45 protein-coding genes and 1 pseudogene (1 of these 46 cut by a window edge) are annotated in these 57,065 nt (G+C 73.6%); 33 read left to right on the forward strand and 13 right to left on the reverse strand.

The features are described 5' to 3' along the window. Nucleotides 1-177 (reverse strand): annotated as a pseudogene (locus H4F90_RS15595) (lipoyl synthase); the annotation flags it as partial. 30 nt (nt 178-207) lie between these two features. Beyond that, nucleotides 208-939: a lipoyl(octanoyl) transferase LipB gene (gene lipB, locus H4F90_RS08575; RefSeq protein ID WP_182663541.1), complete on the reverse strand. Its 732-nt coding sequence runs from the start codon at nt 937-939 to the stop codon at nt 208-210. A 163-nt stretch (nt 940-1,102) separates the two neighbouring features. Between lipB and H4F90_RS08580 the strand changes: the two genes are divergently transcribed. The 12 genes from H4F90_RS08580 (at nt 1,103) to H4F90_RS08635 (ending at nt 16,050) form a co-directional block, all read left to right on the forward strand. After that, on the forward strand, nt 1,103-2,695 hold the full coding sequence (locus H4F90_RS08580; protein WP_182663543.1) for a DUF4331 domain-containing protein: 1,593 nt from the start codon (nt 1,103-1,105) through the stop codon (nt 2,693-2,695). Between the two features lie 12 nt (nt 2,696-2,707). Then, entirely contained in the window at nt 2,708-2,959 is a 252-nt protein-coding gene (locus H4F90_RS08585; RefSeq protein ID WP_182663545.1) for a hypothetical protein, read from the forward strand. A gap of 139 nt (nt 2,960-3,098) precedes the next feature. Next, nucleotides 3,099-4,370: a tetratricopeptide repeat protein gene (locus tag H4F90_RS08590; protein WP_182663547.1), complete on the forward strand. Its 1,272-nt coding sequence runs from the start codon at nt 3,099-3,101 to the stop codon at nt 4,368-4,370. After that, nucleotides 4,367-5,509, forward strand: coding sequence for a HupE/UreJ family protein (locus H4F90_RS08595; RefSeq protein WP_182663549.1), 1,143 nt, complete (start codon nt 4,367-4,369; stop codon nt 5,507-5,509). Before H4F90_RS08590 ends, H4F90_RS08595 begins: the two co-directional genes overlap by 4 nt. Beyond that, on the forward strand, nt 5,506-6,030 hold the full coding sequence (locus H4F90_RS08600; protein ID WP_182663551.1) for a hypothetical protein: 525 nt from the start codon (nt 5,506-5,508) through the stop codon (nt 6,028-6,030). The genes H4F90_RS08595 and H4F90_RS08600 overlap by 4 nt, the downstream gene beginning before the upstream one ends. Before the next feature lie 180 nt (nt 6,031-6,210). Next, entirely contained in the window at nt 6,211-8,343 is a 2,133-nt protein-coding gene (locus H4F90_RS08605; protein WP_220486112.1) for a TonB-dependent receptor, read from the forward strand. Nucleotides 8,344-8,564: 221 nt separating this feature from the next. Next, the gene (locus H4F90_RS08610; RefSeq protein ID WP_182663555.1) at nt 8,565-10,829 is read left to right on the forward strand and encodes a TonB-dependent hemoglobin/transferrin/lactoferrin family receptor; all 2,265 of its coding nucleotides are present in this window, start codon (nt 8,565-8,567) and stop codon (nt 10,827-10,829) included. A gap of 21 nt (nt 10,830-10,850) precedes the next feature. Then, nucleotides 10,851-11,951: a hemin-degrading factor gene (locus tag H4F90_RS08615; protein ID WP_182663557.1), complete on the forward strand. Its 1,101-nt coding sequence runs from the start codon at nt 10,851-10,853 to the stop codon at nt 11,949-11,951. Next, complete coding sequence (locus H4F90_RS08620; protein WP_182663559.1) at nt 11,944-12,855, forward strand: heme/hemin ABC transporter substrate-binding protein; 912 nt, start codon at nt 11,944-11,946, stop codon at nt 12,853-12,855. The genes H4F90_RS08615 and H4F90_RS08620 overlap by 8 nt, the downstream gene beginning before the upstream one ends. A gap of 131 nt (nt 12,856-12,986) precedes the next feature. Beyond that, nucleotides 12,987-14,036, forward strand: a complete 1,050-nt coding sequence (locus H4F90_RS08625; protein ID WP_328700868.1) for a FecCD family ABC transporter permease — start codon at nt 12,987-12,989, stop codon at nt 14,034-14,036. A 17-nt stretch (nt 14,037-14,053) separates the two neighbouring features. Continuing rightward, complete coding sequence (locus H4F90_RS08630; RefSeq protein WP_182663563.1) at nt 14,054-14,941, forward strand: heme ABC transporter ATP-binding protein; 888 nt, start codon at nt 14,054-14,056, stop codon at nt 14,939-14,941. Further along, entirely contained in the window at nt 14,938-16,050 is a 1,113-nt protein-coding gene (locus H4F90_RS08635; RefSeq protein ID WP_182663565.1) for a substrate-binding domain-containing protein, read from the forward strand. Before H4F90_RS08630 ends, H4F90_RS08635 begins: the two co-directional genes overlap by 4 nt. A gap of 37 nt (nt 16,051-16,087) precedes the next feature. Here the strand turns inward: H4F90_RS08635 and H4F90_RS08640 are convergent, their stop codons facing one another. From H4F90_RS08640 to H4F90_RS08660, 5 genes are all read right to left on the reverse strand, one after another. Then, nucleotides 16,088-16,396: a YbeD family protein gene (locus tag H4F90_RS08640; RefSeq protein WP_182663567.1), complete on the reverse strand. Its 309-nt coding sequence runs from the start codon at nt 16,394-16,396 to the stop codon at nt 16,088-16,090. A 19-nt stretch (nt 16,397-16,415) separates the two neighbouring features. Continuing rightward, complete coding sequence (locus H4F90_RS08645) at nt 16,416-17,612, reverse strand: D-alanyl-D-alanine carboxypeptidase family protein (RefSeq protein WP_182663569.1); 1,197 nt, start codon at nt 17,610-17,612, stop codon at nt 16,416-16,418. Between the two features lie 126 nt (nt 17,613-17,738). Continuing rightward, the gene (locus tag H4F90_RS08650; protein ID WP_182663571.1) at nt 17,739-18,401 is read right to left on the reverse strand and encodes an alpha/beta hydrolase; all 663 of its coding nucleotides are present in this window, start codon (nt 18,399-18,401) and stop codon (nt 17,739-17,741) included. Then, the gene (locus H4F90_RS08655; RefSeq protein WP_182663573.1) at nt 18,398-18,721 is read right to left on the reverse strand and encodes a (2Fe-2S) ferredoxin domain-containing protein; all 324 of its coding nucleotides are present in this window, start codon (nt 18,719-18,721) and stop codon (nt 18,398-18,400) included. The genes H4F90_RS08650 and H4F90_RS08655 overlap by 4 nt, the downstream gene beginning before the upstream one ends. A gap of 32 nt (nt 18,722-18,753) precedes the next feature. Next, nucleotides 18,754-19,842 carry an MBL fold metallo-hydrolase gene (locus tag H4F90_RS08660; RefSeq protein ID WP_182663575.1) on the reverse strand — a complete coding sequence of 363 codons (1,089 nt, stop codon included), beginning with the start codon at nt 19,840-19,842 and terminating at the stop codon, nt 18,754-18,756. A 100-nt stretch (nt 19,843-19,942) separates the two neighbouring features. Here H4F90_RS08660 and can point away from each other — a divergent pair, with 100 nt between their 5' ends. The 11 genes from can (at nt 19,943) to H4F90_RS08715 (ending at nt 34,437) form a co-directional block, all read left to right on the forward strand. Further along, nucleotides 19,943-20,650 (forward strand): carbonate dehydratase, encoded by a 708-nt coding sequence (gene can, locus H4F90_RS08665; protein WP_182663577.1) that lies wholly within the window; start codon nt 19,943-19,945, stop codon nt 20,648-20,650. A 33-nt stretch (nt 20,651-20,683) separates the two neighbouring features. Continuing rightward, a complete protein-coding gene (gene aceK, locus H4F90_RS08670; protein WP_182663579.1) occupies nt 20,684-22,513 on the forward strand; it encodes a bifunctional isocitrate dehydrogenase kinase/phosphatase in 1,830 nt (609 codons plus the stop codon). 149 nt (nt 22,514-22,662) lie between these two features. After that, nucleotides 22,663-23,793 carry a TRAP transporter substrate-binding protein gene (locus tag H4F90_RS08675; RefSeq protein ID WP_182663581.1) on the forward strand — a complete coding sequence of 377 codons (1,131 nt, stop codon included), beginning with the start codon at nt 22,663-22,665 and terminating at the stop codon, nt 23,791-23,793. A 94-nt stretch (nt 23,794-23,887) separates the two neighbouring features. Further along, the gene (locus tag H4F90_RS08680) at nt 23,888-24,508 is read left to right on the forward strand and encodes a TRAP transporter small permease subunit (RefSeq protein WP_182663583.1); all 621 of its coding nucleotides are present in this window, start codon (nt 23,888-23,890) and stop codon (nt 24,506-24,508) included. Beyond that, nucleotides 24,505-26,499 (forward strand): TRAP transporter large permease, encoded by a 1,995-nt coding sequence (locus H4F90_RS08685; protein ID WP_182663585.1) that lies wholly within the window; start codon nt 24,505-24,507, stop codon nt 26,497-26,499. The genes H4F90_RS08680 and H4F90_RS08685 overlap by 4 nt, the downstream gene beginning before the upstream one ends. A gap of 365 nt (nt 26,500-26,864) precedes the next feature. After that, the gene (locus tag H4F90_RS08690) at nt 26,865-27,530 is read left to right on the forward strand and encodes an RNA polymerase sigma factor (RefSeq protein ID WP_182663588.1); all 666 of its coding nucleotides are present in this window, start codon (nt 26,865-26,867) and stop codon (nt 27,528-27,530) included. Continuing rightward, nucleotides 27,527-27,967 (forward strand): hypothetical protein, encoded by a 441-nt coding sequence (locus H4F90_RS08695; RefSeq protein WP_182663590.1) that lies wholly within the window; start codon nt 27,527-27,529, stop codon nt 27,965-27,967. The genes H4F90_RS08690 and H4F90_RS08695 overlap by 4 nt, the downstream gene beginning before the upstream one ends. After that, nucleotides 27,964-29,802, forward strand: coding sequence for a peptidase domain-containing ABC transporter (locus H4F90_RS08700; protein WP_182663592.1), 1,839 nt, complete (start codon nt 27,964-27,966; stop codon nt 29,800-29,802). Before H4F90_RS08695 ends, H4F90_RS08700 begins: the two co-directional genes overlap by 4 nt. A 34-nt stretch (nt 29,803-29,836) precedes the next feature. Continuing rightward, nucleotides 29,837-31,153 (forward strand): HlyD family type I secretion periplasmic adaptor subunit, encoded by a 1,317-nt coding sequence (locus H4F90_RS08705; protein WP_182663594.1) that lies wholly within the window; start codon nt 29,837-29,839, stop codon nt 31,151-31,153. A gap of 43 nt (nt 31,154-31,196) precedes the next feature. Further along, nucleotides 31,197-32,639 (forward strand): TolC family protein, encoded by a 1,443-nt coding sequence (locus tag H4F90_RS08710; RefSeq protein ID WP_182663596.1) that lies wholly within the window; start codon nt 31,197-31,199, stop codon nt 32,637-32,639. Between the two features lie 172 nt (nt 32,640-32,811). After that, nucleotides 32,812-34,437 carry a hypothetical protein gene (locus H4F90_RS08715; protein ID WP_182663598.1) on the forward strand — a complete coding sequence of 542 codons (1,626 nt, stop codon included), beginning with the start codon at nt 32,812-32,814 and terminating at the stop codon, nt 34,435-34,437. Nucleotides 34,438-34,561: 124 nt separating this feature from the next. On the opposite strand, the gene H4F90_RS08720 is transcribed toward H4F90_RS08715, so the two are convergent. After that, entirely contained in the window at nt 34,562-35,107 is a 546-nt protein-coding gene (locus H4F90_RS08720; protein WP_182663601.1) for an OmpA family protein, read from the reverse strand. 298 nt (nt 35,108-35,405) lie between these two features. On the opposite strand from H4F90_RS08720, the gene H4F90_RS15420 reads away from it, so the two are divergent. The 3 genes from H4F90_RS15420 to H4F90_RS08735 all read left to right on the forward strand — a co-directional run bounded on the left by H4F90_RS15420 (nt 35,406) and on the right by H4F90_RS08735 (nt 39,693). Then, nucleotides 35,406-37,106 carry a hypothetical protein gene (locus tag H4F90_RS15420; protein ID WP_220486113.1) on the forward strand — a complete coding sequence of 567 codons (1,701 nt, stop codon included), beginning with the start codon at nt 35,406-35,408 and terminating at the stop codon, nt 37,104-37,106. Between the two features lie 179 nt (nt 37,107-37,285). Further along, complete coding sequence (locus tag H4F90_RS08730) at nt 37,286-38,317, forward strand: nuclear transport factor 2 family protein (RefSeq protein WP_235972117.1); 1,032 nt, start codon at nt 37,286-37,288, stop codon at nt 38,315-38,317. A 35-nt stretch (nt 38,318-38,352) separates the two neighbouring features. Beyond that, complete coding sequence (locus tag H4F90_RS08735; protein WP_182663603.1) at nt 38,353-39,693, forward strand: L,D-transpeptidase family protein; 1,341 nt, start codon at nt 38,353-38,355, stop codon at nt 39,691-39,693. Here H4F90_RS08735 and H4F90_RS08740 read toward each other — a convergent pair. After that, entirely contained in the window at nt 39,683-40,303 is a 621-nt protein-coding gene (locus H4F90_RS08740; protein ID WP_182663605.1) for a poly-gamma-glutamate hydrolase family protein, read from the reverse strand. The genes H4F90_RS08735 and H4F90_RS08740 overlap by 11 nt on opposite strands. Nucleotides 40,304-40,393: 90 nt before the next feature. Between H4F90_RS08740 and H4F90_RS08745 the strand changes: the two genes are divergently transcribed. From H4F90_RS08745 to H4F90_RS08775, 7 genes are all read left to right on the forward strand, one after another. Beyond that, nucleotides 40,394-40,636 carry a DUF1289 domain-containing protein gene (locus H4F90_RS08745; protein WP_182663607.1) on the forward strand — a complete coding sequence of 81 codons (243 nt, stop codon included), beginning with the start codon at nt 40,394-40,396 and terminating at the stop codon, nt 40,634-40,636. A 65-nt stretch (nt 40,637-40,701) separates the two neighbouring features. Then, the gene (gene uvrA / locus H4F90_RS08750) at nt 40,702-46,638 is read left to right on the forward strand and encodes an excinuclease ABC subunit UvrA (protein WP_182663609.1); all 5,937 of its coding nucleotides are present in this window, start codon (nt 40,702-40,704) and stop codon (nt 46,636-46,638) included. Further along, nucleotides 46,631-47,803 carry a hypothetical protein gene (locus tag H4F90_RS08755; protein WP_182663611.1) on the forward strand — a complete coding sequence of 391 codons (1,173 nt, stop codon included), beginning with the start codon at nt 46,631-46,633 and terminating at the stop codon, nt 47,801-47,803. Before uvrA ends, H4F90_RS08755 begins: the two co-directional genes overlap by 8 nt. Beyond that, nucleotides 47,800-49,290, forward strand: coding sequence for a cytochrome P450 (locus tag H4F90_RS08760; RefSeq protein WP_182663613.1), 1,491 nt, complete (start codon nt 47,800-47,802; stop codon nt 49,288-49,290). Before H4F90_RS08755 ends, H4F90_RS08760 begins: the two co-directional genes overlap by 4 nt. Next, nucleotides 49,287-49,631, forward strand: coding sequence for a hypothetical protein (locus tag H4F90_RS08765; protein ID WP_182663615.1), 345 nt, complete (start codon nt 49,287-49,289; stop codon nt 49,629-49,631). Before H4F90_RS08760 ends, H4F90_RS08765 begins: the two co-directional genes overlap by 4 nt. A gap of 21 nt (nt 49,632-49,652) precedes the next feature. Further along, the gene (locus H4F90_RS08770; RefSeq protein ID WP_182663617.1) at nt 49,653-50,972 is read left to right on the forward strand and encodes an alpha/beta fold hydrolase; all 1,320 of its coding nucleotides are present in this window, start codon (nt 49,653-49,655) and stop codon (nt 50,970-50,972) included. Further along, the gene (locus tag H4F90_RS08775) at nt 50,969-52,246 is read left to right on the forward strand and encodes a nucleotide disphospho-sugar-binding domain-containing protein (protein ID WP_182663619.1); all 1,278 of its coding nucleotides are present in this window, start codon (nt 50,969-50,971) and stop codon (nt 52,244-52,246) included. Before H4F90_RS08770 ends, H4F90_RS08775 begins: the two co-directional genes overlap by 4 nt. 19 nt (nt 52,247-52,265) lie before the next feature. Here H4F90_RS08775 and H4F90_RS08780 read toward each other — a convergent pair whose 3' ends face one another. From H4F90_RS08780 to rapZ, 4 genes are all read right to left on the reverse strand, one after another. Next, nucleotides 52,266-53,609, reverse strand: coding sequence for a tetratricopeptide repeat-containing glycosyltransferase (locus H4F90_RS08780; protein ID WP_182663621.1), 1,344 nt, complete (start codon nt 53,607-53,609; stop codon nt 52,266-52,268). An 86-nt stretch (nt 53,610-53,695) separates the two neighbouring features. Further along, the gene (locus tag H4F90_RS08785; protein WP_182663623.1) at nt 53,696-55,213 is read right to left on the reverse strand and encodes a pyridoxal phosphate-dependent decarboxylase family protein; all 1,518 of its coding nucleotides are present in this window, start codon (nt 55,211-55,213) and stop codon (nt 53,696-53,698) included. Nucleotides 55,214-55,271: 58 nt separating this feature from the next. Then, nucleotides 55,272-56,060 carry an LON peptidase substrate-binding domain-containing protein gene (locus H4F90_RS08790; protein WP_182663625.1) on the reverse strand — a complete coding sequence of 263 codons (789 nt, stop codon included), beginning with the start codon at nt 56,058-56,060 and terminating at the stop codon, nt 55,272-55,274. A gap of 85 nt (nt 56,061-56,145) precedes the next feature. Beyond that, nucleotides 56,146-57,065, reverse strand: partial view of an RNase adapter RapZ gene (rapZ, locus tag H4F90_RS08795; RefSeq protein WP_182663627.1) — the 3' portion only. The gene runs 34 nt beyond the window's last position; 920 of the gene's 954 nt are visible here — the last part of the coding sequence; its start codon lies beyond the right edge, outside the window — the gene reads right to left on this strand; the stop codon is at nt 56,146-56,148.

The raw sequence follows: 57,065 nt of genomic DNA on the forward strand, positions 1-57,065 counted from the left end.
GATCTCGTAGAAGCGGGTGCTGGGCGAGCCGGCCTTGACGCGGATCCAGTCGGGCTTCTTGAGCACCTCGGCCGGGACGACCTTGATGGGGATGCGGGCGGTCTTGGCCTGGGACTTCTGCTTGGCCGTCGGGTCGTAGGCCGGCTGCTCGGGGGTCTCGGGCAGGAGGGTGTTCATCGGGAAAGGCTCCGGGTGGGGGCGGGGGGCTCAGTCGAGCTGCCGGATCAGGTGGGTGGCCAGGCTCCGGGCGACGGCGGCGGGATCGGCCGTGACGCCGAGGCTAGCAAGGTCGACTGTCTTGAGGCCTACGTAGCCGCACGGATCGATGCGGCCGAAGGGCTCGAGGTCCAGGGCCACATTCAGCGCGACGCCGTGGTAGCTGCCCTGGCGGCTGATCTTCAGGCCCAGGGCGGCGATCTTGCCCAGGCCGCGGAAGGGGTCCTCGCCCGGCGCGACCGGCTGAAGGCGGGCATGGCCGAAGGGATCGGCCAGCCGCACATAGAGGCCCGGGGCGCCGACCACGCGGTGCGCCGTCACGCCCAACTCGGCCAGCGTACGCAGCACGGCCTCCTCGATGCGGTGGACGAACTCCTTCACGAAGTAGCCGCGCCGCCGCAGGTCGACCAGCGGATACGCCACCACCTGCCCGGGCCCGTGGTAGGTCACCTGGCCGCCGCGGTTGCTGGCCACCACCGGGATGTCGCCGGCGGCCAGCACATGCTCGGCCCGGCCCGCCGTGCCCTGGGTGAAGACGGGCTCGTGCTCGACCAGCCAGAGTTCGTCGGGCGTGTCGGGCGTGCGTGCGGCGGTGAAGGCCTGCATGGCCTCGGCGGTGTGCGGCCAGGGCACGCGGCCCCAGTCGCGCAGCTGCCAGCGGTGGCCGGCGGGGGAGGTCGGGCTCGCCACGGCGGCGGGCAGGGCGGGCAGGGCGGTGTCCATGAGCCGCCGATTGTCGCCAGCCGGCGCTTGGCCGGGTGGGACCCCGCCCGTGCCGGGCCAAGACCGTACGTCGCACAAGGCCTTCGGACATCCGGCGGCCGGTCCCCGGCGTATGCCGGCGGGCTGCAGTCGACGAGCTGCGCATCCTCCAGGAGACACGACCATGACCCAGTTCTTCTCAGCGGGCCGTCTGGCCCTGCTCGGTGCCGCCCTGCTGGGGGCCGCCGGCCTCAGCCTGGCGTCCAGCCACCGGGAAGCGCCCTTCATCACGACCTCGCCCAAGGTCGATGGCACGGACTTCTACATGTTCCGCAGCTACGAGCCGGGTCGCGAAGGCTTCGTCACGCTCATCGCCAACTACCTGCCGCTGCAGGATCCCTACGGCGGCCCGAACTACTTCTCGCTGGATCCGAACGCGCTCTACGAGATCCATGTCGACAACAACGGTGACGGCCGCGAGGACCTGAGCTTCCAGTTCCGCTTCAGCACCCCGCTGGCCAATGCCGGCGCCGGCCAGACCCTGCGCATCGGGGGCGAAGGGGCCAACGGCCGCACGGTGTCGATCCCGCTGCGCCAGATCGGCGGCGTGGATGCCCAGGGCGGCACCCTCAGCTACACCGAGGGCTACACCATGACCCTGGTGCGCGGCGACCGTCGCAGCGGCACCCGCCAGGCCGTCAATGGCGGCAACACCTTCCCGAAGCCGGTCGACTACATCGGCGAGAAGACCCTCGGGAACGCCGAAGCCTACGAGAGCTACGCCAACGGCTTCGTCCGCAGCTTCACCGTGCCGGGCTGCAGCGCGCCGAATGCCAACCAGGCCAAGGTCTTCGTCGGCCAGCGCAAGGAGGCCTTCTCGGTCAACCTCGGCACCATCTTCGACTTGGTGAATGCGCCGGCCGCGGTCATCACCGACGAGAACAATGCCTCGGCCCTGGGCAAGTTCGGCGAGCTGGAGGACAAGAACGTCACCTCCATCGCCATCGAAGTGCCGATCGCCTGCCTGACCCAGGGCAGCGAGCCGGTCATCGGCGCCTGGACCACCGCCAGCCTGCGCCAGGCCCGCCTGCTCAACGGCCGTCCGGCCTCGGGCCTGCAGGCCAGCGAGAAGATCGGCGGCGCCTGGGTGCAGGTCTCGCGCCTGGGCATGCCCCTGGTCAATGAAGTGGTCATCGGCCTGCGCGACAAGGACAAGTTCAACGCCACCAAGCCGATCGACGATGCCAGCCGCTTCGCCGACTACGTGACGCACCCGACGCTGCCGGCCTTGATCGAAGCCCTGTTCAGCGCTCCGGCGCCGACCAACTTCCCGCGCACCGACCTCGTCACCGCCTTCCTGACCGGCCTGCCCGGCATCAACCGGCCGAACAACAGCGCGACGACGGCCCGGCCGCTGACCGAGATGCTGCGGCTGAACACCACGACCCCGGCCACCCCCGTCGCCTCGCAGAACCCGCTGGGTGTGCTCGCCGGTGATGCTGCGGGCTTCCCCAACGGCCGCCGCCTGGGCGACGACGTGGTCGATGCCTCGCTGCGCGTGGCCATGGGTGCGCTGTGCGTCGCCACCGGCGACATGGACGCGCTGGGTGTCGGCTGCCGGCCCTCGGACGCACCGGCCGGTGCCGTGCCCTTCGTCGATGCGGTGCGGGCCTCGGCCACGGACTTCAAGTCGGCCTTCCCCTACCTGAACACCCCGCTGCCGGGTGCGCGTTCGCCGGAAACGGTCGCGGCCCCCACGGCCGCCCGGGCCCGCTGAGGAGGGACGACCATGCACTCCACCTCCTCCTCCCTGCGCCTTGCGGCGCCGCTCCTGGTCCTGATGCTCGCGGCCTGCGGCGGCGGCGGCGGGGGCGATCTCAGCGTGGCCGAGGCCGTCCGCAGCGGCAGCCCGACCGTGTTCACGGCCTTCGTCGCCGACGAGGCCGAGCGCAGCCCGGAGAGCACCGAGCCGCTGTCGCTGGACAGCGTGGTCGATGAGCTGCCGCCGACCAGCGAGACCGAGGAACCGCGCGAGCTCTGAGCCCGTGCGTCCCTGCCCCGGGGCCGCTCACCCTGCCGGGTGGCCGGCCCCGGGGCGCCTTCGCTGCGGGCCCTCCGCTGGCCCGGCTCCTGCAAGAGGGCCTGCTACCGTGGGCCTTCCCGGTCTGCCCCCCTCGTCGATGCACCTGATCCGCCTTCCGCTGCTGCTGCTCGCCTGCCTGCTGCTGCCCCCGCATGCCGCGGCGGCCGAGGCCCGGGCCCGGCCTTTCGTGCCGGCCGACCCCGAGCAGGTCGTCGCCCGGGTGCAGAGCACGCGGGCCGAGGCGGGACGGCCCGGCCTGCGCGGCCTGCGCCAGGGCTGGCGCCGGGCGCCGGAGGACCCGCGCGCCGTGCTGGCCTTCGTGCAGGCGGCGCTGCAACAGGCCCGGCGCGATGGGGACCCGCGCCATCTCGGCGAAGCCGAGGCCGCCCTCGGCCCCTGGGCCGTGGCCGCCGCACCGCCCCCCGAAATCCGCCTCTGGCGGGCCACCGTGCGCCAGGCCCAGCATGATTTCGTGGGCGCGCTCGACGATCTCGCGCACCTGACCGGCCCCGCCGCCCGCGAGCTGCCGCCGGCCCTGCGCGCCGTCGCCGAGCTGCAGCAGGCCGCCGTGCTTCAGGTGCAGGGCCGCTACCTCGACGCCGCTCCGCATTGCGAGGCCCTGCTCGATCCCGGCCTGGCCCGGCCGGGCAGCGAGGCCGGTCTGGCCGGGGCGGCCTGCCTGGCCGAGCTGTCCACCCTCACGGGCCCGCCCGGTCCCGGCCGCGAGGTGCTGGCCCGGCTCGATGCCGGGGAGCGCGGCCCGGCCTGGCTGGCTCTGCTGCGGGCCGAGGCGGCCGAGCGGGCGGGCGAGGTCGACGAGGCCCTGCGCCTTTACCGTCGTGCGCTGGCCACCCAGCCCGAGGTCTACGTCCGCGTGGCGCTGGCCGATGCCCTGATCGACCGGGGCCGCTGGGACGAGGTGCTGGCCCTGCTCGCCGACGCGCCCGCGGCCGAGGCCCTGCTGCTGCGCCGCGCCCGTGCCGAGCAGCAGCTGCGCCGCCCCGAGGCCCGCGAGACCCTGGCGCGGCTGCGCGCCACCCTCGACGCCCAGGCCCTGCGCGAGGACCGGGGCCACGCCCGCGAGGCCGCCTGGCATGCCCTGCACCTGCTGCGCGACCCCGCCGCGGCCCTGGCCCTGGCCGAGCAGAACTGGCGCCAGCAGCGCGAGCCGATCGATGCCCGCCTGCTGATCGAGGCGGCCACCGCGGCCGCCCGCCCGGCCGCCGCCGAGCCGGTGCGCCGCTTCCTGCGCGAGACCGGCCTGCAGGACCGGCGCCTGCTCGTCGCCCTGGCCGCGCTGGACGCGGCCGAGCACCGCCGCGCGGCGGCCCCCCCGGCCGCCTCGGCGACCCCGGAGGCCCGTCGATGAGCGCCGGCCGCCTGCTGCGCGCACTGGCCGCGCTGCTGCTCGCGCTGGGCAGCTGGGGTCCGGCCACGGCCCACCAGCCCAGCGACAGCCTGCTCGAACTGCGTGTGCAGGGCGAGCGGATCGAGCTGGCCTGGGACATCGCGCTGAAGGACCTCGACGCCGAGCTGGACCTCGATGCCGACGAGGACGGCCAGCTGCGCTGGCGCGAGGTGCTGGCCCGCTGGCCCGACATCGAGGCCCTGGCCGCCGCCGGCCTGCGCGTGGGCCCGTCCGGCGGCGAAGCCTGCACCGGCCTGCGCGGCCTCAGGCCGCAGCTGATCGAGCACGGGTCCGGGCCGCATGTCGCGCTGCGCGCGCAGCTGGACTGCGGCCGGCCGCCGGAGCGCCTGCAGATCGCCTACACCCTGTTCGCCGGCAGCGACCCGCGCCACCGCGGCCTGCTGCGCCTGCAGGGCGCCGATGCGGAACACGCCCTGTCGGCCGTGCTCAACCCGCGCGAGCCGGCCCGCGACTTCGCGCTGGCGGCCGGCCATGCCCCGGGCTTTGCGGCCTTCGTGGTCGAGGGCATCTGGCACATCGCGATCGGCTTCGACCACATCCTCTTCCTCGTCGCGCTGCTGTTGGTCTGCGTGCTGCGCTGGGACGGCCGGGCCTGGCAGCCGGCGACCGCGCCCCGCGCGGCCGTGGCCGAGGTCCTGCGCATCGTCACCGCCTTCACCGTCGCGCACTCGATCACCCTGAGCCTGGCGGCCACCGGCGTGCTGGCCCCGCCGAGCCGCTGGGTCGAGGCCGGCATCGCCGCCAGCGTGCTGCTGGCGGCGCTGAACAATCTGCGGCCGCTGGTGCAGGGGCCGCGGCGCTGGATGCTGGTCGCGGCCTTCGGCCTGGTCCATGGCTTCGGCTTTGCCAACGTGCTGCAGGACTTGGGCCTGCGCCAGGGCGAGCTGCTGGCCCCGCTGTTCGGCTTCAACCTCGGGGTCGAGCTCGGCCAGCTGCTGGGCGTGGCCCTGTTGCTGCCGCTGGCCTGGGCGCTGCGGGGCCGGGCCGTCTACCGGCGCGGCGTGGTGGGCGGCGGCTCGCTGCTGATCGCGGCCCTGGCGGCCTACTGGTTCATCGAACGGGCCTTCGAGCTGGGATGAATCCGTCGCGCCGCGCCCGCCCCAGCTGCCTGCTGCCGCTCCTGGCCCTGCTGCTGGTCGCGATCGTCCTGCAGGCCCTGGGGCTGGCCAGCCGGCACGGTGCGCTGCATGGCCTGCACCTGCACCTGCCTCTGGAACAGCCTCCCGATCCGGCCTCCGTCCCGGCCCAGGCCGGGGCGGGCGAGCTGCCCCTGCCCAGCCTGAGCTGGCCGCCCGGCCCGGACCGCCCGGCGCTCGCCCGCGAGATCGGCGACGACCAGACCCAGGCCCATGCCCAGGCCCACGCCCAGGGCCTGGCCGACCACCGCCACGCGCTGCAGCAGCGCGACTGGCTGGGACTGGGTTCGGACAGCGGCGAGGACGGCCGCTCGACCAGCCCCGTCTGGCATCCCCCGCAGGCCGGACCCGGCCCGCTTGCGGCCGCGCCCGGGGTGGCGCTGCGCCGCGGGCCGTCCCCAGCGGAAGCCTGGGCCGACTGGCGGCAGGCGCCGCCGCAGCGTCCCCCACGCGCGCCGGCCTGAGTGCCGCCGCCGCACGATGCGGCGGCTCCTTCGTCCGGGCCGAGGTCTCGCCGTGAGGCGGGCCGGCCCGGAGATCGCTGCTGCTGTCGGCCGGCCCTGCCCGGCCGGGGAATGCCCGCCATGTCCTGTTCCGTCCCTCGTCTTCGCCCGGCCCCGTGCCGTGGCGGCCTCCGGCCGTCCGTGGCCCGGCCCCCCGCCGGTCCGGCGCGTTCCGCCTGCCTCGGCATCCTGCTCGCCGCCTTGCTGCCTGGGCCCGTCGCGGCCCAGGTCCCGCCTCCGCCGGCCGCCTCGGCCAGCCTGCCGGCCGTGCAGCTGGAGGGCCACTACGAAGCCACCACCGGCCAGGGCGATGCCGCCAGCGCCGGCACCGTCACCCGGCGCCTGATCGCGAACCGGCCGGTGCAGCGGCCGGCCGAGGTGCTGGAGTTCGTGCCGGGCCTGGTCGTCACCCAGCATTCGGGCGACGGCAAGGCCAACCAGTACTTCCTGCGCGGCTTCAACCTCGACCACGGCACCGACTTCGCGACCTTCGTCGATGGCATGCCGGTCAATGCCGTCAGCCATGCCCATGGCCAGGGCTACACCGACCTGAACTTCCTGATCCCCGAGCTGGTCCGCCGCATCGACTACCGCAAGGGCCCCTATGCCGCCGAGGATGGCGACTTCGCCAGCGCCGGCAGCGCCCGCATCGTGCTGCTCGACCGCCTGGACCACGGCTTCGCCAGCGTCACCCTGGGCCCGGACGGCTACCGCCGCCTGCTGGCGGCCGACAGCGTCGAAGGCCCGGGCGGCCACTGGCTGGCCGCCGCCGAAGGCTTCATGACCGATGGGCCCTGGACGGTGCCCCAGCGTCTGCGCAAGTCCAGCCTGCTGCTGCGCCATCGCGGCGGCACGCCGGGCCTGGGCTGGCGCCTCGGCCTGATGCACTACGACAACCGCTGGACGGCGACCGACCAGATCCCCGCCCGCGCAGTGGCCGAGGGCCGGCTCGGCCGCTTCGACAGCCTGGATCCCAGCAGCGGCGGCCGCACCGAGCGCTTCAGCCTGAATGCCGGTCTCGACGGCGAGACCGCCGACGGCGACTGGCAGCTCAGCGCCTACTGGATCCGCTCGCGCCTGAACCTGTGGTCGAACTTCACCTACGCGCTGGATGCCCCCACGGCCGGCGATCAGTTCGAGCAGGCCGAGCGCCGCCAGACCCTGGGCGGCGAGGCCCGCCGCAGCTGGGCCTTCACGGCCGGTGGCCGGGCGCAGCGCCTGAGCCTGGGCGGCCAGATCCGCCACGACCGGCTCGACCCGGTCGGCCTCTACCGCACGGTGGAACGCCAGCGCCTGAGGACCACGGCCGAGAGCGAGCTTGACCAGACGATCGGCGGCCTGCATGCCGAGCTGGCCACCGTCTGGAGCCCGCGCTTTCGCAGCGTGCTCGGCCTGCGCCACGACCGCGCGCAGTTCGACGTGGCGCGCAGCAGCGTGCCCGAGAACACCGGTCGCGCCCGCGACCAGCAGACCAGCCCCAAGCTCGCGCTGATCTGGGGGCCCTGGGCCGGCCTGGCCGACAGCGAGCTCTTCCTGAACGCCGGGCGCGGCTTCCACAGCAACGATGCGCGCGGCACCGTGGCCCGGATCGACCCCGTCAGCGGCGACCCCGTCGAACGCGTGCCCGGCCTGGTGGCCAGCCGGGGGACCGAGATCGGCTGGCGCGGCCAGCCCCTGGCGGGCCAGCAGACGGCCCTGGTGCTCTGGACCCTCAGGCTAGATTCCGAACTGGTCTACATCGGCGACGCCGGCACCACCGAGGCCCTGGGCGCCAGCCGCCGCCGCGGCCTGGAGCTGAACCACCACGGCCGGCTCGAAGGCTGGACGATCCTCGGCACACCGGGCCGCGACTGGCTGATCGACCTGGACCTGGCCTGGAGCCGTGCCCGCTTCGAGCGCGCGCCGGCCGGCGCCGACCATGTGCCGGGCGCGGCCAACCGGGTGGCCTCCTTCGGCCTGGGCTGGGCGCCCGAGGGCGGGCCCTGGCAGGCCCAGTTCCAGCTGCGCCACATCGGCCCGCGCGACCTGACGGAGGACGGCCGCCAGCGCTCGGCCTCGACCACCCTGGGCAGCCTGCGCCTGGGCTGGCAAGCCCACCGCGCGCTGCGCCTGGGCCTGGACGTCTTCAACCTCTTCGACCGCAAGGCCAGCGACATCGACTACGTCTACACCTCGCGCCTGCCCGGCGAGCCGGCGGCCGGGGTGGAAGGCCGGCATTTCCATCCGGTCGAGCCGCGCAGCCTGCGGCTGACGGCGACGCTGCGCTGGGACTGAGGCCCGTGTCGCCCCGGCGCCCACCGGCCGGGGCGCCGGGCCTGCTGTCCGTCCGGGCTTCCCTTGACAGACGCTTCTAATTAAGAATAATTCTCATTATCTTGGTCGGCCGCGCTGCGGTCCGATCCCCTCCCCCCCGACCTCAGCCAGCTGAACGGCGCACGAAGAGTCCTTCGTCGCCTGCCCGCCGAGTCGCTGCCCCGGCGCTGCCGGCTGACGTCATGCCTGTTTCCTCTTCCCGTTCGGCGCGTGGGCGCCGTGTGCGTCGTCTGTGGCCGCTGGCCGTGGGCGGTCTGGCCCTGATGGGCCTCGTCGCGACGGAGCTGCGTGCGCAGGAGGCGCCCGACGCGCCGGCCACGCTGAGCGTCGGGCGGCTGCCGCAGGTCAGCGTGAGCGCGACGCGGGAGCGGCGCAACGTGGATGAGACGGCCTCGACGGTCACGGTGATCGATGCCGAGGCCATCGAGCAGGGCTTCGTGAAGGACGTGCGCGACCTGGTGCGCAACGAGCCGGGGGTCAGCGTGCGCCGCGCGCCGACGCGCTTCGGCCTGGCCCAGGGCACGACCGGCCGCGAGGGCAATGCCGGTTTCAACATCCGCGGCCTGGACGGCAACCGGGTGCTGATCCAGGTAGACGGCATCCGCGTGCCGGCGGCTTTCAGCTTCGGCGCGTCCAGCTTCGGGCGCGGCGACTTCGTCGACCTCGGCAGCCTGCGCAGCGTGGAGATCCTGCGCGGCCCGGCGTCCACGCTCTACGGCTCGGACGGCCTGGCGGGCGTGGTCAGCTTCTACACCTTCGATCCGGCCGACCTGCTGGACGCGCGCCCCGGTGCGCGCCATGGCAGCGTGGGCCTGTCCTGGGCGCAGGAGGACCGCGGCTTCGGCCTGAATCTACGCGGTGCCGTGCGGCTGGCCGGCGATGCGCAGGCCGGCACCGAGCTGCTGGCCATCGTCGACCGGCGCCAGGGCCACGCGCTGGACAGCCAGGGTGGTGAGGGCGGCAACGGCAGCGTCCGCACCGAGCCCAATCCGCAGGGCCGCGATAGCCAGAGCCTGTTGCTGAAGTGGGTGCACCGCCCGGACGCGAGCCAGCAGTGGCGCGTGACGCTGGACCACAGCCGGGCCGATATCGAGACGGACGTGCGCAGCGGCCGCAGCGCCAGCGTGGCCAGCCTGCAGGCCCGGGACGACATCGACCGCGACCGCCTGTCGGTCGATGCCCGCTTCGACGGGCTGGGCTGGGCGCTGGCCGACCGCCTGCAGTTCGCCGTCTACGGCCAGGAGGCGGAGACCCGCCAGTTCAGCGCGGAGGACCGCACGACCCTGGCCGACCGCGCCCGCGACAACCGCTACGAGGAGCGACTGATAGGCCTGAACCTGCAGCTCGACAAGCAGGCCGCCTGGGGTGGGCTGCAGCACCGCCTCGTCTACGGCCTGGACCTGGCGCAGGCCCGCATCGACAACCTGCGCGACGGCACCGTGCCGCCCAGCGGCGAGACCTTCCCGACCAAGGCCTTCCCGGCGACCGACTACACGACGCTGGGCGCCTTCCTGCAGGACGAGCTGCAGCTGGCCGAGCGCTGGTTCCTGACCCCGGCGCTGCGCTACGACCGTTTCAAGCTCGACCCGCGCGAGGACGTGCTCGGCGTCGATTCGGTCGGCATCAGCGACGGCCGCCTGACGCCCAAGCTGGCGCTGCGCTGGGTGGCGAGCGACGCTCTCTCGGCCTACGTGAACCTGGCCCAGGGCTACCGCGCCCCGACGCCGGACCAGGTCAACAACGGCTTCACCAACCTCAGCTCGCCTTTCTTCGCCTACCGCTCGATCGCCAACCCGGACCTCAAGCCCGAGCACAGTCGCACGGTGGAGCTGGGCCTGAACGGCCGCCAGGGCACGCTGCGCTGGGTGGCGGTGGTGTTCGAGGGCCGCTACAAGGACTTCATCGAGCGCACGGTCGTCAGCGGCAGCGGCAGCCAGGCCGATCCGCAGACCTTCCAGTTCGTGAACCTGGACGAGGCGCGCATCCGCGGCCTGGAGGCCCGCCTGGCCTGGCAGCCGCGGCCGGAATGGACGCTGGAGGCGGCCTACGCCCAGGCGCGCGGCGAAAGCGCGGACGGCAGCGACCAGCCGCTCAACAGCATCGACCCGCCCAAGCTCAACCTGCGCGCGCAGTGGCTGCCCGCGCCGGGCCTGAGCCTCAGCGCGGCCGTGAACCACGTGCGCGCCAAGTCGCGCAGCCGCATCGACGCCAGCGCATTGACGGCGGGGGCCGAACCCTTCGCGACCCCGTCCTACACCACGCTGGACCTGAGCGCGAACTGGCGTGTGAACCGCCATCTGGAACTGGGCGCCGGCCTGTTCAATCTCACCGACAAGACCTACTGGCACTGGGCTGACGTGGTGGGCCTGGCGGCCAACACCACCGGCCTGGACGCCTACACCCAGCCCGGCCGCAGCTTCGCGCTGCGCGCCCGGATCAGTTACTGAGCCCCTGCGGAGCTTCCGACCATGGCCCTGCTCGACACCCCCGCCCGCCGCGCCATGCCGGTCACGGCCCCTGGCGAACTGCTCGATGCCTTCCTCGCGCTGCGCCGCGAGGCCCGGCTGCGCCACCGCGATGCAGCCGCCCGCCTCGGCGTGAGCGAGGGTGAGGCCGTGGCGGCCGCCGTGGCCGCACCGCCGCCCTTCAGCGCGGTGCGGCTGGCGCCGCCGTGGCCGCGGCTCTTCGAGCGCGTGCCGAGCCTGGGCCGCGTGATGGCGCTGACGCGCAACGAGGCCGTGGTGCACGAGAAGATCGGCGTCTACGCCGACATGTCGCACCGGGCCGGCGTCGGCCTGGCCCTCGGGCAGGACATCGACCTGCGCATCTTCTACGTCGCCTGGGCCCATGCCTTCGCGGTGACCGAGCAGGCCGAGGACGGCACGCTGCAGCGCAGCCTGCAGGTCTTCGACGCGCACGGCGTGGCCATCCACAAGGTCATCCTCAGGCCCGGCGCCGACCTGCCGGCCTGGGAGCGCCTGGTCAGCGACTTCGCGCACCCCGACCAGGAGCCCGGCCTGCAGCCCGAGCCGGCCGAGCCCGCGCCGCCGCCACCGGACGATGCGGCGGTGGACGTCGCGGCCTTCCAGGCCGCCTGGCTGGCGATGGCCGACACGCACGAATTCTTCGGTCTCGTGCGGCGCTTCGGCCTGTCGCGCACCCAGGCCCTGCGCCTGGCGCCGGCCGGCCACGCCGAGTCAGTCTCGCCCGGCGTGCTGCGCATCCTGCTGGAGTCGGTCGCGGCCGAGGGCCTGCCGATCATGGTCTTCGTCGGCAACCCGGGGATGATCCAGATCCACACCGGCCCGGTGCAGAACATCAAGGTGATGGGCCCCTGGCTGAACGTGCTGGACCCGGGTTTCAACCTGCACCTGCGCGAGGACCTGGTCTCCCGCGCCTGGATCGTCCGCAAGCCCACGGCCGATGGCGTGGTCAGTTCACTGGAGCTGTTCGACGCGGCCGGCGAGACCCTGGTCATGGTCTTCGGCGAACGCAAGCCCGGCCGCGCCGAGCTGCCGGCCTGGCGGGCACTGCTGGGGGCGCTGCCGCGTGAGGCCATCCATGGCTGAGCGGTCTGCGCGCCGGCCGCTGCGTACTGCGGCCTCGTCCGGCCTGCCGCGCCGAGCCTGGCTTGGCGGCACGCTCGGCGCCGGGCTGGCCTGGGCCGGCCTCGCCCGGGCCGAGCCCGCACCGGGCGCGCTGCGCCTGCTCAGCGCGGGCGGCTCGGTCACCGAGCTGGTCTACCGCCTGGGTGCGGGCGGCCAGCTGGTCGCCGCCGACAGCACCAGCCTCTTCCCCGCCGACGCGCGGCGCCTGCCCAAGCTGGGCTACCACCGCACGCTCTCGGCCGAAGGCCTGCTGGCCTTGCGCGCCGACCTGCTGCTGGCCGCCGCCGACGCCGGCCCGCCGAACGTGCTGGCCCAGGTGGAGTCGGCCGGCCTGCGCGTGCTGCGCGGCGTGCCGGGCCATGGCTTCGAGGTGCTGCAGACGCAGATCGCGCTGCTTGCCCGCGCCCTGGGCCGCGAGGCCGAGGGCCGCCAGCTGGCCGCCGAGGTCGAGGCCGGGCGTGCCCGCCTGGCCGCGGCCATCCTGCCCGCGGCCACGGCGCCGCGGGTGCTCTTCGTGCTGTCGCACGCGGCTGGCAATGTGCAGGTGGCCGGTGCCGGCACCGCCGCGCAGGCCCTGATCGAGCTGGCCGGCGCACGCAATGCACTGCAGGGCGTGCAGGGCTACCGGCCGCTGTCGGCCGAGGCCGCGGTGGCGGCGGCGCCGGACTGGATCCTCGGCACCACCGAGGGCCTGGCCGCGCTCGGGGGCGTGCCGGCGCTGCTGGCCCGCCCGGGCCTGGCGCTGACGCCGGCCGGTCGCGCTGGCCGGGTGCTGGCCTTCGACGCGCTGCTGATGCTGGGCAACGGGCCGCGGCTGCCGCAGGCCGTCGAGCAGCTTGCCCGCGGCCTGGGCACGCTGGCATGAGTGCGCTGAACGCGGCGGCCGCCCTGGAGCCGGACAGGCCGGGGGACGGTGACCCTGCCGCGGCGGGGGCCGCGGACGGGACCGGCCGCGCCGCAAGCGCTGCTGCGGAGGCCGGGCGCCGACCCGGCCGCGTGCCCGCGCAGCTGCTGCTGCCGACCCTGGCCGCCGCGCTGCTGCTGGTCGCGCTGCTGGCCGTCGGCCTCGGAGCCTACGAAATTCCGCCCGGCGCGGTGCTGCGCATCCTCGCGCAGGCCCTGGGCCTGGACCTGGGGCCGGTGGACGCGCAGCAGGCCGCGGTGCTGCAGGCCATCCGCCTGCCGCGCGTCGGCCTGGCCATGCTCACCGGGGCCGGCCTGGCCACGGCCGGGGTGCTGATGCAGGGCCTGTTCCGCAATCCGCTGGCCGACCCGACGCTGATCGGCAGCGCGGCCGGCGCCGCGCTGGCCGCGGCGGCGGTGATCGTGCTGCTGGGCCCGACGGCCGGCGGCGGCGCCCTGGCCGCGCTGGCCACGCTCGGCCCGGCGGCGCTGCCGCTGGCGGCCTTCCTTGGCAGCGCGGTGGCGACCGGCCTGGTCGTGCTGATCGGCCGTGGCAGCGGGCCGAGCGGCTTCTCGCTGGCCGGCGTGCTGCTGGCCGGCATCGCGGTCAATGCCCTGGGGATGGCGGGGGTCGGCCTGATGGCCTATCTGGCCAGCGACGAACAGCTGCGCACCCTGACGTTCTGGAACCTCGGCGCCCTGTCGGGCGCCAGCGGCCCGGTGCTGGCGGCGGTCGGCCCGGCGGTCGGCCTGGCCCTGCTCGGCGCCTGGGCGCTGGTGCCGGCGCTGAACGCGCTGGCCCTGGGTGAGGCGCGTGCCGGCCACCTCGGCATCGCCGTCGGCCGGGCCAAGGCCGGCGCGGTGCTGGCCGCGGCCCTGGCCACCGGCAGCGTGGTGGCCTTCACCGGGGTGATCGGCTTCATCGGCCTGGTCGCGCCCCACCTGGTGCGGCTGATCGCCGGGCCCGACCACCGCGTGCTGCTGCCCGGCGCCATCCTGATGGGTGCGCTGCTGGTGCTGGGTGCGGACCTGGTCGCGCGGACCCTGGTCGCGCCGGCCGAGCTGCCGATCGGCCTGGTCACCGCGCTGATCGGCGGGCCCTTCTTTATCGCCCTGCTGCGCCACCGGCGCGGCCCGCTCTGACCCTTGGCTGTCGTCCCATGCCCCTGCTGACCCCCCTGGCCCGTTTCCGCCGGACGGCCGCGCGCCGCAGTCCGCCGGGCGCCGACGCGCTGGTCCTGGCCGCGCACGGCCTGGGCCTGCGCCAGGCCGACGGCCGGGTGGTGCTGGAGCCGCTGGACCTGCGCCTGGCGCCCGGCGAACTGCTGGCCGTGCTCGGCGAGAACGGGGCCGGCAAGACCAGCCTGCTGCGCCTGCTGGCCGGCGAGGTGCCCGCGTCGGGCCTGCGCCCGTGCGGCGAGCTCTGTCTGGCCGGCCGGCCGCTGGCTGACTGGTCGGCGCGCGAGCAGGCCCGGCTGCGCGCGGTGCTGCCGCAGCACACCGACCTGGCCTTCGACTTCAACGCGGCCGAGCTGGTCGCGCTGGCCCGCCACCCGCATGGCGACAGTCCGGCCGAGGCCCGCGCGATTGCGGCCCAGGCGCTGGCGTTGACGGGCGCCTCGGATTTCGCGCTGCGCGGCCTGCGCGAGCTTTCGGGCGGTGAGCGGGCGCGCGTCTTCCTGGCCGCGGCCCTGGCCCAGCTCTGGGCCGCCGACGATCCGCAGCCCCGCCTGCTGCTGCTCGACGAACCGACCGCCGCGCTGGACCTGGCCCAGCAGCACCGTCTGCTGGCCACGGTGCGCGCCTTCGCGGCCTCGCGGCGCCTGGGCGTGGTGGCCATCGTCCACGACCTGAACCTGGCCGCGCAGTATGCCGACCGCGTGCTGCTGCTGGCCGGCGGCCACCGCCTGGCCGAAGGGCCGCCGGACGCGGTGCTGCAGCCCGGGCCGATCGCGCGCGGCTTCGGCGTGCGTGCGGCCTGCCTCGCGCATCCGCTGGCCCCTGGCCAGGCGCTGATCGCCACCGCGGCGTCGGGGGGGATGGCATGAGCCTGCCCGCCCCGCCCCGGGTCGAGCTGCGCCTGCACTTCGGCGAATCCGCCGCGGACCGCGCCGCCGTGCCGCCCGCGCTGCAGCACCCGCTGTTCGCGCTGCTCGCCGCCCTGGCCGCGCAGGGTTCGATCCAGCAGGCCGCGCGCGGCCTCGGCCTGTCCTACCGCCATTGCTGGGGCGAGCTGCGGCGCTGGGAGCAGCGCCTGGGCCAGGCCCTGGTGCACTGGGCCCGTGGTCAGCGCGCGGTGCTGACGCCCTACGGCGGCGCGCTGCTGCAGGCCGAGCGCCTGGCGCGGGCGCGGCTGGCGCCGCAGATCGAGCAGCTGCAGGACGCGTTGGACGCCGTGTTCGACACCGCCGCCACGCCCGAGGCCGTGCCGCTGCGGCTGGCCGGGGTCGCCGACCCGGCCCTGGCCCGCCTGCTGGCCCTGGGGCGGCGCGAGGGCCTGGCCCTGCAGCGCCTGCCCGCCACGCCGGCCGAGGCGCTGCAGGCCCTGGCCCGCGGCTGCTGCGAGGCCGTGGCGATGCACCTGCGCGAGGGCCTGCGCCGCGAGGGGCCGACCGCCCGCGCCTGGCGCGCGGCGCTGAAGCCCGGTGCGCAGAAGCTGCTGTTGCTGGGCCAGCGCAGCCTGGGCCTGATGCTGCCACCGGGCAACCCGGACCGGGTGGCCGGCCTGGCCGATCTGGACCGTCTGCCCAGCCTGCGCGCCGTCGACGGCAGCGCCGAGGAACTGGCCCTGGCCGAGCTGCGCGCCGAGGCCGGCCTGCCGCCGCCACCCGCGGGCGAGATCGAGCCCAGCCCCGAGGCCCTGGCCGAGCAGGTGGTCGCGGGCCGCGTCGCACTGGCCTTCGGGCCGGAGACGGCGGCCCGCGCCGCAGGCCTGGACTTCCTGCCGCTGGCCCGGGAGCACAGCTTGCTGCTGCTGCCGCGCGCCGCGCTGGAGCGCCCCGCGCCGCTGCGCCTGCAGGCCCTGCTGGCCAGCCCCGCCTGGGCCGCGGCGCTGGCCGGGTTGCCCGGGGTGTCCGCCGCCGGGGCCGGCCGGGTGCTGCCGCTGGGCCGCTTGTTGCCGTGGTGGCCGGTGTCGGCGCTGCGGCCGGCAGCCTGAGCGCAACCGCGTCCTCGGCCGGAGGCGCCCCGGGCGCCTAGAGCACCACCCGCACCATCGGGTGGCTGCTGAGCGTGCGGTAGATCTCGTCGAGCTGCTCGCGGCTGGTGGCCGTGATCGTCACGGTCAGGCCCAGGTAGTTGCCGCCCTTGCTCGGGCGTTCCTCGACGGTCGCCGGGTCGAAGCCCGGGTCGAACTGACGCGCGACGTGGACCACCGCCTCGCGGTAGCCCGGCACGTTCGCCCCCATGACCTTCAAGGGGAAGGCGCAGGGGTAGTCGATCAGCGAGCGCTCTTCCGGTGCGCCGACCGGGCGCGGGGCGGGGCGGGGCAGGTCATCGCTCATCGCACGGCTCCGTCCGGCTTCACTGGATCCACAGACGCAGCGCGTCCCAGGCGCGGCCGAACAGGCCCGACAGCGGCACCGGCTCCAGCACGACCAGCGGCAGTTCGGCCACCGGCGTGCCCGCGGGCGTGCTGACCTTGATCGTGCCGACGCGCTGGCCGGCCGAGAGAGGGGCCACCAGCGGGTCGCTGCGCTCGATCTTGGTGACCAGCTTCTCGCCCTGGCCGCGCGGCACATTGACCCGCACCGCCTGGGTGGAGCCCAGCTTGACGGTCGGCGCCGTGCCCTTCCACACGGGCACGGTGGCGGCGGCCTGGTTCGCGTCGAAGAGCTTGACCGCGTCGAAGGCGGCATAGCCCCAGTTCAGCAGTTTCTGGCTCTCGTTGGCGCGGCTGTTCATCGAGTCGGCGCCCAGCACCACGCTCAGCAGGCGGCGCTCACCATTGGGCAGCGCGCGCTTGGCGGTGGCGATCAGGCAGTAGCCGGCCTTGTCGGTGTAGCCGGTCTTGAGGCCGTCGACGGTCGGGTCGCGGTAGAGCAGCAGGTTGCGGTTGCCCTGCTTGATGCCGTTGTAGGTGTACTCCTTGATGGAGTAGTAGGGCAGCGAGTCGGGGAAGTCCAGCACCAGGCGGCTGGCGATCACGCTCAGCTCGCGGGCCGTGCTCTGGTGGCCGGGGGCGCTCAGGCCCTCGGGGTTCTTGAAGGCGGTCTGCTTCAGGCCGAGGGCCGCGGCCTGGCGGTTCATCATGTCGATGAAGCCTTCGAGCGTGCCGCCCACCCCTTCGGCCAGGGCCACGGTCGCGTCGTTGCCGCTCTGCACGATCATGCCCTTGAGCAGGTCGTCGACCCGCACCTGGCTGTTGAGCGGCAGGAAGCTGCGCGAGGCGCCGGTCATGCCGGTGCGCCAGGCGCGCTCGGAGATCGGCAGGGTCTGGTCGATCTTCAGCTTGCCGTCCTTCAGGGCCTGGAAGACCAGGTAGGCGGTCATGAGCTTGGTCAGCGAGGCCGGCTCGGTCGGCGTGTCGGCATCCTTGGCGGCCAGCACCTGGCCGGTCGACACATCGAGCAGCAGCCAGGAGCGCGCAGCCACTTCCGGCGGCTGCGGGGCCTGGGCCCGGGCCAGCGGTGCGGCCAGCAGGCCGCCGAGCAGCAGCAAGGCGCCGAGCAGGCGGCCGGCCGAGCGGAAGAGGGAGGGCGTGGGGGACGGGGCAGTCATCGGGAGGGCAGGTGCGGGGCCGCCGCAGGCGGCGCCGGACACCGGTCAGGGCAGAGGGAGGGGGCAGGGTCGCCGAGGGGGCGCGGCTTCCGGTCGGGGTGGCCCCGGCCGGACGGGCCGGCGGCTTCAGGGCCGCCAGGCCTGCACGAGCAGGTGCTTCAGACCGGTCAGCTGGCCGTGGAAAAAGTGTCCCACACCCGGCATCACGGTCACCGGGATCTGCTGCGGGCGGGCCCAGTCGAGGGTGGCGGCCAGGGGCACGACCTCGTCGGCCTCGCCGTGCACGACCAGGGTGCGCGCGCGCAGGCCTTCGGGCAGGGCGGGCACCGGCTGGCGGGCGGTGGAGGGGCCGACCAGGCCGAGGTGCTGCGGCCAGTGGGCCTCGGGCAGGCGCAGCGCGGCTTCGGCGGCCATCCAGCCCCCGAAGCTGAAGCCGGCCAGGGCCCAGGGCCCCTGGGCCGGGCGTTCGGCGGCCAGCACGGCCAGGGTGTCGTCCAGCTCGCCGCGACCCTCGCCCCAGGCGCCCTCGGAGGCACCCAGCGGCGAGGCGACGCCGCGGTAGTTGAAGCGGACCACGCGCCAGCCCAGCATCAGGCCGGCCCGCACGAAGGTCTGCACGACCTTGTTCTCCATGGTGCCGCCGTGCTGCGGGTGCGGGTGGCAGCAGATCAGGGTGCCGGCCGGCGCGGCCCGGCCCTCGGCCACGTCCAGGGGCTCGTCGTAGGCACAGGCCAGCGCACCGGCCGGGCCGGGCCGCTGGCCGACCCGGGTCTTGGCCGCGGCGCTCAACGGCCGACCTCGGGCGGCAGCACCAGGCGCTCGACGACCTGGCCCTGGCCGAGGTGCTGCTCGACGATCTCGTCGATGTCGCTGGCGTCGACGAAGCTGTACCAGACGCCCTCGGGGTAGACGACGGCGACCGGGCCACCGGCACAGCGGTCCAGGCAGCCGGCCTTGTTGACCCGCACCCCGCCGGGGCCGGCCAGGCCGGCCGCCTTGACGCGCTGCTTGCAGCGGTCGAAGGCGGCCTGGGCGTCGTGGTCGGCGCAGGCGGCCTCGCCCTCGCGCTGGTTCAGGCAGAAGAAGATGTGACGCTGGTAATAGCTCATGGCGCGGATTCTCGGGCAGCGGCGGCGGCCCCTCAGGCGGCGCGGAAGTGCCAGACGCCGTCGGCATCGGCCTCGCGCTGCAAGCGGCCGGCGTGCCAGAGGCGGTGCAGGTGGGCGATGGATTCACCCATCGCGAAGCTGGTCTGGTGCAGGTCCAGCGGCCGGCGGAAGAGCAGGGGCAGCAACTGGTAGGCGGTGCGGGGCGCGCTGCGGCAGGCGGCCTCGACCTCGGCCAGGCGCTCCGCATGGTGGGCCTGCAGCGCGTCGATGCGCTCGTGCAGGCCGCCGGCCCCGGCCGGCGCCCCGGCCACGCGGCCGAAGGGCAGGCCGTGCGAGGGCAGCACCAGGGTGTCGGCCGGCAGGGCGCGGAAGCGCTCGATCGAGTCGAGGAAGAGGCCCAGGGCGTCGGCCTCCGGCTCGGTCTCGGACACGCCGACGTTGGTGGAGATGCGCGGCAGCATCATGTCGCCGCCGATCAGCAGCGGCGGGCTGCCGTCCTGCGCGGGGCGGAACAGGGCCATGTGCTCGGGCGCGTGGCCGTAGCCGGCGATCGGCGTCCAGGCCCGGCCGCCGATCGTCAGGGGCCGGCCGTCGAGCAGGCGCTGGTAGCTGGCCGGCACGGCCGGCACCAGGCGGGCGTAGAGGCCGCTGCGGGCGCGGATGCCGTCAAGCACGGCCTCGTCCGTCACGCCGTGGCGCGCGTAGTGGGCGGCCAGCGCGCGGTTGTCGGGGGCGGCGGCGCCGCAGGCGCGCTGCGCGCTGAGCCAGTCCCCCGCGCTGATGGCCAGCGGCACGCCGTGCTGCGCGCACAGCCAGTGCGCGAGGCCGAGATGGTCGGGGTGCATGTGGGTCGCGATCACCCGCCGCAGCGGCCGGCCGGCCAGCGGGCCGTCGAGCAGGGCCTGCCAGTGGGCGCGGGTCTCGGCACTGTCGATGCCCGTGTCCACCAGGGTCCATCCGGATGCGCCGGGGGCCGGGCTGTCGTCGATCAGCCACAGGTTGATGTGGTCCAGCGCGAAGGGCAGGGGCATGCGCAGCCACTGCAGGCCGGGCGCGACCGGCTGGAGCGAGCCGGGGGCGGGCCGGGCCTCGCCAAGCGGGTGGTGGGGAAGAAAGGGCATGGGGGACAACACGGGGCAGGACCTGGGTTGTACACGGCGGCGGCGCCCCCTGCCTGCCCCCAGGGTGCCGCGCCGGCACAAGCCTTGGCACACTTGCGGCATGAGCGACACCCAACACCCCTCTGAGCTGAGCCCGCTCTTCACGCGCAACCGTGCGTGGGCGGCCCGTACCGAAGCGGCCGATCCCGGCTTCTTCAAGCGTCTGCAGAACCAGCAGGCGCCCGAGTACCTCTGGATCGGTTGCGCCGACAGCCGTGTGCCCGCCAACGAGATCGTCGATCTCGCCCCGGGCGAGCTGTTCGTGCACCGCAATGTGGCGAATGTCGTCGCCCATTCGGACCTGAACTGCCTGTCCGTCGTGCAGTTCGCGGTGGACCTGCTGAAGGTCAAGCACGTGATGGTCGTCGGGCACTACGGCTGCAGCGGCGTGAAGGCGGCCATGCTGGGGGCCCGGGTCGGCCTGGCCGACAACTGGCTGCGCCATGTGCAGGACGTGCGCCAGAAGCATGCCGACTGGCTTTACGGCCTGCCCGATGTCGAGATCGGCCACGAGGCCATGTGCGAGCTCAATGTCCTGGAGCAGGTCAACAACCTCGGCCAGACCACTGTCATGCAGGACGCCTGGATGCGGGGGCAGTCGGTCACGATTCATGCTTTGGTCTACGGGCTGAAGAACGGCTTCCTCGACGACCTGAGCTTCTCCGCCACCGACGCCGATTCGCTGGCGCGGGGCTACCAGGACGCGCTGGCGGCCCTGAAGGCGCGCTACGCCCAGCGCATCGCTGCGGCAGGCACCCCCCCGCGCTGAGGCGCTTCCCGACCGACCACCGCCCCGCCGCCGATGTTTCCGTCCGCTCTCGACGACACACACGCCTTCGACATCGCCCAGGCCCTGGTCGAAGGCTTCAACCGCCACTACCGCCTCTTCCGCCAGACCAGCGCCGAGGCGAAACAGCGTTTCGAGGCGGCCGACTGGCATGGCCAGCAGCGTGCCCAGCGGGAGCGGATCGAGTATTACGACCGCCGGGTGGCCGAAGCCGTGGAGCGGCTCGAATCCGAATTCGGGGCCAGTCGGCTCAGCACCGGGGTCTGGCAGCAGATCAAGCTGCACTACATCGGCCTGCTGACCGACCACATGCAGCCCGAGCTGGCCGAGACCTTCTTCAACTCGGTCACGACCAAGATCCTGCACCGCAGCTACTTCCGCAACGATATCCTGTTCGTGCGGCCGGCGCTGAGCACCGAGTACATCGAGAACCTGGAGCCGGCCGAGCAGCCGACCTACCGCTCCTACTACCCGACGCGCAGCACCCTGCGCGAGACGGTGCGGCAGATCGTCGAGCACTTCGGGCTGACCCTGCCCTTCGTCGATCTCGACAACGACGTCTCGCACATCCTGGAAGCGGTGCTCGAACGCCTGGGCGACGGCCGCCTGAAGACCAACTTCCAGATCCAGGTCCTCTCCAGCCTGTTCTACCGGAACAAGGGCGCCTACCTGGTCGGCAAGATCGTGAACGGCTTCGTCGAGACGCCCTTCGCGCTGCCCATCCTGCACAACCGGAACAACCAGCTCTACATCGACGCGGCCCTCTTCGGCGTCGACGACATGCTGCTGCTCTTCAGCTTCGCGCGGGCCTACTTCATGGTCGACATGGCCATCCCGAGCGCCACCGTGCAGTTCCTGCGCTCGCTGATGCCGCGCAAGCCCAAGGCCGAGCTGTACAACGCCCTGGGCCTGCAGAAGCACGGCAAGAACCTGTTCTACCGCGACTTCCAGTACCACCTGCGGCACTCGACCGACAAGTTCCGCATCGCCCCGGGCATCAAGGGCATGGTGATGCTGGTGTTCGACCTGCCGTCCTTCCCCTTCGTCTTCAAGGTCATCAAGGACTTCTACCCGCCGCAGAAGGACACCACCCGCGAGCTGATCCAGAGCAAGTACCTGCTGGTCAAGCAGCACGACCGGGTCGGCCGCATGGCCGACACGCTGGAATACAGCAACGTGGCCTTCCCGCGCGCGCGCTTCGAGGACGAACTGGTCGCCGAGCTCAAGCACTTCTGCCCCAGCGTGCTGGAGGAGGACGGCGACAGCCTGATCATCCGGCACCTCTACATCGAGCGCCGCATGGTGCCGCTGAACATCTACCTGCAGGATGCCCGGCCGGACCAGATGGAGCATGCCGTCCTCGAGTACGGCAACGCGATCAAGGATCTGGTGGCCGCCAACATCTTCCCCGGCGACATGCTGTGGAAGAACTTCGGCGTGACCCGCCACGGCAAGGTGGTGTTCTACGACTACGACGAGATCGAGTACATCACCGACTGCAACTTCCGCCGCGTGCCCGCGCCGCGCAACGAGGAAGACGAGATGTCGGGCGAGATCTGGTACGCCGTCGGGCCCAAGGACGTGTTCCCGGAGACCTTCGGGCCCTTCCTGCTCGGCCACCCAGGCGTGCGCGAGATCTTCATGAAGTACCACGCCGACCTGCTCGACGTGGACTTCTGGCAATCGCACAAGGACCGCATCGGTGGCGGCCATGTGCACGATGTCTTCCCCTACGAGCAGCGGCGGCGCTTCCGGCACCGGGTCGGCCAGCCCTTCTCCAGCGTCGATGAGCCGCTGCCCGTGCTGCCGCCGGGCGCGGTCGACAACGGCTACAACCCGCTCTGAGTCGCGCGGTCTGCCCGGGAAAGCTCGGGGGGGCCTGTACGTGGTTCCCGCAGGACCCCTTTCGGGAGGGCTGCCTAGCATCCGCCGCTGGGCATCCATCCACGGCGCATGCGTGCAGTGCGCCGACCCGACCGACCTGAGGAGACACCATGAGCGACACCCAAGCCAAGAAGAGCCCGGGCGCACCGCGCCGCCGCTTCCTGAAGAAGGCCTCCGCCGGCGCGGTCGGCGCGACCGCCCTGGCCGCGCCGATGATCTCCAAGGCGGAGACCGTCACCCTGCGCTTCCAGAGCACTTGGCCGGCCAAGGACATCTTCCACGAGTACGCGCTGGACTTCGCGAAGAAGGTCAACGACATGGCCGGCGGCCGCCTCAAGATCGAGGTGCTGCCCGCCGGCTCGGTGGTGCCGGCCTTCCAGATGCTGGACGCCGTGCACAAGGGCACCCTCGACGGGGGCCATGGCGTGATCGCCTACTGGTACGGCAAGAACTCGGCCCTGGCCCTGTGGGGCTCGGGTCCGGCCTTCGGCATGGACCCCAACATGGTCCTGGCCTGGCACAACTACGGCGGCGGCAAGGATCTCGTGGCCGAGATCTACAAGTCGCTGAACCTCGACGTCAACAGCTTCATGTACGGCCCCATGCCCAGCCAGCCGCTGGGCTGGTTCAAGAAGCCGATCGCCAAGGTCGAGGACATGAAGGGGCTGAAGTTCCGCACCGTCGGCCTGGCCGTCGATGTGTTCACTGAGATGGGCGCCGCGGTCAATCCGCTGCCGGGCGGCGAGATCGTCCCGGCGCTGGACCGCGGCCTGATCGACGCGGCGGAGTTCAACAACGCGACGTCGGACCGCATCCTCGGCTTCCCCGACGTGGTCAAGAACTGCATGCTGCAGAGCTTCCACCAGAGCGGCGAGCAGTTCGAGATCCTGTTCAACGGCCCGAAGTACCGCAGCCTGCCCGCCGAGCTGCGCGCGATGATCGACTACGCCGTGCAGGCCTCCAGCGCCGACATGAGCTGGAAGGCCATCCACCGCAACTCGACCGACTATGCGGAGATGAAGAAGTCGGGCGTCAAGTTCTACAAGACCCCGGACGCGATCCTGCGCGCCCAGCTTGAGGCCTGGGACAAGACTATCGAGAAGAAGTCCGCCGAGAACCCGCTGTTCAAGAAGGTGCTGGATTCCCAGCGCGCCTTCGCCCAGCGCTGCGGCCAGTGGCAGAACGACTACCTGGTCGATTTCACGATGGCCTTCAACCACTACTTCGGCCGCAAGGGCTGAGACCGGCCCGCATGACGGGCTGACACGACCCGGGGGCGCCGCGATGGCGCCCCTGTCGCTTTCTCGGCCGGTCCAGAAGAACGAAGGATTCGCGATGCAAAAGTTGCTGCTCGCCGTCGATCGCCTGTCCACAGGCTTCGGCAAGCTCTGCGCCTGGACGGTGGTGCTGCTCACCGCGCTGATTTCCTGGGAGGTCTTCTCCCGCTACGCGCTGAACACGCCACATGCCTGGGTGCTGGACGCCCAGATCATGCTGTACGGCACCCTGTTCATGACAGCCGGGGCCTACACGCTCAGCAAGAACGGCCACGTGCGCGGTGACGTGCTCTACGGCTTCTTCAGGCCGCGGACCCAGGCTGCGATCGACCTGGTGCTCTACATCCTGTTCTTTCTGCCGGGCATCGTGGCGCTGACCTGGGCCGGCTGGGGCTTCGCGCAGGAGTCGCTTGCGATCCGCGAACAGACCTTCTCCGCCGATGCGCTGCCGCTCTATCCCTTCAAGTTCGTGATCCCGGTGGCCGGGGCGGTCCTGCTGCTGCAGGGTCTGGTCGAGATCGTGCGCTGCGTGATGTGTCTGCGTGAGGGCGAATGGCCGTCGCGAGATCAGGACGTCGAGGAAGTCGACGTCGACAAGCTCAAGGAGATGGTCCACGTGAAGGACGAAGACATCGCTGCCCTCGACGCGCTGGGCGCCAAGAACGGAGGCCGCGCATGAAACTCCGCAAGGAACTGTGGTTCGGCTTCTCGCTGATGGCGATCATCATCGCCGCGGCCGGGGCCATGCTGATCAGCGTGGACACCCTCACCAACGGCCACATCGGCCTGCTGATGCTGTCGCTGGTGGTCGTGGCCATCATGCTGGGCTTCCCCACGGCCTTCACGCTGATGGGCATGGGCATGCTCTTCACCTGGATCGCCTACGAGGAGAACACCACCAAGACCCTGGACCTGATGGTCCAGTCGGCCTACAAGGTGATGAGCAATGACGTGCTCATCTCGATCCCGCTCTTCGTGTTCATGGGCTATCTGGTCGAGCGGGCCAATCTGATCGAGAAGCTGTTCAAGAGCTTGCACCTCTCGCTGGCGCGGGTGCCCGGCTCGCTGGCCGTGGCCACGCTGGTGACCTGTGCGGTCTTTGCCACCGCCACGGGCATCGTCGGTGCCGTGGTCACGCTGATGGGCCTGCTGGCCCTGCCGGCCATGCTGCGCGCGGGCTACAGCGTGCCGGTTTCGGCCGGGGCCATCACGGCCGGGGGCTGCCTGGGCATCCTGATCCCGCCCTCGGTGCTCCTGATCGTCTATGGCGCGACGGCCGGCGTGTCGGTCGTCAAGCTCTACGCCGGGGCCTTCTTCCCCGGCATCATGCTGGCCGGTCTGTACATCGTGTACGTGATCGTCCTGGCCAAGGTGAAGCCCGAGCTCGCCCCGCCGCTGAGCGCAGCCGAGCGGGCCGTGCCCCTGCCCGGGCCGCTGAAGGCCCTCGGGGCGACGCCCGAGCGCCGCGTGCTGCCCCTGCTGCTTGGCGCCCTGAAGGGTCGCCGCAATGCCGAGGTGCCGACGGGCTACCTGCTCAAGCAGCTGCTGATCGCGCTGCTGCCGGCCCTGCTGGTGCTGCTGGTCGCGCTGGCGGCCTATCCGAGGGCCCCCTCGGCCGACCTGCCGGCGGCCGACGAACCGGTCCTGCAGGAGATCGGCGCGGCCAGCGAGCGCCGCGCCGGCGGCGGCGGGCTGGCCGAGCCGCCCGGGGCCTCGGGCGGCTTGAGCGAGCCACCCGGCGCCTCGGAGGGTTTGAGCGAACCGCCGGGTGCGTCGGGCGGCTTGAGCGAGCCGCCGGGTGCGGCCGGCAGCCTGAGCGAACCGCCGGGGGCCGCGCCGGCCGCGGCGCCACGCGGCGGCCTGGCCGAACCCGGCCTGGCCGAGCCCGGTGCGCCCGAGGCACCGGCGGCGGCAGTCGGCCCCTCGCAGAACTACTGGATCGGGGTCGGCGTGGCCGGTCTTGCGCTGCTGGCGTACTACGGGATCCTGAGCGCCACGCGCTTCGAGATCTTCAAGATGCTGCTGTCGAGCTTCTTCCCGCTGCTGATCATGATCCTGGCGGTGCTCGGCTCCATCGTGTTCGGCCTGGCCACGCCCACCGAGGCCGCAGCCGTCGGAGCCTTCGGCGGCTTCCTGCTGGCGGCGGCCTACAAGCAGCTCAACTTCAACGTGGTCAAGGAATCCGTCTTCCTGACGGCCAAGACCTCGGCCATGGTCTGCTGGCTCTTCGTCGGCTCGGCGATCTTCTCGGCTGCCTTCGCGCTGCTGGGTGGGCAGGAACTGGTCGAGCGGTGGGTGCTCGGCATGAACCTGACGAAGACCGAGTTCCTGATCCTGAGCCAGGTCATCATCTTCGTGCTGGGTTGGCCGCTGGAGTGGACCGAGATCATCGTGATCTTCATGCCCATCTTCATTCCGCTGCTGGACAACTTCGGGGTCGATCCGCTGTTCTTCGGCCTGCTCGTGGCGCTGAACCTGCAGACCGCCTTCCTGAGCCCGCCGGTGGCCATGAGCGCCTTCTACCTGAAGGGCGTGGCCCCCAAGCACGTGACGCTGAACCAGATCTTCGCCGGCATGCTGCCCTTCATGGGCATCCAGATCGTCGCGATCGTGCTGCTCTACCTCTTCCCGGGCATCGGCCTGTGGTTGCCGCAGGTGCTCTACAAGTAAGTCGGCCCGGTCCGCGCAGGATTCATCGGATCCTGCGCGGACCGCTGATCTGCCGCCGCCGGGAGGCTGCCGGCCCGCATGCCATTGCCGGTATATTGCGACGCTCGGTCGTGACAGGTTTCAGTCAAGTCGTGGCCGCGTAAGTTTCGTCCCGCGGTTCGAAACGGTTGCGACCGTTTGACCGCTGTGCCCGAGGTGCCCGGCCAGATCCGCCGGTCGCCCCGGGGACGGCCCGGCCCGGAGGACGTCGTCTCGTCGCCTGTCTTCCTGTCCGGGGCCCGGATGTCGCTCTGCCCGCCTCCTTCCACCGCACGCGCGTCCCGGCCCGGGGCGAGGGCAGGCTTCGTGCTTGCAGGGGGCCGGCCATGAATACCCTGGTGCTGCCGACGGGCCTCGAATCGGTTGCCGCCTCCTTGCGCGTGACCGTGCCTGTCGCGGAGCCGGACCGCATGGTGCAGCTGATCCGCCGCATCCAGGAGCGTGACCGCCAGGCCCTGCGCGAGCTCTACGTCGGCTACAGCGCCCGCATTCGTAACTATGCGATGCGTGTGTTGCACGACGAGCACGCGGCCGAGGACGTCGCACACGACGTTTTCCTGCGGGTCTGGCGCTACGCTTCGTCCTACGATCCCGAGAAGGTCGGTCGGCCCGAAGCCTGGCTGTTCCAGATCGCCCGGAATCAGGCGATGAACCACGCGGTTCAGCGCGCCCGCATCACCCAGCTCGATCAAGAAGACGGCGAGTCGACCGATATCACGGCCTGGCAGGACGGCCACGAAGACGGCCGGGATCGCCTCTTCGACCGCGTCAGTGCCCGCAGTGAAGCCTTTGCCCAGGCCTTGCGCGCCCTGCCCTCCCATTACCGTCAGGTGCTGTTCTTGCGGTTCCATCACGACCTGTCCAATCCCGAGATCGCGGCCCAGCTCGGCCTGCCGGTGGGCACGGTCAAGACTTGGCTGCGCCGCGGCCTGATCCAGTTGCGGGCGACGCTTCGCGTCCAGCTGGATCCCGTGGCCGGAGCGGCGGAATGAGCCAGCCCCTGCCGACCTCCGAGGTCATCGCCGGACTGCTCGCCCTGGGCGTGCTGCAGCCCGACGAGGTCCGCGCGGTCGAACCCCTGCTCAGCGGCCTGCCTGAAATGCGGGGTCGTCTCGACGCCTGGCAGCGTGCCGTTCAGGATGCCGGGCTGGAGGCCGAGGGCCAGGGCGACGATGCCTGGTCACGCCTCGAGGCCCAGCTCGGCCGCGAGGCCGAGCAGCGCCTGCTGCTGATGCAGCGCTACCCTGAGTTCCGCGACGAGGCCCTGCGCCTCGTCGCCCTGCTGCGCCTGCTGCTGCGGCGGCTGCGCGAAGTTCGTCAGGCCCAGCGCCTGGCGCTGGAGACCCCCGCAAGCGGCCGCCCTGCCGCACCGGGCGGGCCTCGGGGCGGCCTGCCGTCCGGTTTTCGCAACGAGGATGCCTCGCCGTGATTGAGTTTCTTCTTCCCGAGCGCCTGCGCGCCAAGGGGGGTCTGGTGGATGCCGCGGTCGGCGGCAGCCTGGCCCGTGGCTTCTCCGACGCCCGCAAGCTGCTGAAAGTCTCGGCCCTGCTGTCGGCGCCAATCGGTCTGCTCGCCCTGCTGCCTTCGGTGTTCACGCTGGAGGTCTACGACCGCGTGATCTACCGCCACGGCATGTCGACGCTCATCGCGCTGCTGGCCGGGGTGGCGGTGGCCGTGGCCATCGAGTGGATGCTGCGCCGCGGCCGCTCGCGGCGCCTGCGCGAGGCCGGGGCCTCGATCGACTGGTCGCTGCAGGGCGCCCTGCTCGAACGCATGCTGAACCAGCCGCTGCGCGCGCTGGAGGAGCGCACCGCGGCGGCCTGGATGGCGCTGTTCCGCGATGCCAGTGCGGTCCGGGTGCTGCTGACCGGGGTGATCGTGCAGTCTGTCTTCGACCTGCCCGTGGCCCTGTTCGCGCTGGTCATCATCGGCATCGTCGCCCTGCCGGTGCTGCCGGTGGTGCTGCTGGCCCTGCTGGTCTTCAGCGTGATGGCCTGGTGGCTGGCCGACGAGGTCAAGTCGGGCAAGGTGCTGGAGCTGCAACGGGCCCGCAACCTCGACATGCTGACGGCCGAGGTCTGCCGTGCCCGCGAGTCGGTCAAGTCACTCGCGCAGCAGACGGCCGTCATCAAGCAGTGGCGCGACAACTACGAGAGCTGGCTGGCCGAGAGCTACACCAAGAGCGGCGAGATCGAGGAGTCGCGCGAGCTGTCGCACTCGATGCTGATCATCACCTCGGTGGCCATCACCGCCTTCGGCGCGCTGGCCGTCGTCAATCAGTGGATGACGATCGGCGGCCTGATCGCCGCCAACATGCTGGCGCTGAAGGCGATCTCGCCGATCTCCAACCTGGCCGGTGCCTGGCGCCAGCTCGCGCATTCGATCGAGGCCGCCAACCGCCTGCGGGGGGTCTTCGAAGCCGAGGTCGAGCCCGGCCGTGGCGAGCTGGAGGTGCCGCGCCCCAACGGCCGCGTGGTCCTCGACCGGGTGACCTTCCGCTTCTCCCCCGAGCTGGATCCCATCATCAACGAGGTCTCCTTGAGCCTGGAGCCGCGGCAGTTCTATGCCATCGTGGGTCGCAACGGGGCCGGCAAGTCCACGCTGCTGAAGCTGCTGTCGGGCCTCTACCGGCCGGAGCAGGGCCGACTGCTGCTCGGCGACTACGACCTGCAGCAGTTCTCCCGCGAGGAGACGGCGAGCTGGATCGGGACCTTGTCGCAGAACGTGTACTTCCTCGATGGCTCGATCGCCGACCAGCTGCGCCGCGTGGCACCGGACGCGACCGACGACCAGATCGTTCGCGCCTGCCAGCTGGCCGGGGCCCACGCCTTCATCGCCAAGCTGCCGCGCGGCTACAACACGCAGCTGCGCGAGGGCGGCCGGGCGCTTTCGGCCGGCGAGCGCCGCAAGATCGCGCTGGCCCAGGTGCTGCTGCGCAATCCGGTGGTGCTGGTGCTCGACGAGCCGACGAATGACCTGGACCACGAAAGCGAGCTGCAGCTGATCGCGGCGCTCAAGTCCATCGCTCGCATCCGCACCGTGCTGGTCGTGACCCATTCGGCCCGCATGGTGGCCAATGCCGATGCGGCGCTCTCGGTGATCGGCGACGGCACGGTGCTCAAGATCAGCACCGAGGAAGCGCTCGCCACCTATTTCTCCAACGTCGCCAATGCGGCCGCCCGCAACACCCCCCCGGCCGCTCCCGTCACCGGCGCCGCGCCGGTCACGGTGACCTTGCCGACCGGCGGCGCACGGGCCGCCTGAGCGCGTCCCGATTCCCGAAGTCCACGGAGACCGCGTGTCAGGATCCAACGCCGAGCAGTTCCTCGAACGCCTTAAGCGCAAGCACGACGAGCCAGCCCCCCGGGGCTGGCGCGCCTGGGGCCCCAAAGCCGGTGTCGCCACCGTGCTGACGGCCCTCGCGGTCGCACTCTTCATCCCCGTCGAATCGACGATCACGGCCTCCGGGCAGATCGTGCCGTCCGCACGCACCAAGACCGTCCAGCATCTGGAGGGCGGCATCGTCGGCGAGGTGCTCGTCAAGGAAGGGCAGCAGGTCAAGGCCGGCGACGAGTTGCTGCGCATCGACCTCGGCGCGGCCGGCCTGAACCTCGAGGAGATCACCGCCAAGGTGGCCGCCTTGCGTGCAGCCCAGCTGCGGCTGACGGCCGAGTCCACCGGCGCCACGCTCTCGGCCTCCGCTTTTCCCGAGGACATTCCGCCGGAAGTGCGGGATGCCGAGCTGCAGGCCTACCGGGCCCGATTGCTGGAGCAGGAGGGCCAGGAGATGGCGGCCCGGTCGCAGGTGCAGATCCACGCCAGCCGCGGCCAGGAGGTGCAGGCCAAGATCGAAGGTCTGAAGATTCGCGTCGAGATCCTGAAGAGCGAGTACGAGCTGACGGCCCAGCTCGCGCGCGAGAAGCTCGTCGCCGAGCTGGAGGCCCTGCAGCTGCGCAAGGAGTACGAGACGGCCCGGGCCGAGCTCAGCAGCACCCGCCAGGGCCTGGTGTCGGCCCAGGCCGCCGCCGACGAAGCGCGCGGCAAGCTGGCCGAGGCCGAGGGCCGTTTCCGCCGCCGCGCTGCCGAGGAGCTGCTGACCACCGAGCGCAATCTCTCCACCGCCAGCGAAGACCTGCGCCGTGCGCGCAGCCAGCGCGAGCGCACCAGCATCACCGCGCCGGCCACCGGCATCGTCAAGGGCCTGCGCTCGGGCCAGCCGGGCTGGGTCGTCAAGCCGGGCGAGCAGGTGCTGGAGATCGTGCCGACGGATGCGCTGATCGAGGTCGAGGCCCGCCTGAAGCCGGCCGACCGCGGCCTCGTCACCGCCGGCATGCCGGTGAAGATCAAGGTCTCGGCCTACGACTTCCTGCGCTACGGTGCGCTCGAGGGCAAGGTGCTGCGCATTGCCGCCGACGCCGACAAGGCGCCCGAGAGCCAGGAGAGCTACTTCAAGATGGTCGTGGAGACCGAAGGCACGGCGCTCGGCAAGACCAAGCAGCCGGTCACCCCCGGCATGCAGGCCGATGTCGACGTGATCATCGGTCACCAGCCCTTCATCTGGTTCCTGCTGCGCCCCGTGCTCAAGGTCAGCGCCGAAGCCTTCCGCGAGCCCTGAGATGCCGCGACCGATAACGATGCCCCGTTTCCCTGGCCGCCCCATGGCGCTGGCCATCCTGATCGCCTGGGCCGGCCCCGCCGCGGCCGTCTCCCCGCAGGCCGAGGAGATGGCCCAGCGCCTGGCCACCCTGGTGCGCAGTGCGCCCGAGGTGCAACAGGCCCAGGCCGAGATCGCGGCCAGCCAGGCCGAGGTGCGGGCGGCCGAAGTGGCCCGCTATCCGCGCTTCGGGGTCGACACCGTCTTTGGCAATGTCGTGACCGACCTCGGCAACGACCGCGACCGCCGCACCGACGTGCGCCTGGTGCCGAATCTGGCCTACACCGTCTTCGACGCCGGCAAGGCCAGTGCACGCATCCGTGCGGCCCGCAAGGGGGTGGCGGCGTCGGAGGCCTTCGGCCGCAAGGCGGCCGAGACGGTCGTCCTCGACACCCTGACGGCCTATCTGCAGGTGCTGCGCTTCAGCCTGCTGGCCGAAGTCGGCAGCTCGTCCGAGGCGGCCCTGCGCGAGCTGATGCAGCTCGAGGAGCGCAAGGCCGAGCTGGGCGGGGCCGGCCTGACCGATGCGCGGCTCGCGTCCTCCCGCATGGCCCTGTCGGCCAATCGCGTGCTTCAGTACCGCCTGAACCTGGAGGAGGCCAGCGCCCGCTTCGCCGCCCTGTTCGGCGTGGCGCCGCGCCTGGACCAGCTGCCGGTGGTGCGTGTTCCGGGCGGCTGGCTGAGCGCCGGCTTCGATGAGTCCGTGCGCATCGCCATGCTGCTGAATCCGGACCTCCGCGAAGCCTCGGCCAAGCTGGAGCAGGCCCAGGATCGGCTGGAGGCCGAGCGGGCCGGCCGCTTCCCCGCCGTGGACCTGACGGTGAGCAAACGTTACGAGTTTCCCGGTGGCTTCACGGAGAAGCCGACCTACGGCTTCCGCATGGCCCTGGGCTCCGGCACCTTCTTCGAGAGTGCCGCCAAGGTGCAGCGGGCCGAGGCGGAGGTCGGCAGCCAGGACCAGCGCCGGCAGGCCCTGCTGCGTGATGTGACCCAGGCCGTCAGCGCGGCATGGCGCCGGGCGAACCTCGGCGGCCAGCGCGAGACCCTGCTGCAGACCGCAGCCAACGAGTCGGTGGCCGTCTTCCGGGCCCGCAAGCGCCTCAATGCGACCGGCCGTGCCACCACCCTGGCCATGCTGGATTCGCAGGTGGAGGCCAACAATGTGCTGATCGACTGGGTCAATGCGGTCTTCGACCAGCGCCTCAACGAACTCAAGCTGGCCAAGGAAGTGGGCAAGCTGCTGCCGCCGGAGGGCGGAGAGGCCGATTGGGCCCGGGCGCTGTTCACCGATGAGGACTTCCGCTCCGGCGTCCGCGAGCTGTTGCGCAATGCCGCCCCCGAACCCGCCGTGCTCAGCGCCGAACGCAAGCCGTCCCAGGCGGCTCCGGCCCGGCTGGGGGCCTGGGCGCAAGGCCTGTCGCTGCGGATGGACCCGGTGCGGCATTGATCGCGGCTGCAGCCCTGAAACACACGGATTCAATTGCCGCGCGATCGCTCGAATCCCTGACGCTGACTGGTCGGTAACTCCAGCAGACGCGCAGGATCGGTTCGTGACGGACCGGTTGATGCCACGTCCGGCCCTCCGCCCTATCGGGCCCGGACGCTGACCTGGAGTTCGCATGGATACGCTGGATCTTGAACACGCCCTGCTCAGCCTGAGCCTCGGCGAGGCCCTGGGCCTGCAAACCGCCCAGCCCCTCACGGAGGCCGGCCCGCTGGCGGACACGCTGCCGGTGCTGCCCGACGGCCTGCTCGGCACCGTGGCCCTGACCGAGCTGCTCAGCGGCACGGTGGCCGGGGTCGCCCTTCCGCTGCTGGATCTCGGCCCCTTCGGCGGCTCGAGCGGCCTGGCGGGCTTCGGCCTGCTCGGCAGCCTCAGCGGCGATGTGCTGGACTTGGGCGGCGTGCTGGACGACCTGGTGCTGCCGCTGCTCCAGGGCACCGTGGAGACGGTCGACGGTCTGCTGGGCCTGGTCGAGGACGGGCTCCCGAGCGCACTCGGCCTGGCCGAGGGGCTGGACGGCCTGCTCGGCGACGTGCTGACCGGCGACCTCTCCGGATGGAATGCCGCAGTCGGCACCCTGCCGTCCCCGCTCGGCGGTGGGCTCGGCCTGCGGCCCGGCGACACGCTGGGCAGCGCGCTGGGCCAGGTCGAGCTGGTGATCGGACAGGTCATCGACCAGCTGGAAAGCCTGCTCGGTAACGATCTGCCCCTGCCCGCGGTGCTGGACGACCTGCCGCTCGACGAGACCGTGCAAGCCATCCAGCAGATTCTCGGCAACACCCTGGTGCCGCTGGTCGGCGCGGGGGTCGATCTGCTTCAGGACATCGTCACGGATCTGCAGACCGCACTCGATGCCGGCAATCTGGCCGCGCTGGGCGTGCTGACCCACGACCTTGTGGGCCAGACCGTCGACACCGTGCAGGCCGTGGCCGGCCTCGTGGCCACCGAAGCCCTCGGTCCGGGCCTCGACCTGGCCGGAGGGGCGATCGATCAGGTCCACGCCCTGGTCGGCGACCTGCTCAACCCGCTGGGCGAGGCGCTGCCCGTGCTGGCGCCGGCGCTCGGCCAGGCCGGCCAGGTTCTGGATTTCGCGTCGGAGACCGTCACCGGCCTGGACAACACGGTGGCCCCTGTCCTGGACGCCGTGGGGGTGCTGCTCGACGACCTCGTGCTGATCATGGACGGCGCGCTCGAGGTCCTGGCCCCGGCGCTTGATCAGGTGGACGGTCTGCTCGCCGGGGGGGATCTCCCGCTGCTCGGCGGCCTGCTCGGGGCCGGGCTGGGCGATCCCTTGACGGTGCTGGAGGATCTGCCGCTGCTGGGCGACCTGTTGGCCCCCGTCGGCGATCTGCTGGCCGGTGCCGGGCTTGCCCTGCCCGGTGCGGGTGGCGGCGGCCTGGCCGACGGTCTGCCCCTGCTGGGCGACCTGCTGGGGGGCGGCCTCGGCGACCCGCTGGCCCTGCTCGAGGGCCTGCCGGTCGTCGGCGACCTCCTGGCGCCGGTCCAGGACCTGCTGGCCGGCCTGGCCGGCAGCAGCGACCTCGGTCTGGACAGTCTGCTCGGCGTCGCCACCGGCCTGCCGGCTGGAGACTTGCTCGCTGCCCCGGTGCAGGCCGTGCTCGACACGGTCGGGTCCCTGAGCAGCGACCTGCCGCTGGTCGATGGCCTGACGGTCCCGCTCAGCCCGGTGCTGGAGACCGGCCTGCTCGACAAGCTGTTGTCGGCTGGCGGAACGCCCTGAGGCGTGGGCTCGGGCCCCGTCGCCCGGCCTTGAAAGAGCGCAAGCCCCGTCAACCGGATCGGTTGGCGGGGCTTGCCTGCCTTGGGTTCTGTCACCCGCGCAGGCTGCGCGGGCGGACGGAAGGTCAGTAGCGGATCTCGGCCCGGCGGTTCTTGGCCCGGCTGGCGGCGTCGCTGCCCGGCACGGCGGGGCGCTCGAGACCGAAGCTGACCGCTTCGACCTGCGATTCCGGCACGCCGAGGATCACCATCATCTTGCGGACCGCCTCCGAGCGGCGCTGGCCCAGCGCGAGGTTGTACTCGCTCGAACCGATCGAGTCGGTGTGCCCTTCGATGCGGGCCTTGGACTCGGGGCTCGAGCGCAGCGTGCGGGCATGCGCCTCGACGATGCCGCGGTACTCCGGCTTCACGTCGTACTTGTCGAAGTCGAAATAGACGATGTCGCGCGTCTTCAGGTTGTCACCGTCGGCCTCGGTCGCCTTGACGATGCTCAGGGCCTCGGGCTGGCTGATGGCGCGGCCGAGGTTCGACTCGATCACGACCTTCTGCTCGCTGCTGGACGAGGTGGCCGGGGGCGCTTCCTTGGCGCCCTCCGTGCCCTTGGTGGCGCAGCCGGCGAGGCCGAGGGAGGCCGCAAGCAGCAGCGTCAACAGGCGGGGGGTGGTCTTCATGGAAATCACTCCAGGGGGGCTCAGGGACGGCGGGCAGGTGGGGCAGACCCAGGATACGGATCCATCACGGTGACGAAGGGCTCCCCACGCAAGGCCCGAAGTGTGCAACAGGAAAACCGTGTCGCCGAGACCGGCCTGCCTGCGGCTCCCTCCCGGCCCGTGGCTGAGGGGGCCGCCGACCGCCAGGCCGCGGAATGTGCGTTCTGCCACGAATCGTTTCCGGGGGGCGTTCGGTATATTCACGACACAGCCGATACATCTGCGATCGCCGGACAACGTTTTGACAAGGACGACCCCCATGGAAAACACCAATGCAGGTGGCAGCGTCGCCGCCGTGAACCTCGCGACCGAAGCGCCTGCCGCGGCGACCGCAGCCCAAGCCACTGCCTCCCAGGGCCTCGTCGTCCTGCGTGCCGGTCAGCCGGTCACCGTGGGCCCGCGCGAGGCGCTGGTGGCCGGTGACCGCGTCGTGACGGGCAACCAGGCCGTCGAGGTCGTGGTCCCGAACGGCGACGGCAGCCGCCAGGCCCTGGTCAAGGTTGCCCCGAACTCCGAAGTCGTCATCCAGCCGGCCAAGGTCGATCCGGCAGCGGCCAGCGGGGACCTGCTCGTGGTTGCCGGCGATGCCGAGTTCGTCGAGATCGTTGACGCCCAGCCGATCACCCTCGTCAAGAAGAGCGCTGCTGCGGTGGGTGCGGCAGCCGGCGGCGAAGAGGCGGCCGGCGGTGCCGGCCTGCTGCCCTGGCTGGCGGGCGGTGCGCTCCTCGCGGCCGGCCTGGCCGCGGCCAACAACGGGGACGATGACAACAACGGCCCCACGGGTCCGACCACGCCGACCGGCCCCACGGGCCCCACCGGTCCGACCACGCCCACCGGTCCCACGGGCCCGACCGGTCCCACCACGCCGACGGGTCCCACGGGCCCCACCGGCCCGACGGGTCCGACCACGCCGACGGGTCCCACCGGCCCCACCGGCCCGACGGGTCCCACCGAGCCGACCGGCCCCACGGGCCCGACTGGCCCGACCACGCCGACCGGCCCCACGGGTCCGACCGGCCCGACGGGTCCCACGGGCCCGACCGAGCCGACGGGCCCCACCGGGCCTGCCGATCCCACCCTGACCGATGGCGTGGATCGCGTGGTCGACACGGTCACCGACGTCGTCGACAACCTGCTGGGCGGCTTGCTCGGCACCGGCCTGACCAGCGGTCTGCTGGGCGACACCGGCGGGCTGACCTCCGGCCTGGACCAGTTGGTGGATGACACGACCGATCTCGTCGACCAGCTCGCCCTCGGGGACAACCTGGCGGGCGGCGGCCTGCTCGACGTGGTCGACGCCACCGTCGCCGAGGTCAGCCCGGTCCTGAATGTGGTGACGGGCAATGCGGGCCTGTCCGATGCCGTCAACGGCACGGTGGATACCGTGACCGATGCGGTCGGCGACCTGCTGCTGACCGACGCGCTCAATGTCGATGGCGGCCTGCTGGGGGGGCTGCTCGGCTCGGCCTCGGGCGCCGATCCGGTGGGCGGGCTGCTCGACGGTCTGCTGGGCGTGGCGGGTCAAGGCGCCGCGGCCGGCCCGGTGGGCCTGGTCGGGGGGCTGCTCGACACCGTCACCTCGGCGCTGCCGGGCACCGGCGACCTCCTGGGCGGCAACCTGCTCGGCGGTGCAGACGCGGGCGGCCTGGTCGGCAATCTGGTGGACACCGTGAGCTCCGCCCTGCCGGGCACGGGTGACCTGCTGGGCGGCGGGGCCACCAGCGGCCTGGTGGAGACCGTGCTCGACACCGTCGGCTCGCTGCTGCCGGGGGGCACCGGTGGCCTGCTCGGCGGTGCAGACGGTCTTCTCGGCGGCACGGATGGCCTGCTGGGCGGGGGGCTGCTCGACACCGTGACCGGTGCGGTGAGTGATCTGCCGGCTGCCCTGCCGGCCACCCCGTCCCTGCTGACCGAGCTGCCGCTGGACCTGGGTAACCTGCCGGGCACCCTCGGCGGCTGAGGTCAACCGCCGGCCCAGGCCGGCGGCCGCAGCACCCAACGGCCTCGCAAGAGGCCGTTTTTCATGCGGTCGAGCCGGACCCTCGTCGAGTCCGTGCAGGATGTCGTCCCGACGCCTCGGCCGGTCGGGCTGCGGCGAGGGGGCCGCCTAGAATCCCGCGATCACCGCTGGAGTCCGTCTTGCCGTCCCCTTTCCACCGACTGCGTTCTGTCGCGGCGCCGGCCGCGCTGCTCGTGCTGATGCTGGCCTCCGTCGGGCCTGTGCGGGCCGACGAGGCCGACGAGGTGGCCCAGCTGCTGCAGTCCGGCCGGGCGGTCGAGGCCCTGCGGCTGGTCGATCAAAGGCTGGCCAAGCGTCCCGACGACGTCCAGCTGCGCTTCCTGCGCGGCGTGGCCCTGGCCGAGCAGAACCGCGCCAGCGAAGCCATCGCGGTCTTCAACAAGCTGGTGCAGGACCATCCCGAACTGCCCGAGCCCTACAACAACCTGGCCGTCCTCTACGCGAACCAGGGGCAGTTCGACCGGGCCCGCAGTGCGCTGGAGACGGCGATCCGCACCAACCCCAGCTACGCGACCGCGCACGAGAACCTCGGCGATCTCTATGCCAAGCTGGCCAGCCAGGCCTACAGCAAGGCGCTGCAGCTCGATGCCGGCAATGCCCGGGCCGCCCCCAAGCTGGCCATGATCCGCGAGCTGATTTCGCTGAAGGGCCCGCAGGCTCCCGGGGCGGCGCCGCGTGATCCGGAGGTGGCTCCGGTGCCTTCCGTCGCGGCCACCCCGGCGGCACCGGTCGCCCTGCCGGCCCAGCCGGCGATCATCTCGGCCGAGGCCGACAAGCCGGTCTCCGGCGGGGCCACGACGGCGCCGGCCAGCGAGGCCCAGACCGAGGTCCGCCGCGCCGTCGAGGCCTGGGCCGAGGCCTGGAGCCGCAAGGACCTCAAGGCCTACTTCGCGGCCTACACCCCCGACTACGCCGCCGACGGCATGAAGCGCGCCGCCTGGGAAGACAGCCGCCGCGAGCGCATCACCAGCAAGAAGACGATCCGCGTCAGCCTGGACGACTGGCGCATCGACATCCGCGGCAAGCAGGCCACGGTGTCCTTCCGCCAGGATTACCGGGCCGACACCTTCTCGGCCAATTCGCGCAAGACCCTCAAGCTCGTGCAGCAGGGCGGTCAGTGGCGCATCGAACGCGAGAGCACCGGGTCTTGAGCATGCGGGGGCTGTGCGGGCGCCTGGCCTGCCTCATGCTGCTGTCGGCTGCCCTGGCCGTCGAGGCCCCGGCCGAGGCCCGTGAGGCCCGGCGCGGCGAGGCGGCGAAGGCGGCGGCGGCCCGCGAGGGTGGCCGAGGCCTGCGAGCTCCAGCCCAGGCCCGCCGTCCGTCCCCGGTCGCCCGCGCGGCCCCCCTCGCCGCGGCCGGGTCGGTCGGGCTTGCCGGGGCGACGCTGGCGGCCGGTCCCGGTTCGGCCGCTTCGGCCGGCAGTGCGCAGGCCGAGGCCCGCTTGCTCGCGATCCACCGGCTGATCGGTGAGGGCCGCATGGCGGAAGCCCGCGCCCAGGCCGAGCGCCTGGTCCGCGACTACCCGCAGTTCCAGCTGGGCCACATGCTGCTCGGCGACCTGCTGAGTGCCCAGGCCGGGCGCTTCGGTGCCAGCAGCGTGCTGCCGTCCCGCCTGAATGCCGCCCAGGGCGAGGCCCTGCTGCAGCTCCGCGACGAGGCCCGCCAGCGCCTGCTGGCCCTGCAGGATCGGCCGCCGGCCGGCCGGCTGCCCAGCGCCTTCCTCGCCTTGCCGGCGACGGTGCGGCATGCGGTGGCCGTCGATGCCTCGCGCCATCGGCTCTACCTCTTCGAGCGTTCCGAGCGTGGCCTGCGCCTGGTCGCCGACCACTATGTCTCGCTCGGCAAGTCCGGCGTCGACAAGCGCGTCGAGGGCGATCAGCGCACCCCCGTCGGCGTCTACTTCACCACCAGCCGCCTCGACGGCAAGCAGCTTGCCGACCTGTACGGCACCGGCGCCCTGACGCTGAACTACCCCAACGAGGTCGACCGGCTGAAGGGGCGCACCGGCAGCGGCATCTGGCTGCATGGCACGCCGGCGGCGAACTATGCGCGGGCACCGCTCAGCACCGATGGCTGCATCGTGCTGTCCAACCCCGACATGCAGCGGCTGATGCAGACCGTTGCGCCCCAGGGCACCCCGGTCGTCGTCGCGCACAAGCTGGACTGGGTCCTGCCCGAAGCGGCCGAGCGCAGCAACCGCGGCTTCGGCGAGGCCCTGCGCGCCTGGTGGCAGGCCCGCGACCTGGGCGACGCCTCGCGCCTGGCCGCCTTCTACGCGGCCTCGGCCAGCCCGCTGGCCGAGGCGCCCACGCTGCGCCGCGTGTCGGCCCGCACGGTACCGGACAGCCCGCAGCGCTTCCAGTCGCCGAAGGACCTGAGCATCTTCACCTGGCGCGACCAGCTCGACCATGCCGTCGTCACCTTCGGCGACGTCGGCCGCGGGGCCCGCACCGGCGTCGTCCGCCGCCAGTACTGGACGCATGACGGCCAGCGCTGGCGCATCGTGCACGAATCGCTCATCGGCTGAGCCGCGGCGCCGGGCCGAGCAGGCCCTCGGCTGCCAGGGCGGCCCGGATCGCAGCCACCGCCGTCGCCTCTTTCGGCCCCTCGCGCAGCGGGCCGGTGAATTCCAGCTGCAGACCGAGCCCGGCCGGGGCGCGGTTGCAGATGTTCTGCGGATGCCGCCCGGGGAAGCGGTGCCCCTCGGTCTCGGCCGGGATGCCGGCGGCCTCCAGCGCGGCCGCCAGCCGCGCCACCCGTGGCCGGTCCAGGCCGCCCAGCAGCACGCGGGCATCGTCCCGCCCCTCGCAGCCGTGCACGGTCAGCACGCGCTCGGCGCTGGCCGCCATCGCCAGGGCCTGGGGCTCGTCGAAGCGGCTGCTCGGCAGGTGCAGGCGTTCGAAGTTCAGCGTTTCGCGCAGGCCCTCGAAGAGGTAGAGCGAAGCCTCCTCGCCGGCAATCGCCCGTGCCAGGCCCGAGCAGCCGCGCTCGATGCGTCCGGCATGCGGCGCGAGCACCAGCAGCCGCGCGCCCGCCACCGGCCGGCAGACGATGCGGTAGTCGATGCCGGCCCGCTCGCGGGCGGCCAGTTCGGCATGGCAGCCCGGCGGGGGCGGGGCGGGGCAGGGCGGCGTCATCGGGACCGGGATTTGCGCCGCATTCTGCGCAGTCCCGCGGCCCGGCGGCCGATGCGGGGGCATGGGCGCCGGGGCGCAGAATCCGTGGCCATGCGCGACATCCATCGTCTCCCGGCGCCCCTGCGTGCCCGGGCCGCTGCCCTGGCGGCGCTGCCGGCCGACCAGGCCGCGCCCAGCCCTTGCATCCAGGTCTGCCGCATCGACCCGGTGCGCGGTCTCTGCATCGGCTGCCTGCGCAGCCTGGACGAGATCGCCGCCTGGCCGCAGGCCAGTCCGGCCGAGCAGCGTGCCCTCTGGGCCCGCCTGCCGGCCCGGGTCGCCACGCCCCCCTGACCCTGCGGGCCCGCGACCGGCGCCGCCTTCCTAAACTCACCGGTCCCCTTTTCCACAGGCCTCCCATGACGCAGGGTCGGATCCGCATCCGCGGTGCGCGGCAGCACAACCTCAAGAACCTCGACCTGGACCTGCGCACCGGCGAGCTGACCGTCGTCACCGGCCCCAGCGGCTCGGGCAAGTCCAGCCTGGTCTTCGACACCCTGTATGCCGAGGGCCAGCGCCGCTACGTCGAGACCTTCTCGGCCTATGCGCGCCAGTTCCTCGACCGCATGGACCGCCCGGCGGTCGACAGCGTCGACGGCGTGCCGCCCGCCATCGCCATCGACCAGACCAACCCGGTGCGCAGCAGCCGCAGCACGGTCGGCACGATGACCGAGCTGAACGACCACCTGAAGCTGCTCTTCGCGCGCGCCGCCCGGCTCTTCGACCGCGAGACCGCCCAGCCGGTGCGCGAGGACGACCCGCAGAGCGTGCACGCCGAGCTGCTCGCCCGCGCGCGGCCGGGCCAGCGCCTGATCGTCTGCTTCCCGGTCGAGCTGCCCGCCAGCGTCAGCGCCGAGGAGGTCGAGCAGTGGCTCTCGGCCAGCGGCTACACCCGCGTGCAGGCCGAGCGCGAAGCCCCGCCCGCCCCCGGCGCCGGCACGCCGATGAAGCAGCTCGACGTGGTCGCCGATCGCTTCAAGCTGCGCGACGAGGACGGCCAGCCGGCCGTCGAGGCCGCCCGCGTGATCGAGGCCCTGGAAACCGGCTTCCGCCGCGGCGCCGGCCGCCTGCATGTGCATGCCCTGCCGCTGGCGGACGGGGGAGAGGCTTCCGAGCCCCCGCTCTGGCGCTTCAGCCGCGGCCTGCACTGCCCCGACAGCGGCCTGCGCTACACCGCGCCCAGCCCGGCACTGTTCTCCTTCAACAGCCCGGCCGGGGCTTGCGAGACCTGCCGTGGCTTCGGCCGCGTGATCGGCGTGGACTGGGGCCTGGTTGTGCCCGATGGCCGCAAGACCCTGCGCGGCGGCGCCGTCAAGCCGCTGCAGACGCCGGCCTGGTCCGAATGCCAGGACGACCTGATGCGCCTGGCCGGGGAGGCCGGCATCCCCCGCGACACCGCCTGGGTGCAGATGAGCCCGGCCCAGCAGGCCTGGGTGATCGACGGCGACCCGGCCTACCAGGGCGTCTGGGGCAAGCAGTGGTACGGCCTGAAGCGCTTCTTCGACTACCTGGAGAGCAAGGCCTACAAGATGCACATCCGCGTGCTCTTGTCCAAGTACCGCAGCTACACCGGCTGCCCGGCCTGCGGCGGGGCGCGGCTCAAGACGGAGTCGCTGCTGTGGCGCCTTGGCGCCCCGGGCAGCGAGGCCCTGTTGCCCGCCGGCCAGCGCTTCCTGCCGCAGGGCGTGGCCTGGTCGCGCACCCAGCTCGAAGCCCTGCCGGGCCTGGGCCTGCACGACCTGATGCTGCTGCCGCTGGACCGGCTGCGCCAGTTCTTCGACGGCCTCAGCCTGCCCAGCAGCCTGCTCGACGAGGCCCTGGCCCTGCTGCTCGACGAGGTCCGCAAGCGCCTGAAGTACCTCTGCGACGTGGGCCTGGGCTACCTCAACCTCGACCGCCAGAGCCGCACCCTCAGCGGCGGCGAGGTGCAGCGCATCAACCTGACCACGGCCCTGGGCACCTCCCTGGTCAACACCCTCTTCGTGCTGGACGAGCCCAGCATCGGCCTCCACCCGCGCGACATGGACCGCATCGTCCGCGCCATGCACCGCCTGCGCGACGCCGGCAACACCCTGGTCGTCGTCGAGCACGACCCGGCCGTGATGCTGGCCGCCGACCGCGTGATCGACCTCGGCCCCGGTCCGGGCAGCCAGGGCGGGCGCATCGTCTTCGACGGGCCGCCCGAGGACCTGAAGGCCGCCGCCACCCTGACCGGCGCCTACCTCGGCGCGCGCCGCCGCATCGGCCTGGGCCTGGCCCGGCCGGTGACCGACAGCACGCCGCGCCTGATCCTGGAGGGCGCGCGGGAGCACAACCTGAAGGGCGTGAGCGCCGAGTTCCCGCTGCAGCGCCTGGTCGTCGTCACCGGCGTCAGCGGCTCGGGCAAGAGCACGCTGATCCAGGACGTGCTCTTCCCCGCCCTGGCCCGCCACTTCGGCCAGGCCAGCGAGACGCCCGGCGCGCACGAGCGGCTGATGGGCGCGGACTGGCTGGCGGATGCCGTCTTCGTCGACCAGAGCCCGATCGGCAAGACCGCGCGCTCCAACCCGGCCAGCTACGTCGGCGCCTTCGACGCCGTGCGGGCCCTCTTCGCCGCGGCGCCGCTGGCCCAGCAGCGCGGCTACGGCGCGGGCATGTTCAGCTTCAACGCCGGCGAGGGCCGCTGCCCGGGCTGCGGCGGCTCGGGCTTCGAGCATGTGGAGATGCAGTTCCTCAGCGACGTCTACCTGCGCTGCGGCGACTGCGAGGGCACGCGCTTCCGCGCCGAGCTGCGCGAGGTCACCATCGAGCGCGGCGGCCGCGCGCTCAGCATCGCCGACGTGCTGGAGCTGACCGTCGCCGACGCCCTGCGCCTCTTCGCCGAGGACCGCGAGGTCGTGCGCACGCTCGCGCCCATCGCCGAAGTCGGCCTGGACTACGTCAAGCTCGGCCAGCCCGTGCCCACCCTCAGCGGCGGCGAGGCCCAGCGCCTGAAGCTGGCCGGCTTCCTGGCCGAGGCCGCCAAGGCCACGCCGGCCAGCCGCCAGAAGCTGGCCAAGAAGGGCACGCTCTTCCTCTTCGACGAACCGACCACCGGCCTGCACTTCGACGACATCGCCAAGCTCATGCGCGCCTTCCGGCGCCTGCTGGAGGCCGGGCATTCGCTGATCGTGATCGAGCACAACCTCGACGTGATCCGCAGCGCCGACTGGCTGCTCGACCTCGGCCCCGAAGGCGGCGAGGGCGGCGGCCTGCTGGTGGCCGAGGGGCCGCCGGCCGCGGTGGCGCGGCATCCCGACTCGCACACCGGCGCGGCGCTGCGCTCCTACGAGGAAGCGCTGGGACGGGAGACGCCGGTGGCCGAGGCGGCGAACGACGCGGCGCCCCGGCTTCAGGCGGCCGAGTCGCGCAGCCCCTATGCCGCCGCACGGCCCGCCGCCGCCGAGGACGAGGGCCTGCCGCTGCAGACCGTGGCCCGCGCCGCGCGCGCCGGCACGCTCACGCGCGACGACGCGGGCGCGATCCAGATCGTCCACGCCCGCGAGCACAACCTGAAGGGCCTGAGCGTGGACATCCCGCGCGGCCGCTTCAATGTCATCACCGGCGTCAGCGGCTCGGGCAAGAGCACCCTGGCCTTCGACATCCTGTTCAACGAGGGCCAGCGCCGCTACCTCGAATCGCTCAATGCCTACGCGCGCAGCATCGTGCAGCCGGCCGGGCGGCCGGAGGTCGATGCGGTCTGGGGCATCCCGCCGACGGTGGCCATCGAGCAGCGCCTCTCGCGCGGCGGCCGCAAGAGCACGGTGGCCACGACCACCGAGGTCTGGCACTTCCTGCGCCTGCTCTACGTCAAGCTGGGCACCCAGCACTGCCCGCACTGCGCGGCCCAGGCCGAGGCCCAGGCGCGGTCCGAGGGCGGCGAGGCGCCGCCGCGCATCGCGGTGACGCCGCAGACGGCCGAGGCCATCGCCGCCCAGCTGCTGCGCGAGCACCGCGGCCAGCACATCGGCCTGCTCGCGCCGCTGGTGGTGAACCGCAAGGGCCTCTACACCGACCTGGCCAAGTGGGCCGCCCAGCGCGGCCACAGCCACCTGCGGGTGGACGGCCACTTCCTGCCGACCGCGCCCTGGCCACGGCTGGACCGCTTCAAGGAGCACACCCTGGAGCTGCCGGTCGGCGACCTGGTGGTCGACCCGGCCCAGGAAGCCCGCCTGCGCGAGCTGCTGGCCCAGGCCCTGGAACACGGCAAGGGCGTGGTCCACGTGCTGGCGCCGCTCGACGGCCTGCATGCCGCGCTGGCCAGTGGCGCGCCCACCGCGCGCATCGGCAAGCTCAAGGTCTTCTCGACCAAGCGCGCCTGCCCGCAGTGCGGCAGCAGCTTCCCCGAGCCGGACCCGAGGCTCTTCTCCTACAACAGCAAGCACGGCTGGTGCACCGACTGCGTCGGCACCGGCCTGGCCCTGAGCCGCGAGCAGCGCAAGGTCCTGGACGACAGCAAGCCCGACGAGGACCGCGGCCGCGAGAAGAGCTTTGCCGAGCCCGAGGTCGAGGACCTGGCCGACACGCCCTGCGGCAGCTGCCACGGCGCCCGCCTCAACCCCGTGGCCCTGGCCGTGCGCTTCCGCGACCGCAACCTCGCCGAGCTGGCCGCGCTGCCGGTGGCCGAGGCGCGGCGCTGGATCGAGAAGCTCAAGCTCGACGGCCGCGAGGCCGCCATCGCCCGCGACGTGGCCACCGAGATCAAGAGCCGGCTCAGCTTCCTGGAAGACGTCGGCCTCGGCTACCTGACGCTGGACCGCGCCGCGCCCACCCTGAGCGGCGGCGAGGCCCAGCGCATCCGCCTGGCCGCCCAGCTCGGCAGCCGGCTGCAGGGCGTGTGCTACGTGCTCGACGAGCCCACCATCGGCCTGCACCCGCGCGACAACCGCATCCTGCTCGACGCCCTGGCCCGCCTGGGCGCCGAGGGCAACACCCTGGTCGTCGTCGAGCATGACGAGGACACCATCCGCCGCGCCGACCATGTGATCGACATCGGCCCCGGCGCCGGTCGCCTGGGCGGGCGCCTGATCGCCGAGGGCACGGTGCAGACGCTGATCGACACGCCCGAATCCCTCACCGGCCGCTGCCTGGCCGAGCCCATGCGCCACCCCACCCGGCCGCGCCGGCCGGTGGCCGCCGACGGGCCGATGCTCGCCCTGCACGGCGCCCGCCTGCACAACCTGCAGGGCGTGGACCTGCGCGTGCCGCTGGGGCGCCTGGTGGCCGTCACCGGCGTCAGCGGCTCGGGCAAGAGCACGCTGGCGCGCGAGGTGCTGCTGGCCAATGTGCAGGCCGCGGTGGCGCTCAGCAGCACGGCGGCGGGCCGCGCCCGGCTGGCCGCGGGCCATCGGCCGGCCTGGGTGGGCTGCGAGCGGCTGGAGGGCTTCGGTGCGCTCGACCGCGTGCTGGAGGTCGACCAGACGCCGATCGGCAAGACGCCGCGCTCCTGCCCGGCCACCTACATCGGCTTCTGGGACACGATCCGCAAGGTCTACGCCGACACCCTGGAAGCGCGGGCGCGGGGCTACGGCCCGGGCCGCTTCAGCTTCAACACCGGCGAGGGCCGCTGCCCGGCCTGCGAGGGCCAGGGCGTGCTCACCATCGAGATGGCCTTCCTGCCCGATGTGAAGCTGCCCTGCGACCGCTGCCACGGCGCCCGCTTCAACGCCGAGACCCTGGCCGTGCGCTGGCGCGGCCGCAGCATCGGCGAGGTGCTGCAGATGCCGGTCGACGAGGCGGTGGACTTCTTCGCCACCATGCCCTCCATCGCCCGGCCGCTGCGCCTCTTGCGCGACGTCGGCCTGGGCTACCTGACCCTGGGCCAGCCCTCGCCGACGCTCTCGGGCGGCGAGGCCCAGCGCATCAAACTGGTCACCGAGCTGAGCAAGGTGCGCGAGGAGATCCCGCCGGAGGATGCGTCCGGAGCCGCGCCGGCGGATCCGCCCGCCAAGGCCCCGCGCCGCGGCCCGCCGCCGCCGCGCACGCTCTACGTGCTGGACGAGCCGACGGTCGGCCTGCACATGGCCGATGTCGCGCGGCTGATCCGCGTGCTGCACCGCCTGGTCGATGCCGGCCACAGCGTGGTCGTGATCGAGCACGACCTCGATGTGGTCGCCGAGGCCGACTGGGTGCTGGACCTCGGCCCCGAGGGCGGCTCCGGCGGCGGCCGCCTGGTGGCCGCCGGCACGCCCGAGCAGGTGGTGGCCGGCGGCAGCCACACCGGCGTCGCGCTGGCGCCGGTGCTGGCCCGCGGCAAGCCGGCAGCCGGGCATGGCTGAGGCCGGGCCACGCCATGTGCTGCTGGTCGGCGGCTTCGATCCGCACCCGCCACGCCATGTCCACCGCGCGATGCGTCGCACCCTGCGCGAGCGGCCGGCAGGCCGGCCGGCCCTGCACCTGGGGCCGCTGCAGCCGGTCGATGCCGGTCGCGCCGACTGGACCCTGAACGGGCCGTCCGGCCGTCCGGCCGTCCGCTTCAGCCTGCTGGCCTGGGACGACTGCGTGCGCCCGGCCTGGGTGGCGGGCCCCGGCCGCGCGCTGCGCGACGCGGCCTTCGTCTACCCGGCCCTGCTGCGCCAGGGCGTGCTGGGCCGCATCCGCCGCCTGGCTCGGCCGGCCCATGCCATGGCGGTGTTGCCGCTGGCCCTGGGCCTGGGCGGGCCGCTGGGCGGCGTGGCCCTGGCCGCAGGCGGGGCCGCGCTGGCCGGGGCGGGCGCCGCGCCGCTGCTGGCGGCTGCGGCCGCGGGCGGGCTGGGCGGGGCCGTGCTGGCCCACACCCTCGGCCGGCGCCTGCATGCCGACTGGCTGCTGCGGCTCTACGGCCATACCCGCGCGCAGGCCCTGGGCCGCACGCCCGCGCTGGAGGCGCGGATCGAGGCCTGGGCCACGGCCCTGATCGAGGCGGCCGAGGCCCTGGCCGCCGCCACGCCGGCCGGCGCGCCGCGCGGCGAGCTGCTGCTGGTCGGCCACAGCACCGGCAGCCTGCTGGCCGTTTCGGCCCTGGCCCGCGCGCTGCGGCGTGCGCCCGGGCTGGGTCGGCAGGGCCCGGCCCTGGCGATGCTGAGCCTGGGCCACTGCACGCCCATCCTGGCCGAACTGCCGGAGGCCAGCGCCTTCCGGGCCGAGCTGGCCACGCTGCGCGCCTGCGCGGCGCTGGACTGGCTGGACGTCAGCGCGCCGACCGACTGGGCCGGCTTCCCGCGCAGCGGTCCCTGGTACGGCGAGGACGGCCCGATGCGCCGCCGCCAGGTCTCGCCGCAGTTCCACAAGGCCCTGACGCCGGCCGCCTACGCCCGCCTCTTGAAGGACCGCCAGGCCCTGCACCTGCAATACCTGCGATCGCCCGAGCGGGCGGACGGCTACGATCCCTTCGAGCTGTTCGCCGGCCCGCATCCGCTGGCCGAGCGTCTGCGCTGGCCCTCGCCCTGGCAGCCTCCTGCATGAGCCGTTTCTGTCCGCACTACCCGCCGCCCGCCGCCCGCCGTCCCTCGCTGTGGACGATGTTCTTCAGCAAGCGGCGCTCCTGGCTCGACAGCCTGTACGCGCGCAGCTACACGATGAAGATGGGCGAGGTCCACCTGCCCGGGGTGGACCTCTACATGGTCAACGAGCCGGCCCTGGTGCGCCGCGTGCTCGTCGACGAGGCGGCCGCCTTCCCCAAGCACGCCATGCTCGGCGACGCCCTGCGGCCGCTGCTGGGCGACAGCATCTTCACCACCAATGGCGCGGTCTGGCAGCGGCAGCGCAGCCTGATGAACCCGTCCTTCGAGGCCACCCGCGTGCGCCATGTCTACGGCCGCATGCGCGATGCGGCCGAGGCCATGCTCGCGCGGCTGCGGGCCGTGCCCGACGGCAGCGAGCACGATCTCGAAACCGAGATGACCCATGTGGCCGCGGACATCATCCTGCGGACCATCCTCTCGCAGCCGCTCGACGGCGGCGATGCGCGCCGCATCTTCGAGGCCTTCGAGCGCTACCAGGCCCTGGCGCCGCGGCTGATGATGCCGGCCTTCTTCGGCCTGCGCTGGCTGCGGCCCTGGTGGCAGGTGCGGCGCAGCCGCCAGGCCGCCGAGGCCATCCGCAGCCTGCTGAGCGCGCTGATCCAGCCGCGCCATGCCGCCTTCCACGCCGCCCGGGCGGCCGACGCGAGGGCGGACGAGGGCGGCGACGACATCCTCGCCACCCTGCTGCAGGTGCGCGACCCGGCCACCGGCGAGGGCTTCCGTTTCGAGGAACTGGTCGACCAGGTCGCCATGCTCTTCCTGGCCGGCCACGAGACCTCGGCCAGCGCGCTGTCCTGGGCCCTGCACCTGCTGGCCCATGCGCCCGAGGTGCAGCAGCGTCTGCACGAGGAGGCGCTGCGCCAGCTCGGGCCCGGTCCGATGCCCGACGAGGTCGGCGCGGTCAAGGGCCTGGTGCTGGCACGCAATGTCTTCCGCGAGACGCTGCGGCTCTTCCCGCCGGTCGGCTTCCTGGCCCGGGAAGCGGCCCAGGCCTGCCCGATGCGCGACAAGAAGCTGCCGGCCGGCGCCTCGGTGCTGGTCTCGCCCTGGCTGATCCACCGCCACCGCGGCCTCTGGGCCGACCCGGACGTCTTCGACCCCGACCGCTACGGCGCCGAGGACGAGCCCGCGCCCGAGGTCGCCGAAGCCGCCGCCACCGAGGCCGAAGGCCCGGCCCTGCCCAGCGCCCGCGAGTCCCTGCGCCGTGCCTACCTGCCCTTCGGCCTGGGGCCGCGGGTCTGCATCGGCGCGGCCTTCGCCTGGCAGGAGGGCGCGCTCGTGCTGGCCACGCTGGCGCGCGAGTTCGTCTTCGAGCCGGTCGAGGGCCATGTGCCCGAGCCGGTCGGGCGCCTGACCATCCGGTCCGACAACGGCATCCGCCTGCGCATCCGCCGCCGGCCTGCCCCTGCCGCGCAGGAGGCCGCATGAAGGAACGCCTGGCCGGATTCCTGGTGATGACCGCGATCGTGCCGCTGGCCGTGCTCGGCTACCTGCTGCTGGTCTGGATCGGCTTCTTCGGCCGCACCGAGCGCGGCCGCGCCGGCGTGCGGGCGATGGACCATTTCGTCAACGCCACCCTGTTCAACGGCTATGCCTGGGAGTCGGTCTCCTCCCATGCCTGGCGCGCCCGCGACCGGCGCTGGGCGCGCGTCATCATCTGGCTGACCGACCGCGTGCAGAAGGACCACTGCCGCCGCGCGAACAAGCGCGAGCAGCCGCTGGTCGACCTGATGCTGGCCAAGGGCCTGCACAAGCAGACGGTGTTCTGAGCCACGGTGAACGAGGTCCCGATGTCCGCTGCCCCCCCGGCCGATCCGGCTGCGCCGCCCCACGCCCCGGTGCGTCGCCGCCGCGTCGCCTTCCTGTGCGGCTTCGACCCGCAGGGCCCCGCCCACTACCACCAGCTCTACCGCGAGCAGGCTGCCGCGGCCGCAGCCCTCGGCGGCTACGCGATCGAGGTGGGCCCGCGCCGCAAGGGGGGGGAGCTGCTGGCCAGCTGGTCGCTCACCGGCCGCTTTCCGGCCGTGCGGCCCGCCGCCCCGCCGGACGCTTCCGAGGGCCCGCCCGACCCGCCGGCCGAGCCCGTGCAGACCGTGCACACCCGCTTCGATTTCCTGCGCTGGGACGATGTCGTCCGCAATCACTGGCCGCGCGGCCGGGCCGCGCTCTTCGCCACCACGCTGCGCGGCAGCTGGGCCATGTGGCGCCGGGGCGTGATGCTGGAGACCCTGCGCAGCGCCTGGCCGATGTTCCTGGCCATCGCCCTGCCGGCCGCGCTGCTGCTGCTCGGCGCGCTGCTGGGCCTGGGCCTGCTGGCCGCCGCCGGCGGGCTGCTGGCCGGCGGGCAGGGGCTGGCGGCCCTGGCCCTGCTCGGTCTCGGCGGGCCGGCGCTGTGGCGCCTGGCCGTCTGGGCCGAGGCACGCAGCCACATGGCCTGGCTGATGCGCAGCCTGGCCTGCCTGGATCGCCAGGCCTGCGGCCGCACGCCCGATCTGGAGGCCCGGCTCGACGCCCAGGCCGAGCGCCTGGCCGACGAGCTGCTCGCTGCCGACGAGGACGAGTGGCTGGTCGTCGGCCACAGCTCGGGCGCGATGATGGCCGCCATCCTCCTGGCCCGCGCGCTCCAGCGCCTGGCCCAGGTCCCGGGCGCCCGTCCGCGCCCGGCCCTGGCCCTGCTGACCCTGGGCCATTGCAGCCCGCTGCTGGGCGCCCATCCCGCCGCCGTGGCCTACCGCGCCGAGCTGGCCCGGCTGCGCGCCACGCCCGGCCTGTGCTGGATCGACTATGCCGCCCCGCCCGACGGCTGCTGCTTCGCGCTGGCCGACCCCAGCCGCCATGCCCGGCCGCTGCAGCCCGGCCCCGGGGCGCCGCGTCTCTTCAACCCGCGCTTCGCGGAGGCCTTCGACCCGCCGGCCTATGCCGCGCTGCGGCGCGACAAGTTCCGCATGCACTTCCAGTACCTGATGGCCGGTGGCCGGCCGCCGGCCGCGGACGGCTACGACTACTTCGCGATCACCGCCGGCCCGCAGACCCTGGCCGCCCGCCATGCCGGCCGGCCCGGCGTGCGCGACTTCCGCCGCTTCCAGTGCCTGGGCGGGCCGCGCCGGTGAGCGGGGCCCGGCCGCCCATCGTCCTCGCCACGCTGGGCACGGCGGGCGACCTGCATCCCTTCCTGGCCATCGCCCGCGCGCTGCAGGAAGCCGGCGAACCGGTCCGCGTGCTGAGCCAGGCCGCGCACCGTGCCGCTGTCGAGGCGCGCGGCCTGCCCTTCACGCCCATCGCCGAGCTGCGCGCGAGCACGCGCTGCTTCGCCCATCCCAAGGTCTGGCATCCGATCGACGGCCTCGGCGTGTTCTGGCGCCACCTGCTGCTGCCGGCGCTGGCGCCGACGGTCGAGGCGCTGCGCGCGCTGCGCGCCGCCCATCCGCAGGCCCCGCTGCCGGTGCTGGCCGGGCCGCTGGTGCTGGGCGCACGCCTGCTGGCCGAGCTCGATCCCGGCCTGCGGCTGCTGACCGGGGTCACCGCACCCATGGCCTTGCGCTCGCTGGGCGATCCGCTCTGCCTCGGCGCCTGGACGGTGCCGCGCGCCGTGCCGCGGGCGCTGCGCCGCCTGCTGTGGGCCGGGCTGGACCGCTGGAAGCTCGACCCCCTGGCCGCGCCGGCGCTGAACCGCTGGCGGGCCGAGGCCGGCCTGCCGCCGCTGGGCCGCGGCATCTTCGGCGACTGGCTGCCCAGCCCGCGCGGCGTGCTCGGCCTCTACCCGGCCGATTTCGGTCCGCCGCCCGAGCCCGGCCGCGCCTGGCCGGTCGAGGCCCTGGGTTTTCCGCGGGACGAGCCCGGCCCGCGGCCCGCCGCCGTCGAGCCGGACGGTCCGCCGGGCCGCATCGTCGTCTACCCCGGCTCGGTGCCCACCCGCAGCCAGGATGCACTGGCCGAAGCCGCCTGGGCCCTGGCCGCCGCCGGCCGGCCGCTGGTCTGGATCGGCGCGCCGCCGCCCGCCTGGGCCGGCCGCCCGCGTCCCGCCGGCCTGCGCGACACGCCCTGGACGGCGCTGCCCCAGGCCCTGGCCGGCGCCGCGCTCTTCGTGCACCACGGCGGCATCGGCGCCACCGCCCAGGGCCTGGCCGCCGGCCTGCCCCAGGTGCTGCTGCCCTCGGCCTACGACCAGTTCGACAACGCCGAGCGCTACGCCCTGGGCTTCGGCCCGCGGCCGCCGCGCTGGGCGCTGCACCGCCTGCCGCTGCGCGAGCGCCTGGAGGCCGCGCTGGCCGAAGCGCCGCCCGCGCGCGCCGCACCCGACCCGGCCGACTACAGCTGGGCCGGCGCGCCGAACGCCGCCGTGCGCCGCGCGGTCGAGCGCCTGCGCGCCCTGCGTTCGGCCTGAATCCGCCCGGCCCCGGGCCTCAGCCGCAGGCGGCGAGGCGTGCCTTGACCGCCTCGACCTGCCCGGCCGGCACGCTGCCCTCGTTGAGCGCGCGCAGCAGCAGGGTGCGCGCGGCCGGCTTCTCGCCGGTCTGCATCAGGATCAGGCTCAGCTCGTCGAGGCGGCGCCAGCCGTAGCAGTCGCTCTCGACGAAGAGGTGGTCGCCGCCGGGCTTGAGCCGCATGGCATCGACGATCACCGCCCGGGCCGAGGCCCAGCGCCCGGCCCGCCGCAGGTAGCCGGCCAGGGCCACCGGCACCTCGGCCCGGCTGGGGCGGAAGTCGTAGGCGCGCAGGTAGGCGTCGATCACCTCGGCCGCGGGCCGCGCCAGGCGCTCGCGCAGGCGGGCGGCAAGGTACATGGCGCACCAGACCTCCTGGTCCCAGCCGCCCATCGCGACGCGGGCCTCGTAGGCGTCCAGTGCGCGTTCCAGCTCGCCCGCGCCCATCCAGCTCTGCGCCAGGTAGAACTGGTAGCGGGTGTTGCCAGGTTCGCTGCGCAGCGCGGCCTCCAGCACCTGCGCATCCTCGCGCGACTTGTTCGGGTTGCGCGCCCGCGCGCCGTCGCGGGTGTAGATGACATGCGGCCCGTCGAGCTCGACCGGGTGGATGGCCTTGCCGCAGTCGATGTACTCGTGCAGCACGCCGATGTAGCGCCAGGGCAGCCGGGCATCGACCAGGCTGGTGCGCAGGTAGCGCAGCGTGCCGTCGTGCATGCGCAGGCTGTAGGCCGGCGCGTTCAGCGGCTGTGGCAGCGTCCAGCCGGGAGGCAGCGCGAGGATTTCGTCCGCATCGATCACCAGCAGGTAGTCGCTGTGCGGCCGGGCCAGGTCCAGGGCCTCGCTGCGGTTGTGGCCGAAATCGCGCCAGGGCCGCTCGTGCAGCTCGCCGGGCAGGCCGAGCTCGGCGGCCACCGCACGGACCACGTCCTGCGTGCCGTCGCTGGAGCCGGTGTCGACGAGGGTGTAGCGGTCGATCAGCGGGGCCACGCTGCGCAGGCAGCGGCCGATCACCGTGGCCTCGTCCTTCACGATCATGCACAGGCCGATGCGTGGCCTGGCGGCGGGCAGGCCGAGCTGGGGCAGGGCCGGCATCTGCAGGGCCGGGCGCGTCGCCGCGGCGGGCGCGGCCGGCGGGGGCACCGTGGCCGCGGCGGTTGGGGTGGCAGGGGCGGCGCCCGCGGCCGGCCGGGGCGCGGCGCGGGTGATCGTCATGCCCCCCTGGCGGCGCACGGCGGGCGCTGCCGCGTCCGCTGCGGGGGCAGGGGCCGGCGCGGGGGCCGGACCGACCGGGCTGGGGATGGGGCGACGCGGCAGCGGGTCCATCGGCATCGTCGGGGGAGGGTCGGAAGATCGGAGGGGCCGCCGGGTTCCTGCGACCGTCGGGCCGGCTTCGGGGGCCGGGCGGGGTCTCAGTCTCCCACGGCCCCGGGATCGAGCCGGGCGGCCAGCTCGCCCGGCAGGCGGGCCAGCCCTTCGGGCGCGCTGCCCAGGCCCTGCACGACGCAGGCGCGCAGCCAACGCGGTGCACCGGCGGCCGGGGCGGTCTCGTCCGGCCCCGCCAGGCGCACCGCGCTGAGCGCGGCATGGCCGTCGGCGCGCAGCCGGGCCAGCAGCTGGCCGACCGCCGCATCGCCGCCGGCGCGCGGGCGGAAGGTCTGCACCCCCAGCGCCCCGGGGCCGCCGACGAAGGCCGGGCTGGCCTGCAGCGCGGCGCGCAGGGCGGCCGCACCGTCCAGCTCGGCCCGCAGGCTGGCGCGCAGGCCCTGGGCCCCGGCGGCCTGCAGGCTCAGCCAGAGCGGCAGGGCGCGGAAGGGCCGGCTGTTCTCGGGGCCGCATTGCGAGGGGTCGGGGGCCGGGTCCGCCGCCGGCTCGGCCTCCGCGTAATAGGGCGGGGCGTCGGCAAAGGCGGCGGGCAGCGTCTCGGGCCGGCGCAGCAGCAGCGCGCCGCAGCCCAGGGGCTGGTGCAGGGCCTTGTGCGGGTCCAGGGCCAGGGAGTCGGCCTGGTTCAGTCCGGCCGGATCGGCCAGGGCGCTGGCGCCGCAGGCGGCCAGCCGGTCGCTGCCACCCGGCTCGGCCTGCAGCGCGGCATAGGGGGCCCCATAGGCGCCGTCGATGTGCAGCCACAGGTCCTCGCGTCGGGCGAGCGCGGCCAGCGCCGCCAGCGGATCGACCGCACCGCTGCCCACCGTGCCGGCATGGGCCACCAGCAGCCAGGGGATGCGGCCGGCGCGGCGGTCGGCGGCCAGGGCGCGGGCCAGGGTCTCGGGCTGCAGGCGCTGCTCGGCATCGACCGGCAGGCGGCGCAGGCCGCGCGCGCCCAGGCCGGCCAGGCGCAGGGCGCGGTCCAGCCAGTGGTGGCTGGCGGCCGAGGCATAGGCCACGAGCTGCGGGCCGCGCGCGCCCAGGCCTTCCTCGTGCCAGCCCGGGCAGGCGCGGGCCAGGGCGGCCCAGACGGCGGTCTGCCCGGCCGCGCTGCCGCCGCCCAGCAGCAGGCCGCCGCGCAGGGCGGGCGCGCCGACCAGCTCGGCCAGCCAAGCCAGGGTCTGGGCCTCGATCGCGCAGGCCAGCCCGGCCATGCGCCGCAGGCCGAGGTTGGCCTGCAGGCCGGCCGCCAGCAGGCTGCCGAGCACGGCGAACGGGTCCACGGGCGCGGTGATGTAGGCCAGGGCGCGGGGGTGGTCCGGTGGCGGCAGGCCCTCGAGCAGCAGCGGCAGGGCCTGGGCGAGCACGGCGTCCGCCGGCCGGCCGGCTTGTGGCAGCGGGGCATGCAGCTCGAGTCGGCAGGGCTCGGGGGCCGGCCAGGCCCGGCCCGGGGCAGCGGCGGCCGGGCCGGCCGCGCCGCCGGCCAGGGGATCCCGCAGCCGCGCGGCCAGGGTGGCGAGCAGGGCCTGCCCGGCCGCTGCCCAGGCCCGGGCGGGAGGGTCCACGGCCTGCCCGTTACCCGGCGGCGGGGCCGTCGTCCGGCTCATGCCCGTTCACACCTGCTCAGCCGACCAGGCCCTGGCCGCGCAGCTGGGTGGTGACTTCGGCGAGGCGCGCGAGCGGATCGGCCTCGGCCATCAGGCGCTGCTTGCGGGTCAGCGGCAGCGGCAGCAGCTCGGCCCAGCGGTTGGCGACCCAGCCGGCGTCGTCCAGCCGCAGGGGCGGCGTGACCGGGGCCTGACCGCGCGCGGCCAGGCGGTGCAGCACGGCGGCCAGGGCCGAGCCGGGGCCGGGGCCGAGCGGCCGGTCGCCGAGGTCTTCGGCGAGGGCTTCGGCATGGGTCTGCGGCCGGGCGCCGGGTTCAGCCGGCAGGGCGCGCGGCGGGTCGTCGGGCAGGGCGCGCACGGTGGCGAGCCAGAGGCCGTCCTCGCGCTGGCGCGGCGGCGCGGCGCGGTCCTGCGGCTCGACCCCGACGCTGCCGCGACCGCCGAGCACGCGGAAGCGCGAGCCGCCACGGCAGGCGATGCGCAGCACGCCGTCGGGGGCGCGGTCCCAGTCCTCGATGCCGGCCAGGCAGCCGACGCCGGCAAAGGGCAGGCCGGCCGTGCGGCGGCCGGTCGGGCGCGCCTCGTCCGCGACCTCCTCGGCACCCGCGGCGGCCTGCACCTCGCTGCCGCGCCGCAGCATGACGATGCCGAAGGGCGTGCCGTCGCGCAGGCAGTCCGAGACCATGGCCAGGTAGCGGGGCTCGAAGATCTGCAGCGGCAGCCGGCCGCCGGGGAAGAGCACGAGGCGCAGCGGGAAGATCGGCAGTTCGAAAGGCGCCAGGGAGGGGGCGGTCGGTGGGCGCATGACAGGGCCGGGCGAAGGGGCGGGGGCGGGCGCTGCGAGGCCGGAGCGCTCGAGGGGCGTGACGGGCGGGGCGTCCGGCCGGCGCTCAGCGCCGGTCGAGTTCGCGGTGGCGCAGCAGCACCGCGCCGAGGTGGGCGCAGGCCGGATCGCCGGCCGCGCGGGCCGCGCGGAAGCGCGCGGCAAGCTGCTCGGCGGCATGCACCGAGCGGTGCTGGCCGCCGGTGCAGCCGATGGCCACGGTCAGCGAGGCGCGCTGGTCGCGCGCGTAGTCGGGCAGCCAGCGGCGCAGGAAGTCGGCGATGCGCTCGTGCATCTCCAGCACCTCGGGCTGGGCCTGCAGCCAGTCGGCGACGGGCGCATCGCGGCCGGTCAGCGCGCGCAGCCCGGCCTCGTAGTGCGGGTTGGGCAGCACGCGCAGGTCGAAGACGAGGTCGGCATCCAGCGGCACGCCGGCCTTGAAGGCAAAGGACTCGAAGGCCAGGCTGAGCGCACCCGGCGGCGCATCGACGAGCTGCCGCAGGCGCGCGCGCAACTGGCTGGCCGCGAGCAGGCTGGTGTCGATCACGGTGGCGGATTCGCGCAGCTCGGCCAGCAGCTCGCGCTCCAGCTCGATCGCATCGACCAGGGCGCGGTGGGCGGTGTCGGCATCCTCCGCGGCGGGGTCGGCCGGCCGGCTCAGCGGGTGGCGGCGGCGCGTCTCAGCATAGCGGCGCACCAGCGCCTCGGTGCGGGCGTCGAGAAAGATGACCTGCACTGGCGTGCCACGGCTGCGCAGGGCGGCCAGGCCGGGGCCGAGGTGGCAGAGCGAGTGCGCGGCGCGCACGTCCATGGCGATGGCCACGCGGCGCGGCGGGCTGCCGGGTTCGGTTTCCAGCGCGACGAAGGCGCCGAGCAGCTCGGGCGGCAGGTTGTCGACGCAGTAGAAGCCGGCATCCTCCAGCGCTCGCAGGGCCACCGATTTGCCCGAACCCGAAATGCCGGTGATCAGCACCAGCTCGGGATGGC

It is taken from the genome of Aquariibacter albus (assembly GCF_014145335.1).
Lineage (GTDB): Bacteria > Pseudomonadota > Gammaproteobacteria > Burkholderiales > Burkholderiaceae_C > Aquariibacter > Aquariibacter albus.

What these genes read in the sequence shown, in the direction of transcription:
- lipB (WP_182663541.1), bottom strand. Translation starts at nt 939, where the DNA reads ATGGACACCGCCCTGCCCGCCCTGCCCGCCGCCGTGGCGAGCCCGACC.
- H4F90_RS08580 (WP_182663543.1), top strand. Translation starts at nt 1,103, where the DNA reads ATGACCCAGTTCTTCTCAGCGGGCCGTCTGGCCCTGCTCGGTGCCGCC.
- H4F90_RS08585 (WP_182663545.1), top strand. Translation starts at nt 2,708, where the DNA reads ATGCACTCCACCTCCTCCTCCCTGCGCCTTGCGGCGCCGCTCCTGGTC.
- H4F90_RS08590 (WP_182663547.1), top strand. Translation starts at nt 3,099, where the DNA reads ATGCACCTGATCCGCCTTCCGCTGCTGCTGCTCGCCTGCCTGCTGCTG.
- H4F90_RS08595 (WP_182663549.1), top strand. Translation starts at nt 4,367, where the DNA reads ATGAGCGCCGGCCGCCTGCTGCGCGCACTGGCCGCGCTGCTGCTCGCG.
- H4F90_RS08600 (WP_182663551.1), top strand. Translation starts at nt 5,506, where the DNA reads ATGAATCCGTCGCGCCGCGCCCGCCCCAGCTGCCTGCTGCCGCTCCTG.
- H4F90_RS08610 (WP_182663555.1), top strand. Translation starts at nt 8,565, where the DNA reads ATGCCTGTTTCCTCTTCCCGTTCGGCGCGTGGGCGCCGTGTGCGTCGT.
- H4F90_RS08615 (WP_182663557.1), top strand. Translation starts at nt 10,851, where the DNA reads ATGGCCCTGCTCGACACCCCCGCCCGCCGCGCCATGCCGGTCACGGCC.
- H4F90_RS08620 (WP_182663559.1), top strand. Translation starts at nt 11,944, where the DNA reads ATGGCTGAGCGGTCTGCGCGCCGGCCGCTGCGTACTGCGGCCTCGTCC.
- H4F90_RS08630 (WP_182663563.1), top strand. Translation starts at nt 14,054, where the DNA reads ATGCCCCTGCTGACCCCCCTGGCCCGTTTCCGCCGGACGGCCGCGCGC.
- H4F90_RS08635 (WP_182663565.1), top strand. Translation starts at nt 14,938, where the DNA reads ATGAGCCTGCCCGCCCCGCCCCGGGTCGAGCTGCGCCTGCACTTCGGC.
- H4F90_RS08640 (WP_182663567.1), bottom strand. Translation starts at nt 16,396, where the DNA reads ATGAGCGATGACCTGCCCCGCCCCGCCCCGCGCCCGGTCGGCGCACCG.
- H4F90_RS08645 (WP_182663569.1), bottom strand. Translation starts at nt 17,612, where the DNA reads ATGACTGCCCCGTCCCCCACGCCCTCCCTCTTCCGCTCGGCCGGCCGC.
- H4F90_RS08655 (WP_182663573.1), bottom strand. Translation starts at nt 18,721, where the DNA reads ATGAGCTATTACCAGCGTCACATCTTCTTCTGCCTGAACCAGCGCGAG.
- H4F90_RS08660 (WP_182663575.1), bottom strand. Translation starts at nt 19,842, where the DNA reads ATGCCCTTTCTTCCCCACCACCCGCTTGGCGAGGCCCGGCCCGCCCCC.
- can (WP_182663577.1), top strand. Translation starts at nt 19,943, where the DNA reads ATGAGCGACACCCAACACCCCTCTGAGCTGAGCCCGCTCTTCACGCGC.
- aceK (WP_182663579.1), top strand. Translation starts at nt 20,684, where the DNA reads ATGTTTCCGTCCGCTCTCGACGACACACACGCCTTCGACATCGCCCAG.
- H4F90_RS08675 (WP_182663581.1), top strand. Translation starts at nt 22,663, where the DNA reads ATGAGCGACACCCAAGCCAAGAAGAGCCCGGGCGCACCGCGCCGCCGC.
- H4F90_RS08680 (WP_182663583.1), top strand. Translation starts at nt 23,888, where the DNA reads ATGCAAAAGTTGCTGCTCGCCGTCGATCGCCTGTCCACAGGCTTCGGC.
- H4F90_RS08685 (WP_182663585.1), top strand. Translation starts at nt 24,505, where the DNA reads ATGAAACTCCGCAAGGAACTGTGGTTCGGCTTCTCGCTGATGGCGATC.
- H4F90_RS08690 (WP_182663588.1), top strand. Translation starts at nt 26,865, where the DNA reads ATGAATACCCTGGTGCTGCCGACGGGCCTCGAATCGGTTGCCGCCTCC.
- H4F90_RS08695 (WP_182663590.1), top strand. Translation starts at nt 27,527, where the DNA reads ATGAGCCAGCCCCTGCCGACCTCCGAGGTCATCGCCGGACTGCTCGCC.
- H4F90_RS08710 (WP_182663596.1), top strand. Translation starts at nt 31,197, where the DNA reads ATGGCGCTGGCCATCCTGATCGCCTGGGCCGGCCCCGCCGCGGCCGTC.
- H4F90_RS08715 (WP_182663598.1), top strand. Translation starts at nt 32,812, where the DNA reads ATGGATACGCTGGATCTTGAACACGCCCTGCTCAGCCTGAGCCTCGGC.
- H4F90_RS08720 (WP_182663601.1), bottom strand. Translation starts at nt 35,107, where the DNA reads ATGAAGACCACCCCCCGCCTGTTGACGCTGCTGCTTGCGGCCTCCCTC.
- H4F90_RS15420 (WP_220486113.1), top strand. Translation starts at nt 35,406, where the DNA reads ATGGAAAACACCAATGCAGGTGGCAGCGTCGCCGCCGTGAACCTCGCG.
- H4F90_RS08735 (WP_182663603.1), top strand. Translation starts at nt 38,353, where the DNA reads ATGCTGCTGTCGGCTGCCCTGGCCGTCGAGGCCCCGGCCGAGGCCCGT.
- H4F90_RS08740 (WP_182663605.1), bottom strand. Translation starts at nt 40,303, where the DNA reads ATGACGCCGCCCTGCCCCGCCCCGCCCCCGCCGGGCTGCCATGCCGAA.
- H4F90_RS08745 (WP_182663607.1), top strand. Translation starts at nt 40,394, where the DNA reads ATGCGCGACATCCATCGTCTCCCGGCGCCCCTGCGTGCCCGGGCCGCT.
- uvrA (WP_182663609.1), top strand. Translation starts at nt 40,702, where the DNA reads ATGACGCAGGGTCGGATCCGCATCCGCGGTGCGCGGCAGCACAACCTC.
- H4F90_RS08755 (WP_182663611.1), top strand. Translation starts at nt 46,631, where the DNA reads ATGGCTGAGGCCGGGCCACGCCATGTGCTGCTGGTCGGCGGCTTCGAT.
- H4F90_RS08760 (WP_182663613.1), top strand. Translation starts at nt 47,800, where the DNA reads ATGAGCCGTTTCTGTCCGCACTACCCGCCGCCCGCCGCCCGCCGTCCC.
- H4F90_RS08765 (WP_182663615.1), top strand. Translation starts at nt 49,287, where the DNA reads ATGAAGGAACGCCTGGCCGGATTCCTGGTGATGACCGCGATCGTGCCG.
- H4F90_RS08770 (WP_182663617.1), top strand. Translation starts at nt 49,653, where the DNA reads ATGTCCGCTGCCCCCCCGGCCGATCCGGCTGCGCCGCCCCACGCCCCG.
- H4F90_RS08780 (WP_182663621.1), bottom strand. Translation starts at nt 53,609, where the DNA reads ATGGACCCGCTGCCGCGTCGCCCCATCCCCAGCCCGGTCGGTCCGGCC.
- H4F90_RS08790 (WP_182663625.1), bottom strand. Translation starts at nt 56,060, where the DNA reads ATGCGCCCACCGACCGCCCCCTCCCTGGCGCCTTTCGAACTGCCGATC.